This window comes from Candidatus Binatia bacterium (assembly GCA_036563615.1).
Classification (GTDB): domain Bacteria; phylum Desulfobacterota; class Binatia; order UBA12015; family UBA12015; genus DATCMB01.
Genome location: DATCMB010000023.1, coordinates 114135 through 169863 on the forward strand (window position 1 = coordinate 114135; position 55729 = coordinate 169863).

Below are 55729 nucleotides of genomic sequence, written 5' to 3' on the forward strand. Positions count from 1 at the left end.
CCTGCTCGATCACGTCCTCCTCGTCGACGCTGCCGTCGAGCGAGAGCTGGATCATGTCGACGGTGCCGAGCGTCGACGTGCCGAGGACCTTCCGCTCCGCGGTCGAGAAGGGGATGAAGACGGCGTCGTCCTGGTCCTGGCCGTAGGCGCTCTGGCCCTTCGCCGCGAGGAGGCCGATCACCTTGAACGGCACGTCCTTGATGCGGATCTCGGCGCCGACCGGGTCGACCCCTTCGCCGAACAGCATGGTCGCGACGGTCTGGCCGAGCACCGCGACCTTGGCTGCGGTGTCGTTCTGGCTCTGCGAGATGAAGTCGCCGGCGACGACCGGCCACTCGCGCACCGTCGTGTAGCTCGGCGGGACGCCCCAGATCGTCGTCGTCCAGTTGGCGCCGCCCGCCTGCACCTGCGCGACGTCGCGACGGTGGTAGGCGACGCCGCGCAGGCCCTCGACCTGCTGCGACAGCGCGCGCGCGTCGGCGACCGTCAAGCGCGCGCCCGTTCCCCAGCCCGCGCGCGCGCCCGAAGTCGTCGTCGCGCCGGGGAAGATCATCACCATGTTGGTGCCGACGCTCGCGATCTGCTCCTGCAGCGCGGCGCGCGCTCCCTGCCCGAGGCTCACCATCGAGATCACCGCCGCGACGCCGACGATGACGCCGAGCGAGGTGAGGCTCGAGCGCAGCGGGTTGCGGCGCAGCGAGCGCACCGCGAGGCGCAGCGTGACCAGCCAGAGGTTCATGCCGCCCCCGTCGTCACGCGCTGGCGCCGGTCCTCGACGACCTGGCCGTCGCGCATCACGAGCAGACGCTCCGCCTGCGCGCCGACCTCGTTGTCGTGCGTCACCATGACGATCGTCAGCCCGCGCGCGTGCAGCTCGCGCAGCAGGGCGAGGATCTCGACGCTGGTTGCCGAGTCGAGGTTGCCGGTCGGCTCGTCGGCGAGCAGCAGCGCCGGCTCGGTGACGAGTGCGCGCGCGATCGCGACCCGCTGCTGCTGTCCGCCCGAGAGCTGGTTCGGCGTGCTCGCCTCGCGTCCCGCGAGCCCGACGCGGGCGAGCGCCGCGCGCGCGCGCTCGTGCTGCTCGCGCGGCGGAACGTCGCTGTAGAGCAGCGGCAGCTCGACGTTCTCGAGCGCGGTGGTGCGCGGCAGCAGGTTGAAGTCCTGGAAGACGAAGCCGAGCGTGCGGTTGCGCACGGTCGCGAGCTCGTCGCGCGACAGCCGCGAGACGTCGCGGCCGAGCAGCTCGTAGGTCCCCGAGGTCGGGCTGTCGAGGCAGCCGAGCAGGTTCATCAGCGTCGACTTGCCGCAGCCCGACGGACCCATGATCGCGACGTACTCGCCCGGGTCGATCTGCAGGTCGATCCCGCGCAGCGCGTGCACGGCGACGTCGCCCGCCTGATAGACGCGCGTCAAGCCGCGCGTGCGGATGACCGGCCTGCTCAACGCCGCCCGCGGCCGCCGCGACCGCCGAACATCGTCCAGCCCTGCTGGCGCGGCTCGCTCTTGACGCGCGTGATGACCCGGTCGCCGGGCTTCAGCTCCGGCGCGGAGACCGCGGTCATGACGTCGTCGGAAAGCCCGGTCTCGACCGCCACGCGCTCCGGACGTCCGCGCGAGAGCACGTAGACCGCGGGCTCGTCGCGCTCGGCGCGGCTGTGCGTGCCCGGCACGGCGTGCGCGGTGCCGCTCTCGTCGTCGTCCTGCGGCGGACGGAAGCGCAGCGCCGCGGTCGGGACCTTCAGCACGTCCTCCGCTTCTGCCACGACGATGCTGACGTTCGCCGTCATGCCGGGCTTCAGCAGGTGCTCGCGGTTGTCGACGTCGAGCACGACGTCGTAGGTGACGACGTTCTCGACCGACTGCGGCGCGTTGCGCACCTGACGCACGACGGCTGGGAACTCGCGGCCGGGGTACGCGTCGACGGTGAAGGACGCCTTCTGCCCCTCGCGCACGCGACCGATGTCCGCCTCGCTGACGAACGAGTTGACCTGCATCTTCGACAGGTCCTCGGCGATCACGAACAGCGTCGGCGTCTGGAAGCTCGCGGCGACGGTCTGTCCGACCTGCACGTCGCGCGACACGACGATGCCGTCGACGGGCGAGACGATGTCGGTGTAGCCGAGGTTGACCTCGGCCTCGGTGAGCGTCGCCTTCGCCTGCTCGACCGCGGCCTGCGCGAGCGCGAGCTGGGCGGCGGCCTGCTCGGCGTTCGAGCGCGCGACGTCGAGCTCCTCGCGCGACACCACCTTGGTGCGGGCGAGCGACTCCTGGCGCGCGAGCTGCGCCTGCCGGAGCTTGAGATCCGCGCGCGCCTTCTCGACCTGCGCCTCCGCGTTGGCGAGCGCGGCGCGCGCGTGGTCGACCTTGCCCTGGAAGGTGCGCGGATCGATCTTCGCGATCACCTGACCCTTGCGGACCGGGGAGTTGTAGTCGACGAAGATGTCCGAGATCGGCCCCGAGACGTAGGTGCCGACGGTCACCGAGCGCACGGGATTCAGCGTCCCGGTCGCGGTCACCGTGGAGACGATCGGGCCGCGCTCGACCGGCACCGTGACGTACTCGCGCGCTTCGCCGCCGCCGGCGAACAGCCAGTACAGAACGATCGTCAGGGCGCCCGCGCCGAGCGCCGCGACGAGCCAGGAGCGACCTCGGCGCATCGTGATCGGAAGGTGGGGCGGATCGCCCTGAGGACAAGGCCTCCGGTGCTCCGCCTCGTTCGTTGTACGGTAGCACCAGCCGGATTCCGTCGCACGACGGACGTCGCGTGCGGAAGCGATCTTGACGGCTCGAAGAAGGCGCCGGTACGCTGCCGGGGCCATGCGATCCCGCCGCCTTCTCCGCGTGCTCGCCGCGCTCGCCTCGGCGGTCGCCGTGTCGGCCTGCGGCGACGCGTCGTCCAGCAGCCGCGCGTACCCCCGCGACGACGTGCTGCGCCTGAACCACATGCAGGTGCTGGGATCGCACAACAGCTACCACATCGAGCCCAAGCCGGCGCTGTTCTCTCTGCTGCGCGCCTTCCTCGGCGACTTCGCGGACGGCTTCGAGTACACGCACGCGCCGCTCCCCGAGCAGTTCTCGAACCAGGGCATCCGGCAGATCGAGCTCGACGTCTTCGCCGACCCGGAAGGCGGGCTCTACGCCGAGCGCGCCGGCCAGCGCGTCGCGACCGGCGACGGCGCGTCCGGGGTGCCGGAGCTCGACGAGCCGGGCTTCAAGGTGCTGCACGTCCAGGACATCGACTTCGAGACGACGTGCTTCACCTTCGTCCAGTGCCTCGAGCAGGTGCGCGCCTGGTCGGACGCGCACCCGGGGCACACGCCGATCTTCATCCTGGTCGAGGCGAAGGACGACGAGATCCCCGACCCGGGGCTCGGCTTCGTCGTGCCGCTGCCGATCGGCGCCCCGGAGCTCGACGCGCTCGACGCGGAGATCCGCTCGGTCTTCTCTCCCGACCGCCTGATCACGCCGGACGACGTGCGCGGCGAGCACGAGACGCTCGAAGCCGCGATCCTCGCCGACGGCTGGCCGACCCTCGGCGAAGCGCGCGGCAAGGTGTTCTTCGGCCTCGACAACGGTGGCGCGACGAAGGAGGCGTACATCGCGGGCCACCCGTCGCTGCGCGGTCGCGTGATGTTCACGAGCTCGCTGCCCGGCGAGCCGGAAGCGGGCTTCGTCAAGCTCAACGACCCGATCGCGGACTTCGACCTCATCCAGGATCTCGTCGCGCGCGGCTTCATCGTCCGCACCCGCGCCGACGCCGATACCAACCAGGCGCGCAGCGGCGACACCACGAAGCGCGACGCCGCCCTCGCGAGCGGCGCGCACTTCGTCAGCACGGACTACCCGGTGCCGGATCCGCGCTTCGGCACCGGCTACCAGGTCCAGATCCCGGGCGGCACGCCGGCGCGCTGCAACCCGATCAGCGCGCCGCTCGAGTGCACGTCGCTCGACATCGAGAACCCGGCCGCCCTGACGACGCGCTAGCCCCGCGCAGGCCCAGGTCGCCCGAGCGGTCCATCCGCCCACGCCCGGAGCGGCCACGCGTTGAACGGGCTCTTCGCTTCTGACTATGCTCACGCGCCCGCGCGGGGTGACGGCGTGGGCGCGGTGCGAGCGTGGGCCGGGCGCGATTGATCATCCAGCACGCGGGGCGGGAGCCGTTCGAGTTCGTGCTCTCCCGCGCGACGACGGTCGGCCGCGGACCGACCAACGACCTCGCGCTCGACGACCCGGCGGCGTCGCGCCGCCAGACCATGATCACCGCCGACGGCGACGGCTGGCTGATCAGCGACCTCGGCAGCGCGAACGGCACCTTCCTCAACGGGACGCGTCTCTTCGCGCCTGCACGCCTCAAGTCCGGCGACGTCATCACCATCGGCTCGACGCGCGTCGAGTTCGTCGAGGAGAGGCCGCGCGAGGAGCCCCGCGACGAGCCGAACGAGGACGCAACGCGGGTGCGCGACGACTCGCGCGCTGCGGCGGTGCTGATCGGCGCGAGCCCCGCGATGGTCGAGCTCTTCCGCCTGATCGAGAAGGCGGCCGCGTCGCCGCTGCCGACGTTGCTCGAAGGCGAGACCGGCACCGGCAAGGAGCTCGTCGCGCGCGCGATTCACCAAGGGAGCAGCGGGGCGAAGGGGCCGTTCCTCGCCGTCAACTGCGCGGCCGTGCCGGAGAACCTGCTCGAGAGCGAGCTCTTCGGCCACCGGCGCGGCGCGTTCACCGGCGCGACGAGCGACCACGAGGGGCTGTTCGAGGCGGCGCAGGGCGGCACCGTGTTCCTCGACGAGATCGGCGAGATGCCGCTTTCGATGCAGCCGAAGGTGCTGCGCGTGCTGCAGGAAGGCGAGGTCACGCGCATCGGCGAGATCCGCCCGCGCAAGGTCGACGTCCGGCTGATCGCGGCGACGAACCGCGATCTCTTGCGCGAGGTCGAGCGCGGCACGTTCCGCAGCGACCTCTACTACCGCATCTCGGCCTTCCCGATCCGCATTCCGCCGCTGCGCGACCGGCGCGAGGACATCCCGCTGCTGGTCGAGAGCTTTCTTGCGTCGGCCGCGCGCCGCCAGGGCAAGCGCGTCGGTCCGGTGACCGAGGACGCGATGCGCGTGCTGTGCGCGTTCTCCTGGCCGGGCAACGTCCGCGAGCTGCAGAACGAGGTGCAGCGCGCGGTCGCGCTCGCGTCGCCGGGCGAGGCGATCGGTCTGCAGCACCTGTCGCCCAAGCTCACGACACCCGCGCGCCCGGCGGGCGACGACACCGATCCCGGCAGCGCCGGGGCGGAAGCCGCGTCGACCGACGACAGCGGCGTTCCCGGCTCGCTGCGCGAGGCGCGCAACGCGTTCGAGGCGCGCTACATCGCTGAGGTGCTCGACCAGCAAGGCGGCAGCGTGATGCGCGCCGCGCGCGTGCTTGGTTTGACGCGCGCCGGGCTCTACAAGAAGCTCAAGGAGTACGGGCTCCGCTAGGACGCGATGCCATGGAGCTTCGGGTTGGGACGAGCGGCTTCAGCTATGACGCGTGGCGCGGCGCGTTCTACCCGAGCGATCTGCCGGCGAAGGCGATGCTCGCGTTCTACGCACGGCACCTCGACGCGGTCGAGATCAACAACACCTTCTACCGCATGCCGAAGACGGCGCTGCTCGAGGGCTGGGCGGCGCAGGTGCCTGATACCTTCTCTTTCGCGCTGAAGGCGTCGCGGCGGATCACGCACATCAAGAAGCTGCGCGACGTCGCGGACGAGGTCGCGTACCTCTATCGCGTCGCCGACGTGCTGGGCGCGCGTCGCGGTCCCGTGCTGTTCCAGCTTCCGCCGTCGTTGCAGAAGGACGTCGCGCTGCTGCGCGACTTCCTCGCGACGGTGCCGGAAGGACACCAGGCCGCGGTCGAGTTCCGTCACCGCTCGTGGCTCGACGACGAGGTGCTCGGCGTGCTGCAGGCGGCGAACGCCGCGCTGTGCGTCGCCGACGCGGGCGAGGACACCGACGCGCCGCTCACCGCGACCACGACCTTCGGCTACCTGCGTCTGCGCCGCGAGGACTACGACGAGGCGGCGCTCGCGCGCTGGGCGGAGCGCGTGCACGAGCAGCCCTGGCAGCGCGTGTGGGCGTTCTTCAAGCACGAGGACGAGGGCATCGGCCCGGCCCTCGCGGCGCGCTTCCGCTCGCTGTTCGTCGACGGGCGCTCGCTCGCGATCCCGCCGTGGCGCGCGACCGCCGAGCGCGCGACGCGCGCCGTCGCCGCGCGCAGGACGCGTACGGCACGCACCGCGCGGCGCTCCTGAGCGCTCGGCGAGCGCGCGCCGCCGCGCACGGCGGACGGCACGCCAGCGAACGTCACGACGTGCCAGCGAACGTCACGACGTGCCAGCGAACGTCGCGGCGCGCCCGAGGACGTCACGCCACGCGAGCTTCAGGCGCGGTGGCGGCCGTTCCCCGACGCCGGCAGCGCGTTGCCGAGCGACTCCCGCGCGCGGCTCGCGAGCTCGCGAATCCGCGCGAGCGTCGTCGATGTGCGCAAGATGCGTCCCAGGTCGTCGAACAGCGAGTAGGCCACCGGCGTCACGAGCAGCGTCAAGAGCAGACAGAGCGTCTGCCCGCCGACGATGACATTCGCCATCGACGCGCGCGTCGCCGCGCCGGGACCGCGCCCGAGCGCGATCGGGATCATGCCGAGGACCAGCATGACGGTGGTCATCAGGATCGGGCGGAGCCGCACGTGGTTCGCGGTGATGATCGCCTCGTCGCGCGGCATGCCCTCGGCGCGCAGCGTGTTCGTGTAGTCGACCTGCAGGATGCCGTTCTTCTTGACGATGCCGAACAGCATGAAGAGCCCGAGCACCGAGTAGACGTTCAGCGTCTCGTTCAGCAGCAGCAGCGAGAGCAGCGCGAACGGGATCGAGAGCGGCAGCGAGAGCATGATCGTGATCGGATGCAGGAAGCTCTCGAACTGCGCGGCGAGGATCATGTACATGAACACGATGCTCAGCGCGAAGGCGATCGTGAAGTTGGTACCCGTCTCGGCGAGCGACTTCGCGCGGTTCGCGTAGCGGATCGAGTAGAGCTGCGGCAGGTCGAGCTTCGCGACGATCTCGTCGACGCGCTTGATCGCGTCGCCGAGCGCGATGCCCTCGAGATTGGCGACGATGGTCACCTTGCGCTGACGCGAGAAGCGGTCGATCTGCGCTGGCCCGCGCGCCTCGTCGAGCGTCACCAGGTTCGAGAGCCGCACCAGCTCGCCGTTCGGACGCGCGACCGCGAGGTTGTAGATCGCGTGCGGGTCGGTGCGGTTCGGCAGCGAAGCGCGCAGCCAGACGTCGTACTGCTCGTCCGCCTCCTTGTACTTGGTGACCGGCTCGCCGCCGACCAGCGTGCGCAGCGTCGCGGCGATGTCCTCGACGCGGATGCCGAGATCGGCAGCCTTCTTGCGGTCGATGTGGACGCGCACCTCGGGCTTGCGCAGCGCGAGCGTCGAGTCGATGTCGACGAAGCCCGGGACCTTGCGCATCTCGTCCATGATGGCGCTCGAGTACTGCTCGAGCTTCTCGATCTCCGGTCCGACGAGATCGAACTCGAAGTCCGACATGCGCGCGCCGCCGCCGAACATGTTCACGGCCTGCACGCTGGTGCGGAGGTCGGGGTACTCGGCGAGGATCGCGCGCGCGTCCGCCATGACGTCGAACTGCGAGAAGTCGCGTTCGTCGAGCTCCTTCATGCGGACGTAGATCGTGCCTTCGGTGACGTCGCCCTCGCCGGCGGCGACGAGACCCGTCGTGTCGCCGATCGTGACCAGGGTGTGCTCGACGCCGCGCAGCGCGCGGAGGCGGTCGGCGAGCTCCTGGAAGGTCGCGGCGCTGCGCTCGAGCGTGTAGCCCTCGGGCGTCTGCACCGTGACCTCGAACTCGCTCTGGTCGTCACGTGGCAGGAAGTCCTTGCCCACGGCCTGGAACAGCGGGACCGTCGCGCACATCGTCAAGATAGAAATCAGCACGATGGCCCAGCGGTGGCGCAGCGACCACTCGAGGATCCAGCCGTAGCTGCGGTCGATCAGGCGATAGAAGCCGCGCTCCTTGGCCGACGTGTGCCCCTTCTTCACCTTGAGGAAGCGCGAGCACAGCATCGGCGTGAGCGTGAACGAGATCAGCATCGAGAACAGGATCGCGACCGCCGTCGTGATGCCGAACTCGTTGAAGAAGCGCCCGGTGCGGCCGGACATGAAGGCGATCGGCACGAAGATCACGACCAGCGACAGCGTCGTCGCCATGACGGCGAGCCCGATCTCGCGCGTGCCGTTGATCGCGGCCTCGAACGGCGACTCGCCCTTCTCCTCGATGCGGCGGTAGATGTTCTCGAGCACCACGACCGCGTCGTCGATGACGATGCCGACCGAGAGGATCAGCGCCAGCAGGGTGAGGTTGTTGATCGTGAAGCCGAGCATCCAGAGAGCGGTGAAGGTCGAGATGATCGAGGTCGGGATCGCGACCGCGGCGATCAGCGTCGAGCGCAGATCGCCCATGAAGACGATGGTCGACAGCGCGACCAGGATGGCGCCCAGGATCAGGTGGAACTCCGCTTCCTCGATCGAGTTCACGATGAAGCGGCTCTGATCCTTGACCACCTCGTAGTGGATGTCGGGCGGAATGGTCTCGCGCAGCTCGCTCAGGCGTTGCTTGACGCGGTCGACCACCGCGACGCTGTTCGAGCCGGACTGCTTGCGGACCTCGAGCGTCACCGCCGGACGTCCGTCGAGGCTCGCGTAGGAGCGCGGCTCCTCCGAGCCGTTCACCACCGTCGCGATGTCGCGCAGCATGATCGGACGCGTGCCGAGCGTGCCGACGATCAGGTCGTTGAAGTCCTCGACCCGCTCCACGCGCCCCAGCGTGCGCAGCACGAGCTCGCGCGAGCCCTGGTCGACGCGGCCGCCGGGCAGCTCGACGTTCTGCGCGACGAGCGCGCGGCGCACGTCGGCGATCGCCAGCCCGTACGCATCGAGCTTGTCGGTGTCGACGTAGATCTGGATCGCACGCTCCTCGCCGCCGATGATCGTCACCGAGCCGACACCGGTCAGGGTCTCGATGTCCTCCTTGATGCGCTTGCGCGCGATCTCGGTGATCTCGCGCGGATCGCGGTCGCCGGACACCGCGATGCGCATGATCGGCGACGCGTCGAGGTCGAACTTGACGACCACCGGCGGGTCGACACCCTCCGGAAGCTGCGCCATGACGATCGCGACCTTGTCGCGGACGTCCTGCGCGGCGTCGGCGTTGTCGCGCTCGAGGTGGAACTGCACGAGCACGCGCGACACGCCCTCGCGGGTCGTCGAGCTCAGCTCGTCGATGCCCTGGATCTCGTTGACCGCTTCCTCGATCGGCTTGGTGACGCGCGTCTCGACCTCCTCGACGGACGCCCCCTTGAGCGTCGTCGAGATGCTGGTGATCGGGAAGTCGACGTTCGGGAAGAGATCGACGCCGAGGCGCGTGTAGGACATCGCGCCCAGCACGACGAACAGCAGCACCAGCATGGTCGCGAAGACCGGCCGGCGGATGCAGATCTCGGCGAGCTTCACGAGCGGGTCTCGGGACGGGTGTCGCTGCCGTGCGCGGTCGCGTCGGACGCGCCGCTCACGCCGCCGCGGGCGGTCGCATCGGACGCCGCGGTCGCGCCGTCGCCCGAACGCTGCACGACCGCGCCGCGCACCTGCACCTTGGCGCCGTCGGTGAGGCGCGCGAGGGCGCTGGTCGCGACCCGCTCCTCGGGACGCAGGCCCGACACCACCTCGACGCGCGGCCCGATCCGCAGCCCGGTCTCGACCTGGCGCGAGTGCGCCGTGCCCTCGTCGTCGATCACGAACACGCGCGTCACGCCGGCGAAGTCGACCAGCGCCTCGACCGGCACGACGATCGCCTCGGCGTTCGTGCGCGTCAGGATCTCCGCCTTGCAGAAGAAGCCGACCTTGAGCCGTCCGTCGGCGTTCGGCACGACCGCCTCCACGGTGAGGGCGCGGCTCTTCGGATCCGCGGCGGCGCTGATGCGCGTCAGCTTCCCGCGGATCACCTCGCCGGGATACGCCTCGACCGCGCCGCGCACCTCCTGGCCGATCTGCAGGTCGGCGGCGAAGCGCTCGGGCACCTCGCCGCGCAGCCGCAGCGGATCGTCGGCGACGAGCACGAAGATCGGCGTGCCGACGCGCACGTAGTTGCCGACGTCGACGAGGCGCTTGGCGATGCGTCCGGAGAAGGGCGCGCGGATCTTCGTGTGCCCGAGCTGGATCGCGAGCACGTCGCGCTTTGCGAGCGCGACGTCGTGCGCGCTCGCGATCGTGTCGTACTCCTGCTGCGACATCACGCCCTGCTCCTTGAGCCGGCGCGCGCGCTGCTCCTCCTGCGTCGTCTTCTGCAGCGTCGCGGTCGCCTCGCGGAGCTGCGCCTCGAGCGTCGCGCCGTCGAGCGTCGCGAGGACCTGTCCCTCCTCGACGTGGTCGCCGAGGTCGGCGTCGATCGTGAGCAGGCGTCCGTCGACCTCGGTCGCGACCTCGGCCTCGGCATCGGCGTAGAGCGTGCCGACGAAGTCGACGGTGCGCTCGACGCGCTCGATGGCGACCGGCTCGACCGTCACCGTGATCGTCTCCGCCCGGGCGCCACCGGCCTGCCGTGCCGCGTCGGCTGCGCCGCTCGCGCTCCTCGGCTCCGACGAGCAGCCGCCGAGGGCCGCGAGCGTCGCGAGCAGCGTCGTCGCGGTGACGAAGCGAAGCATCGCGGTGCTCACGCGCGCGCCCTCCGCACCGCGCGCAGCGTGCTCGCGCGCGCCGGCGCCGCGGCCTGACGCACGCCGTTCAGGAACAGCGAAACGATCTCGTGTGCCATCTGCTCGAGGGACATGCCTTTACGGGGGTACTGGATCGCGGTGCGCACCATGCCGAGCAGCATGTCGGCCGCGAGCTCGGTGTCGACGCGCCGGATGCCGCCCTCACGCTCGGCGCGCTCGAGCACGCCGCAGATCGCGGCGAGCGCCTCGAGACGACGCTGACGCCAGGCGTTCGCGTCGGCCGGCGACAGCCGTCCTTCGTAGCGCTGCAGCAGCGTCAGCAGCGGCGCGCGTCCCGAGAAGTACGACAGCATGCGCGCCACCGCGGTCTCGAGGATCTGCTCGAGCGGCGCGTCCTGCTCGAAGACGCGCAGGAACTGCGCGTGCGACTCGTCGAGCCCGCGCAGGACGGTGGCGAGGAAGAGCTCCTCCTTGGTCGGGAAGTAGCGGTAGAGCGTGCCCTTGCCGACCCCCGCACGCGCCGCGACGTCGTCCATCAGGACCTCGTGAAAGTCGCGGCGCGCGAACTCCTTCTCGGCGGCGGCGAGAATCTCGTCGCGCTTCTCGTCGCTCTTCTGTCTGCCTGCCATCGGGACCTTTCGAGCCGGAGAAGGGTCCGGCGTGAGGAGGGGTAAAACGGAACTGACCGGTCAGTTCCGTTTAGGGGTCGGGTGCCGAGGTGTCAACGTGGCGGGCCGGAAACGACGCGACGCCGTGCTGCATCGCGGCGTGCAGCGTGCGCTCCCGCCCCCTCGCGTCCGCGGACCGCAAACGTTAGTCGTGCGGGAATGCACATCCACGTCTCCGACCACGAAGGCGGCGTCCGGCTGCTGCGCATCAACCGGCCGCCGGCGAATGCGATCAACGTCGAGCTGCTGCAGGAGCTGCACGACGTGGTGAGCGCTGCGGAAGCCGACGAATCGGTGCGCGCAGTGGTGGTGACGGGAGCGGGACGCTTCTTCTCCGCCGGGCTCGACATCAAGGAGATGGCGCAGAAGGGCGTCGGCGAGCTGGCGCGGCTCGGCGGCGGCAAGGACGGCATCTACAAGCTCTGGCGTCTTCCCAAGCCGACGATCGCGATGGTCGACGGCCACGCGCTCGCCGGCGGCGCGATCCTGATGCTCGCCTGCGACTTCCGCATCGCGTCGCGCGGCGCGTTCAAGATCGGCGTCACCGAGACCGCGCTCGGTCTGCCGCTGCCGAACGGCGCCTTCCAGATCGCGCGCTACGCGATCCCGTCGAAGTACGCGCGCCGCGTCCTGCTCGAGGCCGACTCGTTCGACCCGATGGGCGCGCTCGAGGTCGGGCTGGTCGACCACCTGACGTCGCAGGAGGAGCTCGAGGCGCGGTCGTTCGCCATGGCGCGCAAGCTCGGCGCGTATCCGACGGCGGCCTACGCGTTCCAGAAGTACCTGCTGCAGGCGGAGGCGAACCAGGCCGTGCACTCGCCGGTCGACCCGGGCAACGAGGCGTTCCGCAAGGAGCTCATGGACTCCTTCGAGAAGCTCGCCGCCGCGAGGAAGGGCGGCTGACGCGCGCGTGCGCGTGGCGGAGGTGCGACGGGCGGCGCTGCCGGTCGGGCTGATCGGGCTCGGCAAGCACGGCGTGCGTTACTTGGCGCACCTGCGCAGCGAGGTGCCCGAGCTGCGCCTGGTCGCCATCTCGCGCAAGGACGCGGCGCGCGGTGCCGCGCAGGCGGCGGAGCTCGGCGTCGCGTTCCACGCCGACCCCGTGGAGCTCGTCGCCGATCCGGCGGTGCGCGCGGTGATCGCGGTCGTGCCGCCCGTCGAGCACGCGCGGATCGTCGCGGCGGCGGCGCGCGAGGGAAAGCCGCTGCTGATCGAGAAGCCGTTCGCGGTGTCGGTGCGCGACGCCATCGCGCAGCGCGCCGCGCTCGCGGAGCGCGGCGTGCCGTGCATGGTCGCGCACACGCTGCGCTTCTCGCCGGTCGTGCGCGAGCTGCGCGCGCGTCTCGAGCTCATCGGACGTCCGAGCCAGATGGTGCTCGGCCAGAGCTTCGAGCCGACGCGGCTCGGCTGGCTCGACGACCCGGCGGAGTCGGGCGGCGGCAACATCCTGCACACCGGCGTGCACATGTTCGACCTCTTGCGGCACGTCACGGGCGGCGAGGTGGAGAGCGTGTCGTGCGCGATCGAGCGGGTCACGACGAAGAAGACCGAGGACAGCTTCGCCGCCAGCATGACGGTGGCGCTCGCGGACGGCGGACCGAAGCTGCTCGCGACGGTCGCCGGCTCGCGCGCGACGCACAGCCGCTACGGCGAGCTGCGCATCCTCGGCGAGCGCGGACAGCTCTTCGCCGACCACGTCCACGGACGCGTCGTGCTGATCGAGGACCGTCGCGAGACCGAGCTCGCGCGCCTCGCCGACGAGCCGACGGTGCTCGCGGTGCTGCGCGAGTTCGTCGCGGTCGCGACCGCTGGCGCGACGCCGTCGATCACGCCCGACGACGGGCTCGCGGCGGTCGCGATCGCCGAGGCGTGCTACCGCTCGGCGGAGAGCGGACGGCGCGTCGCCGTGTGGCCGCGCGAGGACGTTCCATGAGCGCTGCCGTCGTGGTTCGGTGCGCGTCGTCGGCGCTCGCGCGTCGGCGCACCGTCCGGATCGGCGCGGTGCGCGCGAGGTCCCGCAGAACCCCGAGGTGAAGCCATGCCCTTGTTCGTCATCATCGGTCACGACGGTCCGGACGCGCTCGCGAAGCGTCCCGAGGTGCGCCCGCGCCACCTCGACCACCTGCGCCCGCACGACGCGGCAGGCCGCATCGTCATCGCGGGACCGCTGCTCCAGGACGACGGCAAGACGCCGTGCGGCAGCATGATCGTCCTCGAGGCGGCGTCGCTCGAGGAGGCGCGCGCGATCGCGGCGCGCGACCCCTACGTCGTCGAGGGGGTGTTCGCGCGCCACGAGGTGCGGCCCTTCCTGCAGGTCTTCCCCGAGCGGTCGGGCGCGTGAGCGCGACCCGCGCAGCGATCACGGCCGCCGACGAGGAGCCGCACGCGCCGTCGACGGATCTCGCCTGGCGCGAGGCCTACGCCTTCGATCTCCACGACGCGGCGTCCGGTCTCGCGGGCTTCACCCGCATGACGGTGCGGCCGAACGCGGGCATGATGGACGCCGCGCTGAGCTTCTTCCTGCCCGACGGCGGCTTCATCACTGCGCGCCACGTCAAGCCGCAGTCGACGAACACCGCGGAGCTCGAGGTCGAGGACGTGCGCTACACGGTCTGCGAGCCGCTGCGCAGCTGGCGCGTGACCTACGACGGCCCCGCGCACTCGCTCCTCGAATCGCGCGACGCCGGCGATCGCGCCGCGTGGGCGCGCTCGCGTCTCGAGCGTCTGATCGTCGACGTGACGCTGGAAGCGACCTCGCCGCCGCTCGCGAGCGGCGCGCAGCTCTTCCAGCAGACCTGCGTCGCCCGCGGCGAGGTCTGGGTGTCGGGCGACCACTACGTCCTGCAGGCGCTCGGCGGTCGCGAGCGCTGCTGGGGCGTCGAGGAGGACGCGCAGCTGCTCGCTCGCAGCACGCTGCTCGCGCGCTTCGACGAGCGTCATGCGCTCGGCGTGACGCTCGCGCTGCGCGACCAGCGTCCGGTGCCGAGCGGCTGGATCGTGCGCGACGGAGCCCCGCTCGTGCTGGTCGACGCGACGCTCGCGACGACCCGCGAGCCGGAGACGGATCTGCCGAGCGCTTTGCGCTTGACGCTGAAGGACGAGCAGGGCGAGCAGCACGTCGTCACGGGCGAGGTCGTGCAGCTCGCGCCGCTGCCGGAGATGCGCAACGCCCGCGCGAGCGTCTCGTGCGAGTGCGTCGTGCGCTACCGCTGGCAAGAGCGCGTCGGCTACGGCTTCGCGACCGACTGGCGCGTGCTCGACGCGAACGGCAAGCCGGTCGCGAGCGTGGGCTGAGGCGCGCAGCTCTCCGCCCGTGCCGCGTCAGCGCACCGCGAGGTTGGCCGCGTCAGCGTGCCACGAGCGGGCGGCCGCGTCAGCGCGTCGCCATCAGCGCGCCCCGAGGCGCGCGTCGATCGCCGCGAACAGCTCGGCGAAGCGGTCGACCGGCGGGTTGACGTGGCCGCCGGAGAGCGTCGCGAGCCCGTCGCTCGACACCGTTTCGGCGACGGCCTGCGTCTCGGCGCGCGCGGCGTCGCGCTTCGCCGCATACGACTCGGCCGACGCGAGACCCGCGAGCGCGTCGAGCCCGGTCAGCGCTGCGTCGGCGAGCTTGGTGAGCTTCGCTGACCACGGCGCGATCTCGCTGCGCAGACGCTCGTCGTCGAGACCGGCCATGAGCTCGGCCTCGTTGCCGCGCAGCGCTTCGAGGTACGCGCGCAGCTCGGCGAGCGCGCCGTCGTCTTCGGCTGAGCCGAACGCGGCCGCGATGCGCGCACCGAGCTCGATCGCCTCGTCGGCGCCGTCGAGCACCGGGTGGCCGCGGTGCTGCTCGGCGAACAGCTGCAAGGCGTCGGCCGCATCGCCGCCGACGTCGCGCAGCGCCTCGCGCCAGGCCGCTTCGGCGTCGTAGCCCGCCGGGTCCGCCATGTAGCGGGCCGCGGTCGCGACCGTCACCAGCCCCGCGCGCGCCTGGCCCATCAGGTTCAGGACGATGCCGCGCGCAGCCTCGGCCAGGTCCGCGGCGCGGCCGAGGTAGGGGCCGAGGAAGAGCTCGCGCGGCAGCGCATCGTTCACCGGGACGTTGTCCCAGATCACCACCTCGCGGCCGTGCGCGAAGCTGCGGAAGCCGTCGGTGTCCTCGCGCGTGAGGCGCGTCGAGAACACGCCGGGGCCGGTCCACATGATCGGCAGCGTCGGCGGCACGAGGCGCGCGTACGCGTCGTAGTAGACCTGCGGCGGCAGCGGCGACAGCATCGGCAGGAAGCCGCGGTTCGCCGCGAGGTCGGCTCCGAGCCCCGCGTAGACGTGCCCGATGAACCACAGGTCGGAGTCGCCGAAGCCCGCCACCAGCTCGGCGACGCGCGCCGTCAAGCTCGCCTGCAGCTCGGGGTCGAGCGCCGTCGAGGCGGGGTCGAGCAGGTCGTCGAACAGCAGCGCGAAGCCGGTCACGCCCTGCTGGTGCATGCTGGTCAGCTTGCTCGCGAGGAGATCCCAGTCGCGCGGGTCGTCGGCGTCGTAGGTGATGCCGGGCGCGATCGCGAAGTAGAAGCGCACGCCGGACTCGGCGCCGATGCGCGCGAGCTCGCCGAGCTCCGCGAGCTGCTCGGGCGGGTACGGCTCGCGCCAGCGGTCGCGGTGCAGCGGATCGTTCTTCGGCGCGTAGACGTAGGCGTTCATGCCGCGCGCGCCGATGAAGCGGATGACGTGCGCGCGGTCGACGAAGTCGTAGGGCGCGCCGTAGAAGCCTTCGATCACGCCGCGCACGGCGAACGGCGAGTCGCTCGGCGCGACGTCGCGGTCGCTGCACGCCGCGATGAGCAGGGCGGTGCAGAGGAGCAGCGCGGCCCGCACGGTGGAGGTCGACACCGGCCGCGCATAGCACGCGCCGCTCGCCGTGGGCGAGCCGGGATCGTGTCCCGCGTGCGGCCGCACCGCGCCGCGGTCGCCGCGCGCGCCCTCGTCCCCGGCGAGCGCGCGCGCGTCAGTCGGTGAGCGTCGCGCGCCGGCGCTTCTTCTCCGACTGCGCGCGCTTCTCCTGCAGCCGACGCTCGACCGCGCTGCGCGACGGGCGCGTCTTCTTGCGCGGCCGCGGCGGGGTCGCCACCGCGTCGAGCATCGCGTCGAGCTTGCCGATGCAGTCGGCGACGTTGCGTCCCTGGTCGCGATGGCGGTCGCTGGTCAGCACGATCTCGCCGTCGCTCGTGATGCGGCTCGCCCAGCGCTCGAGAAAGCGCTGGCGGACGTCCTCGGGCAGCGCGCGCGACGTCGCGACCGGCCAGCGCAGCACGGCCTTCGTGTTGACCTTGTTGACGTTCTGGCCGCCCGCGCCCGAGCTGCGGACGAAGCGGATCGTGAGCTCGCGTGCCGGGACGCGCAGCCGCCGCTCAGGCATCGGCGCGCGCGCCGAGGGGCGAGCGCTGCGGCGAGCGCAGCACGATCTCCACGACCTCGGGCGGCGCTCCGAGACGCATCGGCGGCCCCCAGAAGCCCGTGCCGCGGCTGACGAAGAGCCGCGAGCGTCCGCGCTGGTACTCGCCCGCGACGTACTTGACGACCAGCCGCACGACGTAGCCGAACGGCCAGAGCTGCCCGCCGTGCGTGTGTCCGGAGATCTGCAGGTCGACGTCGTGCTGCGACGCGCTCCTGAACGTGCTCGGGTCGTGCGCGAGCAGCACGACCGGGCGCGACGGATTGCGTCCGGCGAGCGCCTTCGGGACGTCCTCGCCGTGGCCGGGCCCGAACAGGTAGCCGCGGTGGTCGTCGACGCCGGCGAGATCGAACGCCGCGCCGTTCGCCCGGATCTCGACGCGCTCGTTGCGCAGCGGCCGCATGCCGAGCTTGCGCACGTGCTCGAGCCACGGATCGGCGCCGGAGTAGTAGTCGTGGTTGCCGGTGACGAAGAAGACGCCGTGCTTCGCGCGTAGCTCGGCGAACGGCGCGACCTCGTCGGCGAGGTGCGCCACCGGACCGTCGACCAGGTCGCCGGTGACCGCGATCAGGTCGGGCTCGAGCGCGTTCACGCGCTCGGTGATCTCGCGCGCAAACCGCCGGTCGCGCATCGGGCCGATGTGCACGTCGCTGATCTGCACGATGCGGAAGCCGTCGAGCTCGCGCGGCCAGCGCTCGAGCTCGATCTCGACCCGCGTGTCGCGCGGACGCCGCAGCGCCCCGACGAGCGCCACGCCGCTCGCCGCGAGCGCGGCGAGCGCGACCACGACGGCGCGCGTGGTGGCGGCGCCGTTCGGGGCTGGCGCGGCCGCGCCCGCGAGCGCCGGCGCGCCCGCGATCGCGAGCACGGCGTCGGAGGCCGCGAGGGCCAGCACCGTGAAGTAGGCGATGCCCATCCACACGAACGTCGGCCACGAAACCATGCGGCTGAGACGCGGCGGCAGGAAGCGCTCGGCGAGCCACTGCGGCACGACCAGCGCGCAGAGAAAGCCGAGCAGGAGGAGGGCGCCGCCGGCGGCGAATCCGCTCAGCCCCGTGTCGAGGATCAGGCGACGCGCGATGTAGACGTGTCCGCCGACCCAGGCCGACAGAATCACGAGGAAGAACGTCGCGACGACGAGGAGCTTGCGCATGGCATCGGTCGCGCGTGAGAGCGCGACGAGCGCGAAGGTAAGGCACCCCGTGCGCCTCGTCCAGCAGGCATTTCCGGCTGCTCGCGGGGCTCGCGGGCGCGTGAGGCGTCAGCGTCGCGAGCCGGCGGCCACGCTGCTCCGCGCGCGCTCGGCGGCGGGCGGCAGCGCCCGCTCCGGACCCGGCCCGATGCGGCGCTCGGCCCGCGACGCGCCGGCCGTCAGCGGACGCGCCGGGGTCACGGTGTCGTCGTCGTCGAGGCCCTCGAGGTAGAAGAGCTGGTTGACCGATGCTCCGAGCGCGTGCGCGATGCGCAGCGCCGTCACCAGCGTCGGCTTCACGCGACCGTTCTTGATGCGGTTCAGATGGCCCTGGTCGAGGCGGGCCACCAACGCGACCTCGCCCTCGGCGAGCCCCCGATCGTGCAGGAAGCGGTTCAAGCGGTTGCGCAGGATCATCGTCAGCCCCTCCTTCCCCCGCCGCCTCGAGGCGGCGCCGCTCGCTTCATGCGCGAGGAAGGGGCGCCCGCGTAAGTGTCGGCGTCCGCATCGCGCCGAACATGCCTCGCGCATGCGAGCGTTGGGCAGCACCGCCGAATCGATGCGGATCCTCGATCGACAGCCCGCCCCGAGGCGCGTAGCCTGCGCGCCCGCCGGGCCGACGGCAGGCGACGACATGGCGCTCCGGTTCGCAATCCTCGCCCTGCTGAGCGAGCAGCCGATGCACGGCTACGCGGTCCGCGTGGCGCTCGACGAGCGCTGCGTGGGTCTGTGCGAGCCGGACGACGGCGAGGTCTACCGCGTGCTCGCGGCGCTGCGCCGCGACGGCCTGGTGGCGCTGACCGAGACCGCCGGGTCGGCGAGCGGCAGCCGCAGACGGCGCAAGGTCTACCGCGTCACGGGCGCGGGACGGGACGCGCTGCGCGCCTGGCTGCTCTCGGTTCCCGAGTCCGGGCAGCGGGCGCGCGACGAGCTGCCGTTGCGCCTGCTGCTCGCCGAGCGCTGCGCCGCGGAGCTGCTGTCGCGGATCGTCGACCGGTACGCGGAGCACGGGCAGGCGGTGCTCGAGGAGCTGGTCGCGCTGCGCCGCCCCGACCGGCCGCCGAAGACCTTCGGCGCGCTGGTGCGCGCGCTGCACCTCGAGACGGAGATCCGGGTCGCACGCGCCGACCTCGAGGCGATGGATCTGTGGCGGGCGGCGCTGGCGCGCTTCCGCGAGGCTCAAGGAGCGCAGTCGGAGGCGGCTTCGCTGGCGCGCGAGCGCAGGCGCTGACGTCGGCGCGGCGCGAACGAGCGCTACTGCACGACGCCCGGCATCCGCAGGCTGAAGCGCGGGATCTTCGCCCGGAAGACGCGGCCCTCGACGTCGTGCATCTCGTACGAGCCTTCCATCGTCCCGACCGGCGTCGAGATGACGGCGCCGCTCGTGTAGCGGTGCGTGTCGCCGGGATCGAGCACCGGCTGCTCGCCGACGACGCCGGGGCCCTCGACCTCCTCGACCTTGCCGTTGCCGTCGGTGATGATCCAGTGCCGACGGCGCAGCTGGACGCGCGGCGAGCCCTCGTTCGCGATCGTGACGAAGTAGGCGAACGCGTAGCGGTTCTCTTCGGGCGCGGAGTGCTCCTCGAGGTAGGTCGACTCGACCGTCACCCGAACGCCTTCGGTCACCGCGGTAGGCACGGGCCTCCCTTACAAGCGGAGATGCGCCCGTTCAACACGTCGTTTGCGTCCGCGCGCGGCCGAGCGGTATCGAACCCCGGTCCACGCGACCGACGAGGAGACCCCATGGCGGAAGAGTACAAGGCCCCGCTGCCGAACCCGACGCCCGAGTCGAAGCCCTTCTGGGACGCGCTCAAGGCGCACCGGCTCGACCTCCAGCGCTGCCGCGATTGCCAGACGGCGTACTTCTATCCGCGCAACGTCTGCCCGAGCTGTCTCTCGGCGAACGTCGAGTGGTTCACCGCGAGCGGGCGCGGCAAGCTGCACACCTTCTCGATCGTCCACCGGCCGCTGCGGAACCCGCCGCTGCCGGCGCCGTACATCCTCGCGATCGTCGAGCTCGCGGAGGGGCCGCGCATGATGACCAACCTGGTCGGCGTCGAGCCCGATCCCGCGAAGCTGCGCTGCGACATGCCGGTGGTGATCGAGTACGCCGACGTCACCGACGAGGTCACGCTGCCGCGCTTCCGCCCCGCCGCCTGACGGCGCACGACACGAACGAACCGAGACGAAGGATCACGCATGGCCCTCGAGAAGCTCCACGCGCAACGCGGCAAGGTCGCGATCGTCGGCGCCGCGGAATCGGACGAGGTCGGCAAGCTGCCGGGCAAGTCGGCGCTCGCCCTGCACGCCGAGGCGGCGCGCAACGCGCTCGCCGACGCCGAACTCACGCTCAAGGACGTCGACGCCGTGCTGTCGACCGGCCGCCCGACCGCGAACGACGTCCCCGAGTACCTCGGCATCCGCCCGCGCTACATGGACAACACGCAGATGGGCGGCTGCTCGTTCATCGCCCACCTGCAGCACGCGCTGGCGATCATCGAGGCCGGGATCGCCGAGGTGGTGCTGATCACGCACGGCGAGAGCGGCTACTCGCGCGTCGGCATGGGCGGCGGCGACCGCTTCGCGCCGGACACGCCGCCGGGGCAGTACGAGATGCCGTTCGGCATCGGCGGTCCGGCGACGCGCTACGCGCTCGCCGCGACCCGCCACATGCACGAGTTCGGCACGACGCGCGAGCAAATGGCGGCGGTCGCGGTCGCGACGCGGCGCTGGGCGTCGCTCAACCCGCGCGCGATGATGCGCGATCCGATCACGATCGAGGACGTGCTCAACTCGCGGCCGATCGCCTGGCCGTTCAACCTGCTCGACTGCTGTCTCGTCACCGACGGCGGCGGCGCGCTGGTCGTCACCTCGGCCGAGCGGGCGAAGGACTGCGCGAAGAAGCCGGTCTACGTACTCGGCACCGGCGAGGCGACCTGCCACTCGATCATCAGCCAGATGCCGCGCTTCCACGTCTGGGACGCGGCCGTGATGGCGGCGGAGCGCGCCTGGGCGATGTCGGGCGTCAAGCACTCCGAGATCGATCTCGCGATGATCTACGACGCCTTCACCATCGTGCCGATCCTCGCCGTCGAGGCGCTCGGCTTCTGCAAGCCGGGCGAGGGCGGCCCCTTCTTCGAGGACCTGCGCTCGGCGCCGGGCGGCAGCTTCCCGATGAACACCAACGGCGGCGGGCTGTCGTATACGCACACCGGGATGTACGGGATGTTCCTGCTCGTCGAGGCCGTCAAGCAACTGCGCGGCGAGTGCGGCGAGCGTCAGGTGAAGGACGCGAAGACCGCCGTCTGCCACGGCACCGGCGGCATCCTGTCGGCGTCGGCGACGGCGATCCTGTCGACCGAGCGGTGAGCGGATGGGCCCGCGTGCGGACGGTGCGGCGCGCGGCCTCGAGAAGATCGTCTCGGGCGGGCAGACGGGCGTCGACCGCGCCGCGCTCGACGCGGCGCTCGCGCTCGGCTTTCCGTGCGGCGGCTGGTGTCCGAAGGGACGCCTCGCCGAGGACGGCCCGATCGACGCGCGCTACCCGCTCACCGAGACCCGCAGCGCGCGCTACGAGGAGCGGACGCGCGCCAACGTCCGCGACTCGGACGCGACGCTGATCCTCGCGCGCGGCGAGCTCACCGGCGGCACCGCCTACACCGCACGCGTCGCGCACGAGCTCGGCAGACCGTTGCTGGTCGTCGCGCCGGAAGCGTCCGAGGTGGGTCGCGTGGTCGCCTGGCTCGACGAGCAGCACGTCCGCGTGCTCAACGTCGCCGGCCCGCGCGAGAGCGGCGCCCCGGGGATCCACGCCGAGGTGCGTCGCTTCGTCGAGGAGGTGCTGCGCGCGGCGCGCCGTGCTTGATGGCGAGCACGTCGTCGTCCTCCTGCCTCGCGCGGGCGTTGGTGCACGTGCTCGTCTAGATCGCCCCGTCCCCGCGCCCGCTACGCGCTGACGCTCGCGTGACGCCTGGACGCGCGAGGATGGATCTCGGCAGTCAGCAGTCGCGCGGTCTCACGCGCGCGCGAGCGAGCGCAGCATCGCGAGCGCGCGCGCCGTCCGCGGCCCCGGCCAGAACGCCAGCGTGCCGTCGACCACCCGGACGCGTCCGCGGCGCGCGGCGCTCGTGCCCGCGAGCGCGCCGCTCGCGAGCTCCTGCGCGTCGGCGTCGGTGAAGCGGTACGGCTCGTCGGGCAGCAGGACGAGCTCCGGGTCGCGCGCCGCCACCTCCTCGAGCGTGACGCGCGGGTAGCGACCGTCCGCGTCGGCGAAGACGTTGTCGATCCCCGCGCGCGCGAGCAGGTCGTGCGCGTAGGTGTCGCGCCCGATCGTCATCCACGGGTCCTTCCACACCGCGACGAAGGCGCGCACCGGACGCTCGCCCGATGTACGGCGCGCGTCGGCCGCGCGCAGCGCGCGCTCGATCGGCTCGACGATCGCGTCGCGCGCCGACGCCGGTGGGCCGAGCCGCGCCAGCGCACGGACCTGCGCGAGCGCGTCCGCGACCGTGCGCGGGTAATCGACCCACACCGTGATGCCGCGCTCGCGCAGCCGGCGCACGTCGACCTCGCGGTTCTCCTCGACGTTCGCGAGCACCAGGTCCGGCGCCAGCTCCGCGATCCGCGCGCAGTCGGGGTTCTTCGTGCCGCGCACGCGCGCCACGCCGACCAGCGCGTCGGCCGGATGGATGCACCAGTCGGTGACGCCGACGACGCGCTCGCCGAGGCCGAGCGCGAAGAGCGTCTCGGTCACGCTCGGCACGAGCGACACGATCCGCAGCGCACGCTCGGGAAGCGCGACCTCGACACCCGATGCGTCGACGCAGCGCTCGCCCGGTCGGAAGGCGTCCACGCGCGCGAGCCTAGCAGCGCGAGCGCTTGCGCCGAAGCGCGCGCGCCTCGATGCTGCGTCGCACCGGCTCACGACCGGGAAGGAGACCGCCATGGCGCAAGCGCGAGGACACGAGGAGCGTCTGCAGCAGCTCGGCATCGAGCTGCCGAAGCCGTCACGCCCGGTCGCCAACTACCTCTCGTGCAAGCGCAGCGGCGACCTGCTGTGGGTCGGCGGGCACGGGCCGGTCGCTCCGCAGGGCATCGTGCAGGGCAAGGTCGGCGGCTCGCTGACGCTCGACGAGGGCAAGGAGGCGGCGCGCCTCACCGCGCTGTCGATCCTCGCCACGGTGCGCGCCGAGCTGGGCTCGCTCGACCGCGTGCGTCAGGTGGTCAAGGTGCTCGGCATGGTGAACTGCGCGCCCGGCTTCAACCGCACGCCGGAGGTAATTGACGGCTGCTCGGACCTGCTGGTCGCGGTCTTCGGCGAGGCGGGACGTCACACACGCTCGGCGGTCGGCATGGCGGAGCTGCCGTTCGACATCGCGGTCGAGATCGAGTGCGTCCTCGAGGTCGATTGACGCGCGCGCGGCCTCGACCGACGCGCGTACGGCCTCGACGATCGCGCGTGTTGCCACGGCGCCGCGTGCCGCGTCATCCTCGCGCATGATCGAGCCGGCGGAGCTGCAGCGCCGCTTCCACGACCGCTTCGGGCGCACGGCGCGCGTCTACCGCGCCCCCGGACGCGTCAACCTGATCGGCGAGCACACCGACTACAACGACGGCTTCGTCCTGCCGGCGGCGATCGACCTCGCGACCTTCGTCGCCGCCGCGCCGAACGGCACCCGCGAGCTGCGCCTCCACGCGAGCGACCTGCGCGAGCACGCGACCATCGACCTCGACGAGCCCGCACCGCGCCCGCGTCGCCACTGGAGCGACTACCCGCGCGGCGTCGCGCTCGAGCTCGCGCGCTCGGGACGCCGTCTGCCCGGCGCGGACCTCCTCGTCGCGGGCGAGATCCCGCTCGGCGCCGGGCTCAGCTCGTCGGCGGCGCTCGAGGTCGCGGTCGCCTGGGCGCTGCTCGACCTCGCCGGCGAGACGCCCGAGCCGCGCGAGGTGGCGCTCGTCTGCCAGCGCGCGGAGAACGAGTTTGTCGGCGCGCGGTGCGGCATCATGGACCAGTTCACCTCGTGCCACGGCGCGGCGGGGCACGCGCTGCTGCTCGACTGCCGGAGCCTCGAGCTGCGTCGGGTCGCGCTGCCGAGCGGCGTCGCGCTCCTCGTCTGCGACAGCGGGGTGAAGCACGCGCTCGCGGACGGCGCCTACAACCAGCGCCGTGCGGAGTGCGAGGCGGGCGTCCGGCTGCTCGCCCGGACGCGGCCCGAGATCCGCGCCCTGCGCGACGTGAGCGAGGAGGACCTCGAGCGCGTGGGAGGCGAGCTGCCGGCAGAGGTTCTTCGGCGCTGCCGGCACGTCGTCGCGGAGAACCGGCGGGTGCTCGAGGCGGTCGCGGCGCTCGAGGCCGGCGACCTCGAGCGGGTCGGCGCGCTGCTCTACGCGTCGCACGCGAGCCTGCGCGACCTCTACGAGGTCAGCTGTCCGGAGCTCGATGCGCTGGTCGAGGCCGCCTCCGGCTGTCGCGGCGTGCTCGGCAGCCGCATGATGGGCGGCGGCTTCGGCGGCTGCACGATCAACCTGGTGCGCGCAGACGCGGTGGACGAGGTCGCGAAAGCCATCGCCGAGCGCCACCGCGCGCGCCACGGCGTCCGCCCGTGGATCCGCGCCTGCCGGGCCGCCGACGGCGCGGGCCGCGTTCTGTAGGGCGCCCCGCGCCGCCCCGGACCTCCGTCCGCCTCGCCGACAAGGATGTGACGCAAGCGTCGGAATCTCGTCACCGCAAACTTGCTTTTTGCGGGAGCCTCCAACAAAAAATCGTGAAGGTTCGAGGGTTCCGAGGTGGTGCGCGGCTTGCTCCAGAGCCGCGCGTCGCGGCCGAGCGTGACGACACGCGCGCCCCGCGGCGGAGGAGAAGAGGCGATGCGCAAGGCTACCCGAACCTGGTCGATCTTCATCCGGCGCTGGACCGGAGGCACGAGCTTCATGTTCACGCGTGCCGCCCTTCTCGGGAGCGCGTTCCTCCTCGGCATGATCGCCGCCTGACGGCGCGCGAGCGGTCGGCGGCAAGCGAGGCAATCCGGGGCAGGCACCCGTATTGCCCCTCCGTACCGACCTCCGTATCGTGGAAGCACGCACCGCGTCGTGAAGGACGCGGTCTGCGAAGGAGGAGTCGATGCAGAAGTACACGCTCCCCGAGCTTCCCTACGATTACTCCGCGCTCGAGCCGCACTACTCCGCAGAGCAGCTGCAGCTCCACCACGACAAGCACCACGCGGCGTACGTAACGGGCGCCAACACGACGCTCGAGAAGCTCGCTCAGGCGCGCGAGAAAGAAGACTTCGCGGCCATCAACCAGCTGCAGAAGAGCCTCGCATTCCACATCTCGGGGCATCTGCTGCACTCGCTGCTGTGGAAGAACATGTCGCCGAAGGGCGGCGGCGAGCCCGACGGTGAGCTCTTGGCGGCGATCAAGGAGTCGTTCGGCTCGTTCCACGGGATGAAGAACCAGCTCACCGAGGCCGCGCTCAACATCCAGGGCTCGGGCTGGGGATCGCTCGCCTGGGAACCGGTCGCCAAGCAGCTCGTCGTCGAGCAGGTGCACGACCACCAGGGCAACATCGGCAACGGCACGGTGCCGATCATGGTGCTCGACATGTGGGAGCACGCCTACTACGCGCAGTACCGCAACCAGAAGGCGAGCTGGGTCGAGGCGTACTGGAAGGTCGTGAACTGGGAGGACGTCGCGCGCCGCTTCGAGCGCGTCCGCCAGCTCGACATGGCGCTCGATTGACGACGCTCGGGAAGATCTTGGGTTGACGGCACGCTTGCGGCGTGCGCGCCAAGGCGACGCGCACGCCGCGAGGTACTCGCTCAGATCTGCAGCGCGCCCGTGCGGATCAGGTACGCGAGCCGCGCGCGCTGCTCCTCGTCGAGCAGCGCGTGCAGCTTGCCGAGGGCGTTCACCACCGCGTCGCGCAGTCGCGTCGCGCTCTGGACGCGCAGGTTCGCGCCCTCGAAGGCGCGCTCGCGCGCGAAGGACGGCTCGCTCAGCGCGTCGGCGAACGCGCCCAGGCTCCGCCGCCTGTCGACCTCGGCCTGCGCGCGCTCGGTCTTGAGCTCGTCGAGGATCTTCGCGAGCTCGGCGACCTGCTCGTCGTCGAGCCGCAGCTTGTAGGCGAGGTAGCGCAGCGGACGCCGCACGCCGAACGCCGCGCCGAGCTCGGGTCCGTCGTCACCGTAGCGGTGCGCCCACTTTCCCTCGTGACCGCCGCGCCAGGCGTCTTCGCGCCGGCCGCGTCCGAAGTCCGCGCCGCAGCCGGCGAACGCCGACCAGTCCGCGCCCCCGTGGTGCCGCAGCTTCCACCAGTACAGCCAACCTGGATGCATGATCTCCTCCTCGCCGGGGCGATGCGCTCCCAGCGGGCCTCTCGAGACGCGGGCGACATGCCTCGCGTCGGCTTCGAGCGATGCGTGCGCCGCGCATTCGAGTCAACGCAGGGCGCGGACTGCGCCGACGCTGGAAGCGTGCTGCAGGGGACGATAGGGAAGCGCTGGTGGCGCTGCTGCGCGTTTTGACGCTCAACTGCTGGAACGTCTCGGAGCCCTACGCCGAGCGCATGGCGCTGATCCGCGACGGCATTCGCGCGCTCGAGCCCGACGTGATCGGCCTGCAGGAGATCGTCGTGCGTCGCGACGGCTTCGACATGGGCGAGGACATCCTGCACGGCCTCGGCTACGAGCGGACGTTCGGCGCCGCCTTCTGCTGGAACGACCACGAGAACCACCTGCCGCACGACGCGGACGGCGACCGCTTCGGCAACCTGGTCGCGTCGCGCTGGCCGATCGAGCGCGCCGCCGTGCACCCGCTGCCCGGCGTCGAGACCGGCGAGCGACGCAGCGTGCTCGCGACGCTGATCGCGACGCCGCACGGCAAGCTTCCGTTCCTCACGACGCACTTCAACTGGCGGTTCGACCACGGCTGGGTGCGCGAGCGTCAAGCAATCGAGCTCGCGTCGATCGTGCGTCGCTGGGCGAGCGAGGCGACGCTGCCGCCGATCGTGACGGGCGACCTCAACGCCGAGCCGGACGCCGCCGAGATCCGCTACCTCTGCGGCCTGCAGTCGCTCGGCGGTAGCAGCACGTACCTGCAGGACGCGTGGCGCGTCGGACGCGGCGTCGGCGCCGGCTACACCTGGGACAACCGCAATCCGTACGCGGGCATGGCGTTCGAGCCGAGCCGGCGCATCGACTACGTGCTGGTCGGCCTGCCGGACGCGACCGGTCGCGGCACCGTCATGTCGGTACGGGTCGTCCTCGACGAGCCGCGCGGCGACGTCTTTCCGAGCGACCACTTCGGCGTGCTCGCCGAGATCCGCGTCTGAGCGTCGTCACGATCCCCGTGATCTCTACGCGTTCCGCACGATCCGCGCCGGGACGGCGGATCAGCGCGCGTAGGTGTAGCTCCGCTTGTGCGCTGTCATGCGCGCGCTCTGCGGGTCGAGCGCCATGCGCTGCACGACGACGACCAGGCGCTCGACGTCGGGACGCGCGGCGAGCACGCGCTGCGCGACGTCGTCGGGTGAGCGCAGGTCGCCGAGCGCGTGGCGCTCGCGCTCGAAGCGCTCGAGCAGACGTTGCGCGTCGAGCGGCAGCGTCGAGGGCTCGATCAGGCCGAGGCGTCCGTCGCGCTCGGAGAAGAGCCCGATCAGCAGCGGCGGCGTCGCCGTGGTGTACATCGCGAAGCCGCCGAGCTTCCACGGGTTGACGTCGAGCCAGGCGACGAGCGCGCGGTGACAGAGCGGCCACAGCGCGACCAGCGCGACGCTCGCGAGCGCCGTGCGAGCCTTCCACGGCTGCGCCGTCTCCGGCGGCGACGCGTCCGGCGCTGCGGCGCGCGCTGCTGGTATGCGACGCGACCTCGCCATCAGACGTTTGCCGTCAGCAGCCACGCGTGCCCGGGAAGCCAGCCGAGCGCCGCACCGACGATCCACCCGAGCACGGCGAGCAGCGCCGGCAGCAACGTGCGCGTCGCCGCGGTCGGCACGAAGAGCAGCAGCAGGTTCGCGAACAGCAGCGCGAAGCCGATCTCGCGCGCGCCGACCTGGATCGCGAGGACCAGCGCGATCGCCGCGATCGCCGCCGCGGTGCGCGTGCGGCGCCAGAGCAGCAGCGGCGCGAGGACGATCTCCAGGACCCACACGAGGTTCGACGCCACGACGAACGCCGGCGAGTCGACGCGGTACGGTCCGGCGCCGGTGTGCATCGGGTCGTACGACGTGAGCCGCGCGATCTCGTCCGCCGGCAGCAGCAGCGCGAACGCGTCCGCGAAGCGACCGCCGCGTCCGACCATGAACGCGAGGACCTCGCCGCCGAAATAGAGTCCGTGCAGGACCTTCGCGAGCCCGGTGTGGAACAGCACGAGCGCGGTCACCCAGCAGAGCGCTTCGAGCGCGACCGGCTCGCCGTCGCCGTCGCGATCGACGAGCGCGAGCAGTGCGACGCACACGAGCTCGAGGAAGAAGTGGTTGTGCGTGATCGGAAAGGTCCAGGCGAGCTGCACGACGAGCACCACGAGCGCGCAGCGCACGGCGAGCGTCGCGTAGCGCGACGTCCACGCGAGCGCGGCGCACGCCGTCAAGACCAGCGCCGAGACGACGAGCGGCGTCGTCGGCAGCGAGCCCGAATCGAGCGCGAGCCAGACCCAGCTCCGCGCCGCGCCGTAGGCGAGCAGGAAGCGCCGCAGCGCCTCGACCTTCGCGTGGACGAGAGGCGGTGCGTCGCCGCCTGCGACGGCGAGCAGGGCTGAGGCGCGGCTCGCCGCCACCGCGTCAGGCGGCGGCGATGAGCTGACGCAGCACGTACTGCAGGATGCCGCCGTGCTGGTAGTACTCGACCTCGATCGGCGTATCGATGCGCACGGTCACCGGCACCTCGACGACCTCGCCGCTCTTGCGACGGATCACCAAGGTGACGTCCTGGCGCGGCGTGACGCTGCCGTTCTCGAGCCCGATCACGTCGTAGGTCTCGCTGCCGTCGAGCCCGAGCGTCGCGGTGCTCGTGCCCTCCTTGAACTGGCAGGGCAGCACGCCCATGCCGACCAGGTTGCTGCGGTGGATGCGCTCGAAGCTCTGCGCGATCACCGCGCGCACGCCGAGGAGCCGCGTGCCCTTCGCCGCCCAGTCGCGTGAGCTGCCGGTGCCGTACTCGTTCCCGGCGAGCACGACGAGCGGCACGTTCTCCTTCTGGTAGCGCATCGCCGCGTCGTAGATGCTGAGCTGCTCGCCGCTCGGCTGGTGAACGGTCACGCCGCCCTCGACGCCCGGCACCATCAGGTTCTTGATGCGCACGTTGGCGAACGTGCCGCGCGTCATGACGCGGTCGTTGCCGCGCCGCGCGCCGTAGCTGTTGAACTCGGCGGGCTTGACGCCGCGCTCCTGCAGGTAGAGCCCGGCGGGCGACGTCGGCTTGATCGCGCCGGCGGGGCTGATGTGGTCGGTGGTCACCGAGTCGCCGAAGATCGCGAGCGCCCGCGCGCCGCGCACGTCCTGGAAGCGGCCCGGCTCGAGGCCGAAGTTCTCGAAGAACGGCGGCTCCTGGATGTAGGTCGACTCGGGATCCCACTCGTAGACGACGCCGGTCTTGCTCGGGATCTCGTTCCACAGCGGGTTCTGCCCGGCGAAGTCGGAGTACAGGCGACGGTAGGTCGCGGCGTCGGTCGCCGCGTAGAGGCAGTCGCGGATCTCCTGCGTCGTCGGCCAGATGTCGCGCAGGTAGACGTCCTTGCCGTCGCGGTCCTTGCCGAGCGGCTCCTTCGACATGTCGATGTCGACGCGGCCGGCGAGCGCGAACGCGACCACGAGCGGCGGGCTCATGAGGAAGTTCGCCTTCACGCTCTGGTGGACGCGCGCCTCGAAGTTGCGGTTGCCGCTCAGCACGCTCGCGACGATCAGGTCGTTGCCGTTGATCGCCTCCTCGAGCGCCGGGTCGAGCGGCCCCGAGTTGCCGATGCAGGTCGTGCAGCCGTAGCCGACCAGGTTGAAGCCGAGCTGGTCGAGGTAGGGCTGCAGCCCGGTCTTCGCGAGGTAGTCGCTGACCACGCGCGAGCCGGGCGCGAGCGACGCCTTGACGTACGGCTGCACGCGCAGACCGCGCTCGACCGCCTTCTTCGCGAGCAGGCCCGCGCCCAGCATGACCGACGGGTTCGAGGTGTTGGTGCACGAGGTGATCGCCGCGATCACGACGTCGCCGTCGCGGACCGTCACCTGCGTGCGCTCGCCGTCCAGCTCGGACGAGGACACGCGGTCCGGGGTCGGCCGGTTGTTCATCATCTCGAGCTCGGTCTCGGTGCTGGTATTCTTGACGCTGCTCGCGCCGCCGCCCTCGGGGATGCTCGACGGCGTCTGGTCGCCGCCACCCGAGACCACCTGTTCGCCGCGCGCGGACAGCGTCACCGAGGCGGAGTGCTCGCTCGCGTCGGGGCGCCCGTAGCCGTTCGCCGACGGCGGTGCCGTGAGCAGCTCCTTGAAGCGCTCCTTGAGGCTCGTGAGCTCGATCCGGTCCTGCGGCCGCTTCGGACCCGACACGCTCGGCGTGACGGTCGAGAGGTCGAGCTCGAGCACCTCGCTGTAGTCGCACTCGCCGGCGCGCGGGATGCCGAACATCCCCTGCGCCGTGTAGTACGCGCGCACCAGCTCGACGTGCTCCTCGCTGCGGCCGGTCGCGAGCAGGTACTTGCAGGTCTCCTCGTCGACCGGGAAGAAGCCCATGGTCGCGCCGTACTCGGGCGCCATGTTGGCGATGGTCGCGCGGTCCTGCACCGACAGCGTCGCCGCGCCCTCGCCGTGGTACTCGACGAACTTCCCGACCACCTTGGCCTTGCGCAGCATCTCGGTGATCCGCAGCACGAGGTCGGTCGCGGTCACGCCCTCGCGCAGCGAGCCGGTCAGGTGCACGCCGACGACGTCGGGCGTCAAGAAATAAACCGGCTGGCCGAGCATGCCGGCCTCGGCCTCGATGCCGCCCACGCCCCAGCCGACGATGCCGAGGCCGTTGATCATCGTCGTGTGCGAGTCGGTGCCGACGAGCGTGTCGGGGAAGTAGACGCCGTCACGCTCGAGCACGCCCTGCCCGAGGTACTCGAGGTTGACCTGATGGCAGATGCCGATGCCGGGCGGCACGACCTTGAAGGTGTCGAAGGCCTGCATGCCCCACTTGAGGAACTCGTAGCGCGCCTTGTTGCGCTCGAACTCCATCCGCATGTTGCGCTCGAGCGCGGACGGGATGCCGGCGAAGTCGACCTGCACCGAGTGGTCGACGACGAGATCGACGGGCACGAGCGGCTCGACGATCTTCGGATCCTTGCCGAGGCGCGCGACCGTCGAGCGCATCGCGGCGAGGTCGACCAGCAGCGGCACGCCGGTGAAGTCCTGCAGCAGGATGCGCGCGACGACGAAGGGGATCTCCTCGGTGCGCTCGGCGTTCGGCTTCCAGGCCGCGAGCGCGCGGACGTCGGACTCGCGGCATCGCTTGCCGTCGACGTTGCGCAGCACCGACTCGAGCACGATGCGGATGCTCACCGGCAAGCGCGAGATCTTGCCGAGGCCGGCCTTCTCGAGCTGCGGCAGCGAGTAGTAGCGTCCGGTGCGACCGCCGAAGCTGAACGTCTGGAGAGAGTCGAAGAGTGCAGCGCCGTCGTTGCCCATGAATTCGGTTTAACGCTTGCCTACCCCCGCAACAATGCACGGCGCGGCCGGCGAGGGGAGTCGCCGGCCGCGCCGGGGGACACGCACCCGTCGCTCGGGGAGGGAGGGGCGAGCGGCGTGCGGTGCGCGCTGCGGGGCACCGATCGCGCGGGATCGGCGCGGCGGATCGGCAGATCGGGATCCGCGCGGCGGGATCAGCGCGGAGCGATGCCGAGGACCTCGATCTGGAAGCCGTCCGCGGTCGGGCTGTCGGGATCCTTGTCCGCGGTGACGTTGCGCACCGTGTAGCGCAGGGTGCCGGTCGGGTCGCCGGGGTTCTTGTGCCACGACCAGTCCTCGATCCAGGCGCCGACGTGCTTGATCTCCTCGTCGTCGCACAGCGTGCCGACGTCCCAGCCGGTGAGCATGGGCACCGCGTAGTCGAACGGCACGTCGTCGACCCGGACGTGGTAGATGTGCTGCGCCGGGCCGCTCAGGCAGACGTTCACGTCGTCGCGCGGCGTCAGCACGAGGTCGTTGTCGATCTCGCGCGGTGACTGCGGGTGGCCCTCCTCGATCACGACCTTGGTCGGCTTCCACACGCTGACGCTCGAGCCGGTGAGCACGGTCGCGAGGTGGCCGACGCCGTAGCGGCGGTGCGAGTTGTCCTTCAGGATGACGCGCGAGCCCCAGTTGATCCGCCGGCCGTTGGTCTTCGCCTCGGCGAGGTCGAAGCCGAACTGCAGCAGGTGGTGATCGGTGTCGTCGAAGGTCACGCCGAATCCGGTGAGGAGACGCGCACGCGGGTCGGTCGGCGCGCGGAAGCCGGCTTGCTTGACGCGGTTGTAGCGGCTCTGCACGCGGCGATCGACGAACACGAGCTTCGCCCCGGCGTCGGCGTGGACCGCGCTCATGTCGATGTGCTGCGGACCCTTGAGCCAGGACAGGATCGTGTAGTCGTAGCACCAGCGGTACGGGTCGTCGCCGTTGCGGTCGCTGAGCACGCCGCCGGCTTCCCAGAAGAGTCCGTCGCTGTTGCGCGCGATGTTGAAGATCGTCGAGCCGAGGCCGAGGACGTGGTGGTCGTCGCCGATGTACTGGACGTCCCAGCCGTTCAGCAGGACGGTCGCGTCCCAGTTGGCGCTCGGCAGCGGCGCGGTCTCCTGCAGGCGCACGCCGATGTCGGTGTTGGTCGCGCCGTGCGGCGCGCTCGCGCAGGTGAAGCCATGGTCCACCTTGAGCTCGGGCGCGTCGATCACGCGCCAGCGCTCGCCGAAGATCGTCGCGTCGTCGGCGTACGGAGCGGAGTTCAGGATCTGGTAGAGGCCCTTCGGGGTCTTGAGCAGCTTCGGCGAGTCGAAGCTGCACGCCCCGACGAGCGGTAGCGCCGCGGCGACGAGCCCGACGATGGCGCCGGGCAAACGGTCCGCCGCGCGCAAGCGCCGCGGCGAGGGGAGCGCGGACGGGCACGAGCCGGTGCGCGCTTCGGGCGTCGGGGTCATCGGAATCCTTCCTTTCCTTGCGAGGGCTCGTCGCGAGCACGCGTCGTCGTGCGTGCCGTGGACGAGCCGGCTTCGTCGGAAAGGGCGCTACTTTTCGGGTAGCGGCGCGCGACCCGGACGCCGCGCGCGGTGGCGCGCGTCGCGAGCCAGCCTGCGGGCCCGCCGCGGGCGGGTCAGATCGGGGTCTTGTTGGTCGGCACGAGCAGGCAGCCGAGGATCCGCCAGCTGCCGTCGTCTTGACGCGCCATCAGGTAGAAGGCGTCGACCGCGGTGCCGTCCTCGCTGACCACGGTGACCTTCTGCGTCCACTCGCCCGCCACCAGCTCGAGCTCGCCGAACGTGTGGCTCTCTGGGCGGTAGATCGGAGCGTAGGTCTCCGACACCATCAGCATGAAGCTCTCCGGCGTCCCGAACATCTGCTGGATCACCGGCGCCGCAAGCGAGAACGCCGTCAAGCCGTCTTTGCGCTTGAAGGCGCGCAGCTGCTGCTCGATGACGTTGCGGATTGCTTGACGGTCGGCGTCCGACAGCCGATCGTCCGCGATCGCGGCCGTCGTCAAGAGCAGCGTCGCAGCGGCGAGCACGATGCACTGGCCGGCGCGAAAGGATCGATTGCGATGGAAGCGCGCCTGCATACCGACGAGCTTGCCGCGCTCGATCGGCTGATGCTACCCCCGTCGCCTCGTCAAGCGTGGACGCCGTGCGCCGTCGCCAGCAGGTCGATCGGGTGCTCGATCGCGACCGGCAGACGGCGTCGCAGCGCCCCGGCCCGGATCTGCAGCAGGCAGCCGGGGTTCGCGGCCGCGACGATGTCGGCCCCGCTCTCGGCGATGCGCTGGAGCTTGCGCTCGAGCAATCGCCCCGCGATTCCGGGCTCGGTGAGGTTGTAGGTGCCGGCGCTGCCGCAGCAGACGTCCGACTCCGGCAGCTCGACGAGCCGCAGCCCAGGGATCGCGCCGAGCAGTCGTCGCACTTCCGCACGGACGCCTTGCGCGTGCGCCAGATGGCAGGGGTCGTGGACCGCGACGGTGCGCGCGAGCGGATGGGGCGCGGGCGGCAGGCCGAGCTCGTCGAGCAGCGCGAGCGGATCGCGCGCGCGGCGGGCGAGGTCGGCGGCCGCCGGATCGTCGGGCAGGAGGCGCGCGTAGTCGCGCAGCAACGCTCCGCAGCCGGCCGCGGTCGCGACCACCCAGTCGGTCGGGTGCAGCGCAGCGAGCGTCAGGACGTCGCGCGCGAGCGTGCGCGCTCGCGTCTCGTGCCCGAGGTGCAGCGACAGCGCGCCGCAGCAACCTTGCGACTGCGGCACGCGGACGCGGACGCCGGCCCGCGCCAGCAGCCGCGCGATCGCCGCGTTGGTGTGCGGGAAGAGATCGTGCGCGACGCAGCCGGTCAGCAGCAGCGCCTCGCCGCGCACCTCGCCTTCGGGCTCGATCACGCGCGGCAGTGGCGGGGGGGCGGGACGCAGCGGGCGCAGCGCCGCCGCGTACGACGTCCAGCTCGACGGCACGTGGCGCGCGAGCGTGCGCAGCCAGGCGGCGCCCGCGACCGCGCGCACCGGCACGAGCAGCGTGCGACGCAGCGACGGGCGGGTCAGCGCCGCGCCGAGCGCGCGCCGCGCGAGGCGACCGGGCAGCGCGCGGCGCTCCTCGACCCACGGCCGCGCCGCCTCGATGAGCTCGCCGTACGGCACCCCGGACGGACATGCGCTCTCGCACGCGCGGCAGCCGAGGCAGGTGTCGAGGTGACGCGTCGCCTCGGTGGTCGGCGCGAGTCGCCCCTCGGCGAGGGCGCGCATGAGGTGGATGCGTCCGCGCGGCGAGTCGGCCTCGGTGCCGAGCTCGACGTAGGTCGGGCAGGACGACAGGCAGAGACCGCAGTGCACGCACGACGAGAGCGCTTGCGGGTCGGGCGCGGCGCCGAGCGCGTGGGACGTCATGCCCCCTCGTTACCAGCTCGCCGCCGGATCGCGCACCCGGTCGCGTCGCGCGGCGGGTTCGCCGGCTAGGCGTCGCGGTCGCGACGAAGCTGCCCGGTGAGCTGCAGCACGAGCCGCACGAGCCCGGCCTGCGAGCGCGTGCCGGTCTTCGAGAACAGGCGCTTGATGTACGTGCGCGTCGTGTTGGCGGTCCCCTGCAGCTGGTCGCAGATCTCGGAGACCGAGTGGCCGTCGGCGAGCAGACGCGCGATGCTCGCCTCGGCGGGCGTCAAGCCGTAGAGCTGCGCGAGCAGCTCCTCGGCGCCCGCGAGCTTCTGCTCGGGATCGATCAGGATCGCGATGGCGCGCGGCGGATCGATCGCCAGCTCCGAGCTGCGGATGCGGAGCGGCGACACGAGGACCGCGTACGGACGACGCCCGGAGCGCCGCCGGACGGGAAGGACGGTGTCGCTGGCCTTGGCCTGCGCTCGGCACGCGCGTGCGATCATGCCCGCGAGCCGGCTGCGCGCCGCCGGGGCCTCGGCGCCGATCCCGGTCGCGCCGAGCACGAGGCCGTCGGCCTGGTCGAAGATCGCGCGCGCGGCGCGGTTGACCAGCAGAGCGCGTCCGTCGCGCGCGAGCAGGCAGACGCCGAACGTCAGGCGGTCGAGCGCCTCGGCCGCCGCCGCCCGCTCGAGCTCGATGCCCGCGAGCCGGCGCTGGAGCGCGACGACCTTCTGCAGGTGCGGGACGAGCGCCTCGACGAGCCGCTCCTCGAGGTCGAAGTGCGACGGCTGCCGCAGGGAGCGCTGCGCGGTGAGCAGCGCGAGCACGGACTGCTCACGAGCGAGGCAGGCTCCCAGGTGGTGCAGCGTGTCGACCTTCCGCAGGTACTCGTTGAAGTACGCCGTCTTCACGACGAGCTCGTCGGGGACGAGGTCCTCGCCGCGCACCACCATCCCGGTGCGATGGCACACCTCGAGGAAGTACACGTTGCGCGGCGCCCACTCCGCGTACTCTCGGATGAGGTCCGGATCGAAGCCCTGCTGCCACAGGCCGCCGAGCTCGTCCGAGAGCGAGGTCGTGCACCATCAGCGTGGCGCCGCGGCTGTTGGTCGCGATCGTGAGCCGCTCGAGGAGCGCGGGCCAGCGCGCGGCGTCCGTGGCGCAATCGTAGGCGAGGTCGATGAGACGGGGCAGCTCGTCGGAGAGATTCACTGTCCGCTGGTGCATTGGGCGAGGAAGGAGAACCAACTCCAGGCGGGGGGAAAGCTCGCAGTAAAGCTGCTTTGCAAACTTTTGTAGATACGCCTTCAGAGATCCGCGACGAAGCGCCCGGGCGCTAGCGCGCGTCCCGGGTCGAAGGCGGCCTTGAGGCGCCGCATCAGCTCGCAACCGTCGCCTGGGTCGCCCCACACGCCGCCGAGCTCGCGCAGCGCATGCTTGACGTCGGGCGTCGCGCGCTCGACGACGAGCGCACCGCCTGCACGTTCGATGGGCACGCGCAGACGGCGCACGAGCTCGATCGCGTTCTCTCTGTTCTGCGCGACGAGACGCGCGACGCCGTTTGCCGCGTGCGCGACGCAGGGTGCCTGCGCATCGAGCACGTCGGCGAGCCGGTTGGGCAGGGTGGAGGCGCGCAGCACGGCGGCCGCCGGCGCGAGCGCGAAGCCGCCGAGGCGCGCGCGGAGCTCGCGTGCCGGCTCGTCGTCGAGCGCGCCCGCGACCTCCGCCTTGGCCCCGTCCGCCGCGGCGCGCGCACGGGCGCGCGCGTCCTCGACCTCCGCCGCGACGCCGAGAAAGCCGCAGGCGACGGCGAACGGCGCGTCGACGCCGGCGACCGTCCCCGACGCGATCTCGAGCCAGCCCGGCTCGACCGCGTCGCGCACCGCGAGCGCCGCGTTCACGGCGGACGCCGCGTCGGCGCACGCGAGCAGCACCGCACCCTCGCGCTCCGGACGCGGACGCAGCTTGAAGGTCGCCTCGACGATCACGCCGAGCGTCCCCAGCGCGCCGACGTGCGCCTTCGGCAGGTCGTAGCCGGCGACGTTCTTCACCACGCGTCCGCCGCCCGCGACCAGCGCGCCGTCCGGAGCGATCCAGCGCAGGCCGAGCAGCAGGTCGCGCACCGTGCCCTGCGAGGCGCGCAGCGGACCGGAGAGGTTCGCCGCGATGAGCCCGCCGACGGTCGTCTCCTCGGGCGCGGGCGGGTCGAGCGGCAGCCACTGGCCGGCCTCGGCGAGCGTCGCGGCGAGCGTGGCGAGCGTGCAGCCGGCCTCGACGGTGACCGTCATGTCGGCGGCGGCGTGCTCGCGGATGCGGTTCAGCAGGTCGAGCTGCAGCAGCACGTCGAGGCGCTCGGGAACGCCGCCGATCGCGAGATGCCGGCCGCGTCCGCTCGCGAGCAACGCCTCGCCGGCGTTCGCCGCGTTCCGCACGGCGTCGCGCGCGGCGCCGAGGCTCACCGGGCGCAGGACGCGCGCGGGCACGACGCCGTCGACGGCGTCGGCGGGCGTTCCGGCGCGCTGCTGCGATCCGCTCCCGACGAGCGGAGGCGCGCCCGCGTCGTCGCGCGTCGTGCTCACAGCGCCGCCCGCCGGCGCGGCGTGCGCGTCTCGACGCACACCTTCGCGTCCGGGAAGATCTTGTGCGGGTTCGCGCGGCCTTCGGGATCGAATACCGCGCGCACGCGCGTCATCGCGAGCAGGTCCTCCGGCGAGAACAGCAGCGGCATCTGCGCGATCTTCTCGACGCCGATGCCGTGCTCGCCGGTCACGCTGCCGCCGAGCGCGACGCAGGCCTCGAGGATCTCGCGGCCGGCGGCGAGCACGCGCGCGACCTCGTCGGGATCGCGCTCGTCGAACAGGATGATCGGGTGGATGTTGCCGTCGCCGGCGTGGAACACGTTGCCGATCCGCAGACGGTGGCGCTCGGCGGTCGCTGCGATCGAGCGCAGGATGTCGGGCACGCGCGTGCGCGGTACGACACCGTCCTGCGTGCAGTAGCTCGGCGCGAGCCGCCCGACCGCGCCGAACGCGCGCTTGCGGCACTTCCAGAGCAGCGCACGCTCGGCGTCGTCACGCGCGACGCGCAGCTCGCGCGCGCCGCACGCCGTGCACACCGCGCGCACGCGCTCTTCGAGCGGGTCGAGGCCGGCCGCCATGCCGTCGAGCTCGATGAGCAGCACCGCGCCCGCGTCGACCGGGAGGCCGGCGTGGAACGCGTCCTCGACGGCGCGCAGGATGAGCCCGTCCATCATCTCGAGCGCCGCCGGGACGATGCCCGCCGCGATGATGCCCGAGACGGCCTCGCTCGCGGCGTCGACCGAGTCGAAGACGGCGAGGAAGGTTCGGTACGCTTCCGGCGCGCGCGTCAAGCGCAAGGTCGCCCGGGTGACGATGCCGAACGTCCCCTCCGAGCCGACGACGAGCCCCACCAGGTCGTAGCCCGGGAGATCCTCGACGGCGCCGCCGAGGCGCACGACCTCGCCGCTCGGCAGCACGAGCTCGACGCCGAGCACGTGGTTCGTCGTCACGCCATACTTGAGCGTGTGCGGACCGCCCGAGTTCTCGGCGACGTTGCCGCCGATCGTGCACGCCGGCTGCGACGACGGATCGGGGGCGTAGAGCAGCCCCGCGTCCTGCACGCGGCGCGTGATCCACGCGTTGACCACGCCCGCCTGCGCGACGACGCGCCGGTTGCGCACGTCGATCGACTCGATCGCCTGGAGCCGGCTCGTGCAGACCATCACCGGCGCGGCGACCGGCAGCGTGCCGCCCGAGAGACCGGTGCCGGCGCCGCGCGGCACGAACGGCACGCGCTCGGCCGCGAGCACGCGCACGACCTCGGCGACCTGCTCGGGCGTACGCGGCAGGACGACGAGCGCCGGCGTCGAGCGCTCGAGCGTGTAGCCGTCGCACTCGTAGACGAGCAGCGCCTCCGGGCGGTCGACGATGCCGTCGCGCCCGACCACCGTCGCGAGACGCTCGGCGAGCCGCGTGAGCGACGGCGAGCTGGTCGCCGCTGGCGCGCTCGCGCCCGAAGGAACGCTCATGACGCTCCACCGCACGACACGCCGCGGCGAGCGAGCGCGCGCGCCTGACGGATCCTTGAATCGCAGGTCGGAACGTTGACCGTCGGGTCGTTCGCCGCCGCGCGGACGGCCGCGCGCTCGCGCGTCCCCATCGTTGAAACGAACGCTGCGTCTTCGAGCACGAGCGCAGTGTGCGCGATCGAGCGCCGACCGTCGAGCGAGCCCTGCGTACGAAATGGGCGACCGCCCATGTCGGAGGACCTGTCATGCATCCTGTCGACGAGCGTGCACATCGTGACCTGCCCGGACGCGGGCCCTGCTTCCGGAAGTTGCGAGGTTCGGCAGCGAAAACCGCCGCTTGAGCGCGACGGGGCGATGACTCGGCTCGGTGGCATCGTGCTTGCTCTACGCGGCCAGCCAAAGGAGGAGGCTCATGGTACCCCGAGTCACGATGCAGGATCTGGTCACCGTTGTCGCCGAGTACGCGACCTCCGAGGCGGAAGTCATCGCGACCGTCGTTCATCTCGTCAACAGCGGCAAGGTTCGCCTCGTCGGTCGTCCTCGCGGCGCTCGCTTCAACGTCAAGTCGCTGCCGCGCGTCCCGGTCGCCGCGTGACGCGGGGGTACGGAGAGAAGGTCATGAACACGCAGATCGGCTCGCGCCGCGTGTACATCTCGGGGCAGCAGATCGAGGTCTGGGAGAATCCCGATCTGCCGTTCCGCTGCACGTACGAGGAGATCAAGGGCTACGCCGAGCGCCAGAACTGGGTGATGCTGTTCAACGCGCTCGTGCTGAGCGCCGAGGCACCGCAGTCCTGACGCCCGCGAAGGCGTTCGACGAACGCTCGACGCCGCGCGCGGCAACGGCGAACGCTGAAGCCCACCACCCGAACGGGTCGGTGGGCTTCGTCGTTTCTACAGAACGCCACGACCGCGCGGACGCTTGCCGAAGCGCCTCTCGCTTGCTGATGATGTCGCCCGCATGCGCGGGAGACACCATGTTCGGTCTACGTGAGCGACGCCGGCGACGGCTGCGCGAGGCGCCGTTTCCGCCCGAGTGGCGCGCGATCATCGAGCGCAACTTCCCGTTGTTCAATCGCCTGCCGGAGGAGGACCAGAAGGAGCTCCTCGGCCACGTGCAGGTCTTTCTCGACGAGAAGAAGTTCGAGGGCTGCGGCGGCCTCGTCATCGACGACGAGATTCGCGTCACCATCGCCGCGCAGGCGTGCCTTCTGCTGCTGCACCGCGAGCCGCACTACTACCCGCGTCTCGTGACGATCCTGGTCTACCCGCACCCGTACGTCGCGAAGACGCGCGAGCGTCTGCCGGGCGGCGTCGTGCTCGAGAGCGAATCGGGACGGCTCGGCGAGTCGTGGGTCGAGGACATCGTCGTCCTCGCCTGGGACGCGGTGCGCCGCGGCGCGAGCGACGCAAACGACGGCCACAACGTCGTGCTGCACGAGTTCGCGCACCAGCTCGACCAGGAGGACGGCACGTCGAACGGCACGCCGATCCTCGAGCGACGCAGCAACTACGTCGCGTGGGCACGGATCCTCGGCGCGGAGTTCGCGGCGCTGCGTCGCGCGGTGGCGACCGGCGCGCCGACCGACATCGACCCGTACGGCGCGACCAACCCCGCGGAGTTCTTCGCGGTCGTCACCGAGGAGTTCTTCGAGCGTCCCGAGACGCTGCGCAGGAAGCACCCCGCGCTGTTCGAGGAGCTGCGCGAGTTCTACCGGATGGATCCGACGACGTTCGCGTCGCCGCGGGCGTGAGCGGGCGGGCTGCGACGCGAGCGCACGCGCCGCAGCGTGAGGGCACTCGCTGCGACGTGAGCGCGCTCGACGCGGCCCGAGCGCGCGCTCAATCGACGTCGCACGCGCTGAGCTGCCGCGCGTACTGACGCGCGCGGCGCGCGACCTCCGCCGCGCGGCGCTTGACCTCGGGCTTGTTGCGGTACGTCCCGCGCACGTAGCCCATGTGGCCCTCGTGGTACGAGAGGTAGAACGCGTACGGATCGTCGCGCGGGATCCCATAGCGACGCGCGCCGCGCGCGCCGTACCAGCCGATGAAGTCGACGACGTCCTCGAAGTCGTCGCGGTCGGCGAACCAGCCGCCGCGCTCGTCCTGGTACTCCTTCCAGGTCGAGTCGAGCACCTGTCCGTAGCCGTACGCGCTCGACGGACGCGGTCCGGGGATCACCCAGAGGATCTTCTTGCGCGGCGGACGCACGTCGTGCACGAAGCGCGACTCCTGGTGGATCACCGCGAGCTGGATCGGCACCGGCACGCCCCAGGTCTCGTACGATTCGCGCGCGGCTTCGTACCAGTCGGGGATCTCCTCGAAGATCGCGCACGCGTCGTGCGGACGCGACGGACGGCGCGCGGAGCACGCGCTCGCGAGCGCGCACAGCACGATCAAGACGACGGTGCAGACGTTGCGCCAGAGGTGCGACCGTCGCTCCCGAGCCTCTCTACTGCTGCGGCTCCCCACCGCCCTGCCCACGACCCGTGCTGCACCGCGCGGCGCTCGGACGCCGCGCGACGACGAGGCTACACCGCGGCCGCGCGTTCAGCCAGCGCGACGCTCATTCCGACGGCGTCAGGCGGTGCCAGATGTTGGCGACGAAGCCGCGCGCGTCGAGCTGCGAGATCTGCCGGCCGCGCTTCGGCGACTCGCCGTCGCACGACCAGTCGAAGAGGGTGTCGTGCCCGGTGATGTACATCGGTATGAAGTCCGAGCCCGGGTTCTCCTTGCACCAGGTGCGCATGCCCTCGTTCGGCTGCGGGTCGGTCGACGGCTTGGCGCTGCACGGCAGGTTCGCGCCGACGTTGCAGGCGTAGACCGCGCCGTCCATGCAGCGCCACGACGTGCCGCGCTCGAACGGCTCGAGCGGCTCCGAGGGCGCGACGCCGAGCGCCCTCTGCAGACCGCGCGCGACGGCTTTCGGCACCGCCGGCCCGCGCCAGCGTGCGTCGGGCGCGTCGATGGTGCCGACCGCGCGACAGTACGCGAACGGGTCGGTGAAGCCCTCCTCGGCGCGCGCGGTCGCCGACGTCGCCACGAGCGCCAGCGCCACGAGCGCAGCCTTCACCCCAAGCCGTGCGTTCCTCATCCCGACCTCCGTGTGCGACGTCCGTGCCCGCGTCGGGCGGATCGACGTCCGCGCCTTCATCATCGGCCGTGCGCCTTCAAAGGTCGAGGACGCTCGTCGACACGTAGTCCCAGTACGTCACCTCGCCGTCGTGCCACTTGACGACGCGCACGGTGCCGTCCTGCGAGACCACGATCGCCACCGCATCGTGCACGAAGTTGCACAGCCGGTACGCCGAGCGGTGCCGCGTGCCGACGCTCTCGACCGACTCGCGCACCTTCTGCGTGCCCTCCATGTCGAGCGCGCGGGCGACGTAGCGCACGGCCGGCAGGTCGCCGCCGATCTCGGCGCCGAAGCCGAGCATCTCGAAGCGCTTGTTCAAAACGACGGCGCCGTCGATCGCGGCGCAGCTCGCGATCAGGTGCGCGAGCTCGAACAGCGCCTCGTCGAGCTGCGCGATGCCGCCGTCGTGGCTCGACGCGTACTCCTGCCAGCCGACGCGGCGACCGGGTTCGGGTGGGTGGCTCGCCGCGAGCGCGTTCAGCAGCGCGACCATCAGCGTCCGGAAGCGTCGCCGCGGCTCCTCGGGCGCGAAGCGGTACTTGGGAAGGATGCGCCCGTCGAGCTTCTCGATCGAGCCGTCGCCCTCGGGCGGCAGGAAGATGATCGTGCCGCCGTGGTGGCCGTTGCGCACGAGCGCGATGATCTGCCGCACGACGTGCTGGCCGATGACGCGCCCGACTTCCGGATCGAGCTCGGCCCACGCGGTGCTGGCGCGCTCGCGCGCCGCTCGGTGCAGCTCGATCAGCTCGTCGCGCACGTCCGCGAACGCCGCGCGCAGCCAGGTCGAGTCGAAGACGTCCGGCGAGCGCTGCACGATGCGGCCGCCGATCAGCGTCGCGAGCGTCAGCAGGCCCTTGCACACCGAGATGCGACCCGGTGCGGTGACGCGCACCACCAGGTTCGCAGGCAGACGCTGGAAGCTCTGCCGTCCGCCGTAGCTCGCCTGCACCCAGCGCGGCCCCGTGTTGATCATGCCCCAGAGGCCGAGCCCGGTGCGCGGATAGATGTGCGCGCCGATCAGCGTGCGGTAGAAGTCGACGCCCGGCGCGAGACGCCGCAGCTCGTGCTGCGTGAACGGGCGCGGCTCGCTGAACAGCAGCCGGTGCAGGCCATGTGGCGGACCGCCGGGCGGCGGGAAGGCGTCCGGGCTCGCGAGGATCAGACGGAAGCGAACCGTGCGCTCCTCCTCGCGCAGCAGGCTCGCCTGGTAGCAGGTCGAGAGGATCGTCTCGAGCACCTCGGGCTCGGGCAGCGCCTCGCGCTCCGGGGTGAACTCGCAGTACTCGCTCTCGAGCTCCGTGCCGTCGGTCCAAACTTCGCGAACGAACCGCGCGAGGTCGGCGGGATACGCGTGCGCCATCGCAATTCTTCGTATCACTCGGACGCGTCCATGCAGCAGCTTGGCGGGGCGACGTCGAAGACGCGAGCGGCGCGCGTCTTGGCGTGCGCGCCGCGTCCCGCGTAGAAAAGGACGGCGTTGCCGGCGCGGACGCGCGGCGCGGGGAGAGGAGGGCGTCGATGCAGCGGAGAGGGTCGTCGAGCAGCGCGGCTGCCTGTCCGATCTCGGGCGGCCTGCGCGAGAAGGCCGCGACCGGCGCGACGGCGCGGCCGCGCGCCGCGTTCTCGCTCGGGCTCCTGCTGATCGCCCTGCCGCTGCTCGCGCACTGCGGGCTGACGCCGGCGCGCCGCGCCACACCCCTGCCGCCGCCGGCGCCGCCAACCTCCGCCACCGCCGCCGCACGCGACGCCGTCCTCCCGCTCTCTCCGGACGCCGAGCTGCAGGCGCTCATCGACCCGTACCCCGCGCCGAGCGGACCGAGCTGGCTCGGCGGCGACGTCGCGAGCTCGATCCGCCTCGCCGACGACCGCTACGTCTGGATCTTCGGCGACACGCTGCTCGGCGTCCTGCACGGCGACTGCGCGGTGCGCGGCGGCGCGTGCCGACGTGAGATCGCGGGACCGGGCGCCGGCATGATCGCGAACTCCGTCGGCACCATGGTGCGCAGCAGGGACGGCAGCTTCTATCCCATCGTCAAGTACTGGCGGAGCGAGGGCGACGCGTCGGCGCCGATCTTCGCGACCTCCGAGGAGGGCTTTCTCTGGCCGCTCGCCGGCGTGCGCGTCGGCACGGTGCTGCTGATCGCGGCGAACCGCCACACGTTCGAGAGCGGGCTGCTGCCGGTCGGCAACCACCTGATCCGCGTCTACAACCCCGACGCCCCACCGGATATTTGGCTTTACGACGTGCAGCCGCTGCCGGGATTCGTGGCGCCCGCCCCGGACGGCGGTCCGCTCGTCAGCTGGACGACGGCGCTCGTGCACGTCGGGCGCCACGTCTACCTGTTCGGCTCGCGCGACGTCGGCGAGAAGGCGGAGACGGTCGTGGCGCGGGTCGCGGTCGACGACCTCGCGGAGCGCGGCTGGCGTCCCGCGCCCGAGTTCCTGGTGCGCGCCGCGGACGGTGGCGCGCCGCTCTGGTCCACCGACCTTCCTGCGGCGAGCGCGCTGCACGTCGTACCGGGACTGCCCGGGACGTCGGAGGCGGCGATCGCGCACGACGCGGCGCTCGGCTGGTACACCTTCCAGATCCCGGCGCTGAGCTACGACATCCGCCTCTACACCGCGGACGACCTGCTCGGTCCGTGGACCGACCGCGGTGTCGTGTACGCGATCCCCGCGCCGTGGAGCACGACGACGCGCGGCCCGTGCCCGCCGCTGCCGCCGGGGACCACGCTCGAGGAGATCCCGCCGGCGTGCGAGCACGTCTACGCCGCATATGCGCCGAAGACGCACCCCGAGCTCGCGCCGCCCGACGGCTACGTCGTGACCTACAACGTCAACGTCTGGTCGGGCGGCTACGACGCGGCGGTGCGCGCGCTCGAGGAGCAGCCCGCCTTCTACGTCCCGCAGATGCTCGCTACGCCCGACGCGCGCTGAAGCGCACCGGCATCCGCCGCGGACCGCTGATGAAGGCCGAGCGCAGCCGCTCCACCGGACCGGCGAGCTCGAGGTCGGGCAGGCGACGCAGCACCTCCTCGAACATCGCGTGGATCTCGACGCGTGCGAGGTTCGCGCCGAGGCAGTAGTGCACGCCGCCGCCGCCGAACGCGACGTGCTCGTTCGGCGAGCGCGTGACGTCGAAGCGGTCGGGGTCGGAGAACACCGACGGGTCGCGGTTCGCCGACGCGTAGAAGATCACCACCTTGTCGCCCGCCGCGATCGTCTGGCCGCGGATCTCGACGTCGCGCGTCGCCGTGCGGCGGAAGTGCACGACCGGCGAGCAGTAGCGCAGCATCTCCTCGATCGCCGTCGGCAGCAGCGACGGATTCTCCGTGAGCTTGCGACGCTCGTCGGGGTGGCGGATCAGCTCGAGCATCCCGCCCGCGACCAGATTGCGCGTCGTGTCGCCGCCCGCGTTGATCAGCAGCAGGAAGAACATGTCGAACTCGAGGTCGGTGAGCTTCTCGCCGTCGACCTCGGCCGCGAGCAGCGTGCTCGCGATGTCGTTCGCCGGACGCGCGCGCTTCTCGGCGCGGATGCCGTCGGCGTACGACATCATCTCGGCGATCGCCGCCTGCGCGTCGGCCAGGCCCTCGGGCGTCGGCTCCGCCGTGTGCATGCGCTCCGTCAAGCGATAAAGCTGACGTCCGTCCTCGAGCGGGATGCCCATCAGCTCGGCGATGACGTACGACGGCAGCTCGCCCGCGACGTCGCTGACGAAGTCGCACTCGCCGCGCTCGGCGACGCGGTCGACGATCGCGCGCGCGAGCTCGCTGATGCGTCCGCGCAGCTGCGCCACCTGGCGCGGCGTGAAGCCCTTGTTGATCAGCGCGCGCAGCTTGGTGTGCTGCGGCGGATCCATGTTGAGCATCATCTGCCGCAGCAGGAAGAGCTCCTCGGGCCGCGCGTCCTGCACCATCGTGCCGCCCTGGAACGAGGAGAAGGTCTCCGAGTCGCGCGACACGCGCACCACGTCCTCGTAGCGCGTCAGCGCCCAGAAGCCCGGTCCGTCCGCCTCCGGATGGCGGTAGACCGGCGCTTCCTCGCGGAGCTTCGCGAACAGCGCGTACGGCGGGCCTTCGCGCTCGTACTGCGCGAGGTCGAGCAGATCGATCGTCGACGTCACGTCGCCCGCCTATCACGAGTGGGTCGTCGTGTGCAGCGGGTGGGCGCGACGCCGAAGCGGGGCGCCGCGCGCGGCCCGGTCGCGATCAGGCGAGCAGCGCGCTCGTCCCGCGCAGCAGCTCCTCGGCCTCGCGCACGACCGAGCGCACGATCTCGGCCGCGGGCAGTACCTCGCGCACCTGACCCGCCGACTCGCCCGCCCAGTTCAGCGCGCGCTCCGGATCCGCGCCGAGCGCCGCCACGAAGGCGGACGGATGGCCGCTCCGGCGCGCCGCGTCGGCGACCGCGCGGCGCAGCTCGTCGCGCCGTCCGCGCCACTCGTCGGTGAAGCGGTTCCCGAGCACACGCCCGACGACGCCGCGCGGCCACGCGAGCGCGCACGCGTCGTCGACGATCTCGTCCTTGACGGTGTCGTCGCCGTCGCTCGCGACGATCGCCTGCTTGTGCGCGCGCAGCGAATCGGGTTCCGCATCGGCGCCGGCCGCGACGCCGAACTCCGGCGTCGCCTTGAAGCGCGTGCCGAGCACCGCGCCGGCAGCACCCATGGCGAGCGCCGCAGCGAGCCCGCGCCCGGTCGCGATGCCGCCCGCGACCACGATCGGCACGTCGCTCCCCGCGTCGCGCGCGATGTCGAGCACCTGCGCCGCGAAGCCGAGCGTGCCGCGCCGTCCGGCGTGACCGCCCGCTTCGCCACCCTGCACGATCAGCGCGTCGGGCCGCGCCGCGAGCGCGGCGCGCGCGCCGGGGACGTCCTGTACCTGCACGAGCACGCGGACACCCGCCTCGCGGCAGCGCTCGAGCGCAGGCAGCGGATCGCCGAACGACAGCGTGATGACCGGCGTGCCGCACGAGAGCGCGACCTCGAGCAGGTCGCGCGCGAACGGCGCCCAGTCCCAGGTGACGACGTTGACCGCGAACGGACGCGCGGTCGCGGCACGGCACGCCTCGATCTCCGCGGCGAGACGGTCGGGCGCGCCGCCGATCGAGCCGATCGAGCCGAGCGCGCCCGCGTTCGACACCGCGGCGGCGAGCCGCGCGCCGCACTCCGACGCCATTCCCGCCTGGATCAGCGGGTGCTCGAGGCCGAGCCGCTCGGTGAGCGCCGTCCGCAGCATGGGCGTCCTCCGACGCCCGCGCTATCACCCCAGCGCGCGCGACGCGATACGGTCGCCGAGCCGCACCAGGTGCTGCGCGGCGCCGCCCAGCGTGAGCTCGATCTGCCGCGTGCGGCGGAAGTAGCGGTGCAGCGGGTACTCGGTGTCGACGCCGATGCCGCCGTGCAGGTGCTGCGCCGCGTGCGCGACGCGGAAGCCGCCCTCCGCGGCCCAGAACTTCGCGGCGTCGAGCGCGTCGTCCGCGTCGAGCCCGGCACCGAGGCGCCACGCTGCTTGACGTGCGGTGAGCGTCACCGCCTCGGTGTCGATGTAGGCGTCGGCCGCGCGCTGCGCGACGGCCTGGAAGGTCGCGATCTTCTGCCCGAACTGCTCGCGCTCGGAGGTGTGTGCGGCGGTCAGGCGCAGGGCTTCCGCGCAGACGCCCGCCTGCAGCGCGCACAGGCCGGCCGTCAAGCGCCGCACCATGTGCTTGACGATCTCCATGCCGTCGCGCGTGCCGCCGAGCACGTCGGCGTCCGTGACCCGAACGTTCTCGAGCCGGACGTCGCACAGCAGGTCGAAGGTGGTCGCCTCGCGACGCGTGAGCGTGACGCCGGTCGCGTGCGGCTCGACGAGGAAGACGGCGCAGGTGTCGTCCGCGGTGCGCGCCGGGACGAGCAGCAGGTCCGCGACGTGCGCCGCGGCGACGAGACGCTTCTTGCCGTCGAGCCGCCAGGCGCCCGGGCCGCGCGTCGCCGTCGTGCGCGGCAGCGTCGCGACGAGCTCGTCACCCTCTTCGAGGAGCGCCGGCGCGAGCAGCAGCGAGCCGTCGACGACGCGCGGCAGGATGCGGCGGCGCTGCTCGTCGTTCCCCGACGCGTCGACCGTCATCGCGCCGCCGACGACCGTCTCGAGATAGGGCAGCGGCGCCACCGTGCGTCCGACCTGCTCGAGCACGAGGCACGCCTCGACGATGCCGAAGCCGCCGCCACCGACGTCCTCCGCGAGCGGCACGCCGAGCAGCCCCGCCTCGGCGAGCTTCTTCCACTCGTCGGTCGCGATGCGGTCCTCGCTCGCCTCGATCGCGCGCAGGCGCTCGCGGGTCAGCGACTCGCGCAGGATCTGTCCCGCGAGGTCCGTGATCGCACGCTGGTTCTCGTCGAGCTCGAGGTCCATCGCTTCGTCCTCTCTCGCGGCGGATCAGTGGCGCGGCACGCGCGGCATGCCGAGGCCGAAGAGCGCGATCAGGTCGCGCTGCACCTCGTTGGTGCCGCCGCCGAAGGTCAGGAACAGCGTGCCCTGGTAGGCGCGCTCGAGCCGTCCGCGCAGCGGCGCGTCGGGGCCGCGCAGCGTGCCCGCGGCGCCGAACACCTCGAGCAGCAGGCGATAGGCCTCGCAGAAGAACTCGGTGCCGAACACCTTGGTGGCGCTCGAGACGGCCGGGTTCACCGACGGCGAGGTCACCGCCTTCCAGTTGATCAAGCGCAAAAACTCGAGCTTCGCGTGCACGCGGGCGAGGTTCATGCGCACCCACTCCTGGTCGATCACGCGGCGTCCGTCGGAAAGCCGCGTCTCCGCGGCCCAGCGAACGGTGTCCTCGTAGACCTTCTCGACCATGCCGGGCGGTGCGATCGCGACGCGCTCGTAGTTGAGCTGGTTGGTGATCAGCTTCCAGCCTTGATTGACGCCGCCGATCAGCGCCGAGCCCGGCACGCGCACGTTGTCGTAGTACGTGTTGGTCGTGCCCGACGAGACGAGCGTGTGGATGATCGAGTACGAGAAGCCGGGCGTGCTCGTCGGCACCGCGAAGATCGAGATGCCCGTGTGCTTGGGCGCGTCCGGATCGGTGCGCGCCGCGAGCCAGATGTAGTCCGCGTAGCCGGCGAGGCTCGTGTAGATCTTCTGCCCGTTGATCACCCAGTCGTCGCCGTCGCGCACCGCGCGCGTCTTGAGCGACGCGAGGTCGGTGCCGGACTGCGGCTCCGTGTAGCCCACCGCGAAGTGCAGCTCGCCGGCGAGGATGCGCGGCAGGAAGAAGCGCTTCTGCTCCTCGCTGCCGAACTCCATGATGGTCTGCGCGATCGCGTTGATGGTCAGCGCCGGGATCGGTGCGAGCGCGCGCCACGCCTCGTCGTAGAAGATGAACTGCTCGACGAGGCCGCGACCTTGCCCGCCGTATTCCTTCGGCCAGCCGATGCCGAGCCAGCCGTCGCGCCCCATCTTGCGCACCGCCTCGAGGCAGTGCGGTCCGCCGGTGTCGCCGCGCGCGACCTCGGCCTGCACCTCGGGCGTCATCAGCTCTTCGAAGTAGGCGCGCAGCTCGGCGCGCAGCGCCTCCTGCTCGGGCGTGTAGGCGATGTACATCGTGCGGGTCCTCTCGGGTGGGGCTTCCCGGCGGTCCGGCGACGTTGCCGGCGCGACGTCGCGCGGTCAAGCGACGAACGCGCTGGCGTTGCGTTTCGCGCGTGCGGTCGCTCAGCGCGCGCGCGGCTTCCAGCCGTAGCGCGCGAGGTCGACGCGACCGCGCGCGAGCTCGACGCCCTCCTCCTCGAGGAGATCGCGCTGCACGTCCTCCCAGCCGGGCGCGGAGCGCGGGCTCACCTCGCCGCGCGCGTTCACCACGCGGTGCCACGGCACGTCGCTGTTCCCGTCGAGCGCGTGCAGCGCGTAGCCCACCTGGCGCGCGTGTCCGGCGAGGCCGGCGAGTCGCGCGACCTGACCGTAGGTCGCGACCTTGCCGCGCGGGATGCGGCGCACGACGGCGTAGATCCGCGTGCGCGGGTTGGACTCGGCTGGACGGGACGCGCGCCGCTTCGGGGCCATGTCGCCGTATGACGTGCCTGCCGAGGGGAGTCGAGAGCCGCGCGGTTGGCGCGGCGCGCGATCCTCGTCGTGGCGGAGCGCCACGCGACGCTCGTCGCGGTGGAGCAGCGCGCGATCCTCGGCGTGGTAGCAGGGCAGGCGCGGGCGCCGTCGCCACGCGCTCGCGCCGAGCCGGTTGAGCGGCGTGCGGCGGTCTGCTTACCGCGTCGCGACGTGCCCGCCGTCTCGCAGACCGAGCGCTCGGGCGAGCTCGACGCGCTCGCCTATCCGCCGCCGCTGCGCTTCGCGCGCGCCGGCTTGCTCGTGATCGCCGCGGGCGTGCTGGTCGTCCTGCTCTTCCGTCAGGCGGCGATCGACCCGCTGCTGCCGTCGTCGCTGGTGCTGCGCGCGGTCGCGTCGTTCGCGCTGCTGCCGTGGGTGGCTGCGTACCTCGTGCGGCGCGCGCTGCGCGCGCGCATCTCGATCGAGCGCGGCGTGCTGAAGGTGCAGGTCGGCGGGCAGGCGTTCGACGTTGCGCTCGACTCGATCGCCGCGGTCGAGCCGTGGCGCGTGCCGCTTCCCGAGCCCGGCTTCGTGCTGCGCCTCGAGTCGGGAGAGCGCTTCCCGCTCGGGCTCGCGGCACGCGAGCCGACGCCGCTGCTCGAGGCGCTCGCCGACGCCGGCGTGGCGTCGGCACGGGAGGCGACGTCGAAGCTGGTCTTCGTGTGGGCGCGCGCCAAGGCCTGGGCGGGCCCCTGGACCTGGCGACACCTCGCCGTCAAGTATCCGCTGTTCGCGCTCGTGCCTGGGGGCTTGCTGCTCCACGCGCACCAGAGCGTGGCCTGGGGCGGGCTCATGGGGCAGTGGCACCTCGAAAGCCCGGTCGCGTGGGCGTGGACCGCGTTCGCCTACTGGCTGACGGCCACGGTGCACCTCGTGCTCTACGCGAGCGCGTGGCGCGCCGTCGTCGAGCTCGCGTCGCTCGTCGGCGCCGCGGGCGGCGACGCGGCGGCGCGACGCACGCGACGGCTCGCGGAGCTGATCGCGCGCCTCGCGTACTACGCGGGCGTGCCGCTGCTGCTCGCACAGTACGTGACGCTGTGAGCGCAACGGCGCCGCAGCAGAAGCGCTCGGGTGCCGACTCGCTGCCCGCGTGGCAGGCGCGCGTGCCGTCGCGCTCGCGCGTTACTGCGGCATCACCTCGGCGAAGTAGTCGTGCACGAGGTTGCTGCGCGGCAGGTTCGCCTCGAACAGCGCCGTCCCGCCCTGCGGCGGGATGGTGTCGGACAGCGACGGGGTGATGACGCGGGTCAGCGCTCGTCCCTGAGCGTCGCGCGCCTCGACCTTCACCGACAGCCGGCTCACCGGCTGGTCGGTCTTGTTGACGATGGTGCCCACGAGCTTGACCAGCGACGGGTCGCTCGCCGGCTCGGCGTGCAGGTCGACGATGACGAGCCCGGTGCCTCCGCCGGCGGCATCGCCGCCGGCACCGGTTCCGGAGCGCGTCGCCGCGCACGACGCGAGCAGCGTCGGCAGCGCGCACGCGAGGAGCAGCGCGAGCGCCCCGCCGCGTCCGGGGGATCGACGGAAGATGCTCATGCGGCGGTCATATCCCGTCTCGCGCGGGCGTGCAGCCGCGCACACCGGAGGATGTTGCATCAGCGATCAAAAATAGACTAGAGTACATCATTATGGCGGCGTCACGTGATGCTCTGGTCTTCGTGGAGGCCACCGCCGCGTCGCGGCGCGAACGCAAGAAGGAGCGCACGCGGCGCGAGATCTTCCTCGCCGCGATCGAGCTCTTCGCTGCGCGCGGCTTCGACGCGGTGACGATCGACGACGTCTGCGAGGCGGCGGACGTCGCGCGCGGCACCTTCTTCCTGCACTTCCCGAGCAAGGCGGCGTTGCTCGTCGAGTACGGACGCCACATGACGCAGGAGCTCGCGGAGCTCCTCGACGGCCACCGCGGCGGCGCGGTCGCCGCGCTGCGAGCGGCGTTCCGGCATCTCGCGCAGCGCGCGTCCGAGCGTCCGCAGGTCGTGCAGCTCGTCGTCCGCGAGGTGATGTCTCACCCGGAGGCGCTCGAGCACCACGGGCACCAGACGCGCGACTTCGCGGAGGTGCTCGCGGGCGTCGTGCGCCGCGGGCAGACGGCCGGCGAGCTCCGCGCCGGCGTCGATCCGCAGCTCGCCGCGACCGTCCTGGTGTCGACCTACCTCGCGGTGGTGCACGAGTGGGCGCGCCGCGCGGGCGACTTCGATCTCGAGACGACCCTCGAGCACAGCCTCGATCTGATCCTCAACGGGCTCGCACGTCAGCCGGGCGTCGTGCGCGGCGGCGCGCGAAGAAAGGCGACCCGATGAAGAACGGCACGGCGGTGGTCATCGGCGGCAGCATCGCCGGATCGTGTGCGGCGCGTGTTCTCGCCGATCACTTCGAGCGCGTCGTGGTGCTCGACCGCGACGCCTTTCCGCAAGGTCCGCTCGGACGTCCGGGCGTGCCGCAGGGCCGTCACGTGCACACGCTGCTCGCGCGCGGCTGCGCCGAGCTCGAGCGTCTCTTTCCGGGATTCGAGGAGACGATGCTCGCGCGCGGCGCGATGCGCATCGACTTCGGGCTCGAGTTCGCGCGGCTCGGACGCGAGGGCTGGGCGCCGCGTCAGCCGGGCTCGGTGCCGACGCTGTTCGCGAGCCGCAACCTGCTCGAATCGATCGTGCGCGAAGCGCTCCGGCGCGTGCGGAACGTCGAGGTGCGCGAGCGCTCGACGGTGACCGGGCTGCGCGCGACCGACGGACCGGAGCGTCGCATCCGCGCGGTGTGCGTCTCCGGACCGGACGGCGAGCAAGAGCTCGCGGCGGACCTGGTCGTCGACGCCGGCGGACGCTCGTCGCACGCGCCCGAGTGGCTGCGCGAGCTCGGCTTCGAGCCGCCCGCCGAGACCGTGGTCGACTCGCACGCCGGCTACAGCACGCGCTGGTACGCGGCGCCGGCGCAGCTGCCGAGCGAGTGGTGGTGGAAGGCGATCTGGATCGAGTTCGACTTCGATCACCCCGAGTCGTCGTACGCGGGCGTGCTGTTCCCGGTCGAGAACCGGCAGTGGATCGTGACCATCGCTGGCGCTTCGGGTCACTACCCGCCGAGCGACGAGGAAGGCTTCACGCGCGCGCTGCGCGAGCTGCGCTCGCCGATCCTCGCCGAGGCGGTCGCGCGCGCGACGCCGATCTCGAAGGTCTACTCGTACCGCGCGATGGCGAATCGGCACCGGCACTACGAGCGCTGGCCGGTGCGCCTCGGCGGCTTCGTGGCCGTCGGCGACGCCGCGTGCACGTTCAACCCGGTCTACGGTCAGGGCATGACGTCGGGAGCGCTGTCGGCGCGCATCCTCGGCGACTGCCTCGCGCGCCACGACGCGCGCGCCGTCGACTTCCCGCGCCGCTTCTTCCGCGCGCAGGCACGCCTCCAGCGCGACGCCTGGACGATGGCGACCGGCGCCGACTTCCGCCTGAAGGCGACCGCGGGCAAGCGGCCGCTCGGGTTCAGCTGGTCGCTGCGCTACATGGACGAGCTGTTCCACGCGACCTACGACGACCGCGCGCTGCGCACGCGCGTCTCCGAGGTGGTGAACATGCTGCGTCCGCCGTCGGCGCTGTTCTCGCCCGGCGTCGCGGCGAAGGTCCTGCTGCACGCGGCGCGCCGCGGCTTCCGGCCGATCCCGCCGGCGGACGAGGTGCCGGCTCTGCCGCCGCTCGACGTCGTGACCGAGCGCGCCGCCTGACGAGCGCGTCGCCCGACGACGCCTCCTCGATCTCGATCCTCGCTCGCACGAGCGCCCTCGCGGCGCGCCGTCGCGCACGGTAGAAGCGCCGTGCACGCGCCGGCGAGCCTCGTCCGGCGCACCAACCCGCGAGGAGAATCATGGAGCAGGCATACATCGTCGGCGCGGTGCGCACGCCCGTCGGGAGGCGCGGCGGCAAGCTGTCGGGCTGGCATCCCATCGACCTCGGCGCTGCGGTGCTCGACGAGCTGATCGCGCGCACCGGCGCCGACCCCGAGGCGATCGACGACGTCATCTTCGGCTGCGTGAACCAGGTCGGCGCGCAGGCGGCGAACGTCGCGCGCAACGCGATCCTGGCGTCGAAGCTGCCGGAGTCGGTGCCCGGGACGACGGTCGACCGTCAGTGCGGCTCGTCGCAGCAGGCGGTGCACTTCGCCGCGCAGGCGGTGATGGCCGGCGTGCACGACGTCGTGATCGCGGGCGGCGTCGAGGTGATGAGCCTGGTGCCGATCGGCGGCAACGCGATCGCCGGGCACAAGCTGGGCTACGGCGCGCCGTACGGCAAGGGCATGAAGCGTCGCTACCCGGGCGCCAAGTTCAGCCAGTTCGCCGGCGCCGAGATGCTCGCCCAGCAGCGCGGCCTCGACCGCGAGCGGCTCGACGCCTTCGGGCTCGCGAGCCACCAGAAGGCGGCGCGCGCGACCGACGAGGGACGCTTCGCGCGCGAGATCATGCCGATCGAGGTGACGCGCGAGGACGGCACCACCGAGACCATGACCGTCGACGAGGGCATCCGCCGCGACGCGAGCATGGAGGGCATGCGCGCGCTCAAGCCGCTCAGCGAGGTCGGGCTCCTGACCGCGGGCACGTCGAGCCAGATCTCCGACGGCGCCGCAGCCCTGCTGATCGTGAACGAGCGCGGGCTCAAGCGTCTCGGCGCGAAGCCGCGCGCGCGCATCGCCGCGATGACGCTCGCGGGCGACGACCCGGTCGTCATGCTGTCGGCGCCGATCCCGGCGACGCACAAGCTGCTGCAGCGCTCGGGCATCAAGATGGCGGACATCGACCTCTACGAGGTCAACGAGGCGTTCGCGTCGGTGCCGCTCGCGTGGCTCGACGAGTTCCGCGACGCGGACCCCGAGCGCCTGAACGTCAACGGCGGCGCGATCGCGCTCGGCCACCCGCTCGGCTGCACGGGCGCGAAGCTGATGACGACGCTGCTGCACGAGCTCGAGCGCCGCAACGCGCGCTGGGGCCTGCAGACCATGTGCGAGGGCGGCGGTCTCGCCAACGCGACGCTGATCGAGCGTCTGTCGTGAGCAAGGGCGCCATCATCACGGGCGCGACCTCCGGCATCGGTCGCGCCCTCGCCTGCGAGCTGGCGCGCCGCGGCTGGCAGCTCGGCCTGTGCGCGCGCCGCGGCGCGCAGCTCGAGGAGGTGCGGCGCGAGATCACCGGCGACACCGCGGGTGCGCGCGTCGAGACCGAGGTGCTCGACGTCACGGACGTCGACGCCGTGCAGGACGTGATCCCGCGCCTCGCGCAGCGCGTCGGCGACGTGCGGCTCGTCGTCGCCAACGCCGGCATCGGCGGCCATCGTCTGGTCGGCGGCGACGGCTTCGCGCGCGACGTCGAGATCATGCGCACGAA

General features: G+C 72.1%; 56 protein-coding genes (2 of these 56 only partly in view). 25 read left to right on the top strand and 31 right to left on the bottom strand.

Annotation, left to right across the window (positions count from 1 at the left end):
- The 3 genes in view from VIS07_21710 to VIS07_21720 are tightly spaced (each overlapping or abutting the next) and all read right to left on the bottom strand, a layout consistent with a single transcriptional unit that may run on beyond the window.
- Positions 1-739: the 5' portion of an ABC transporter permease gene (locus VIS07_21710; GenBank protein HEY8518135.1), read on the bottom strand. 497 nt of this gene lie to the left of the window's left edge; only the first 739 of its 1236 coding nucleotides appear in the window; the start codon lies at positions 737-739; its stop codon lies off the left edge, out of view.
- Entirely contained in the window at positions 736-1443 is a 708-nt protein-coding gene (locus tag VIS07_21715; GenBank protein HEY8518136.1) for an ABC transporter ATP-binding protein, read from the bottom strand. The genes VIS07_21710 and VIS07_21715 overlap by 4 nt, the downstream gene beginning before the upstream one ends.
- On the bottom strand, positions 1440-2657 hold the full coding sequence (locus VIS07_21720) for an efflux RND transporter periplasmic adaptor subunit (protein ID HEY8518137.1): 1218 nt from the start codon (positions 2655-2657) through the stop codon (positions 1440-1442). The genes VIS07_21715 and VIS07_21720 overlap by 4 nt, the downstream gene beginning before the upstream one ends.
- A gap of 160 nt (positions 2658-2817) precedes the next feature.
- Between VIS07_21720 and VIS07_21725 the strand changes: the two genes are divergently transcribed.
- The 3 genes from VIS07_21725 (at position 2818) to VIS07_21735 (ending at position 6280) form a co-directional block, all read left to right on the top strand.
- The gene (locus VIS07_21725) at positions 2818-3984 is read left to right on the top strand and encodes a phosphatidylinositol-specific phospholipase C1-like protein (GenBank protein HEY8518138.1); all 1167 of its coding nucleotides are present in this window, start codon (positions 2818-2820) and stop codon (positions 3982-3984) included.
- 131 nt (positions 3985-4115) lie between these two features.
- Complete coding sequence (locus VIS07_21730) at positions 4116-5465, top strand: sigma 54-interacting transcriptional regulator (protein ID HEY8518139.1); 1350 nt, start codon at positions 4116-4118, stop codon at positions 5463-5465.
- 11 nt (positions 5466-5476) lie between these two features.
- Entirely contained in the window at positions 5477-6280 is an 804-nt protein-coding gene (locus VIS07_21735) for a DUF72 domain-containing protein (GenBank protein ID HEY8518140.1), read from the top strand.
- A gap of 128 nt (positions 6281-6408) precedes the next feature.
- On the opposite strand, the gene VIS07_21740 is transcribed toward VIS07_21735, so the two are convergent.
- The 3 genes from VIS07_21740 to VIS07_21750 are packed head-to-tail and all read right to left on the bottom strand — an operon-like array spanning position 6409 to position 11389.
- On the bottom strand, positions 6409-9561 hold the full coding sequence (locus tag VIS07_21740; GenBank protein ID HEY8518141.1) for an efflux RND transporter permease subunit: 3153 nt from the start codon (positions 9559-9561) through the stop codon (positions 6409-6411).
- Positions 9558-10760, bottom strand: a complete 1203-nt coding sequence (locus tag VIS07_21745) for an efflux RND transporter periplasmic adaptor subunit (protein HEY8518142.1) — start codon at positions 10758-10760, stop codon at positions 9558-9560. The genes VIS07_21740 and VIS07_21745 overlap by 4 nt, the downstream gene beginning before the upstream one ends.
- On the bottom strand, positions 10757-11389 hold the full coding sequence (locus tag VIS07_21750; GenBank protein ID HEY8518143.1) for a TetR/AcrR family transcriptional regulator: 633 nt from the start codon (positions 11387-11389) through the stop codon (positions 10757-10759). Before VIS07_21750 ends, VIS07_21745 begins: the two co-directional genes overlap by 4 nt.
- A 198-nt stretch (positions 11390-11587) precedes the next feature.
- On the opposite strand from VIS07_21750, the gene VIS07_21755 reads away from it, so the two are divergent.
- From VIS07_21755 to VIS07_21770, 4 genes are all read left to right on the top strand, one after another.
- Positions 11588-12331, top strand: coding sequence for an enoyl-CoA hydratase/isomerase family protein (locus VIS07_21755; protein HEY8518144.1), 744 nt, complete (start codon positions 11588-11590; stop codon positions 12329-12331).
- 13 nt (positions 12332-12344) lie between these two features.
- Entirely contained in the window at positions 12345-13361 is a 1017-nt protein-coding gene (locus VIS07_21760; GenBank protein ID HEY8518145.1) for a Gfo/Idh/MocA family oxidoreductase, read from the top strand.
- Between the two features lie 105 nt (positions 13362-13466).
- The gene (locus VIS07_21765) at positions 13467-13769 is read left to right on the top strand and encodes a YciI family protein (GenBank protein ID HEY8518146.1); all 303 of its coding nucleotides are present in this window, start codon (positions 13467-13469) and stop codon (positions 13767-13769) included.
- Positions 13766-14722 carry a hypothetical protein gene (locus VIS07_21770; GenBank protein ID HEY8518147.1) on the top strand — a complete coding sequence of 319 codons (957 nt, stop codon included), beginning with the start codon at positions 13766-13768 and terminating at the stop codon, positions 14720-14722. Before VIS07_21765 ends, VIS07_21770 begins: the two co-directional genes overlap by 4 nt.
- A gap of 93 nt (positions 14723-14815) precedes the next feature.
- On the opposite strand, the gene VIS07_21775 is transcribed toward VIS07_21770, so the two are convergent.
- From VIS07_21775 to VIS07_21790, 4 genes are all read right to left on the bottom strand, one after another.
- Positions 14816-16294 (bottom strand): beta-N-acetylglucosaminidase domain-containing protein, encoded by a 1479-nt coding sequence (locus VIS07_21775; protein HEY8518148.1) that lies wholly within the window; start codon positions 16292-16294, stop codon positions 14816-14818.
- A 115-nt stretch (positions 16295-16409) separates the two neighbouring features.
- Positions 16410-16820, bottom strand: coding sequence for an alternative ribosome rescue aminoacyl-tRNA hydrolase ArfB (gene arfB / locus VIS07_21780; GenBank protein ID HEY8518149.1), 411 nt, complete (start codon positions 16818-16820; stop codon positions 16410-16412).
- On the bottom strand, positions 16813-18009 hold the full coding sequence (locus VIS07_21785) for a metallophosphoesterase (GenBank protein HEY8518150.1): 1197 nt from the start codon (positions 18007-18009) through the stop codon (positions 16813-16815). The genes arfB and VIS07_21785 overlap by 8 nt, the downstream gene beginning before the upstream one ends.
- Positions 18010-18117: 108 nt before the next feature.
- A complete protein-coding gene (locus VIS07_21790) occupies positions 18118-18465 on the bottom strand; it encodes a helix-turn-helix domain-containing protein (GenBank protein HEY8518151.1) in 348 nt (115 codons plus the stop codon).
- Between the two features lie 217 nt (positions 18466-18682).
- Here VIS07_21790 and VIS07_21795 point away from each other — a divergent pair, with 217 nt between their 5' ends.
- Positions 18683-19279, top strand: a complete 597-nt coding sequence (locus VIS07_21795; GenBank protein HEY8518152.1) for a PadR family transcriptional regulator — start codon at positions 18683-18685, stop codon at positions 19277-19279.
- Positions 19280-19302: 23 nt separating this feature from the next.
- On the opposite strand, the gene apaG is transcribed toward VIS07_21795, so the two are convergent.
- Positions 19303-19686, bottom strand: coding sequence for a Co2+/Mg2+ efflux protein ApaG (gene apaG / locus VIS07_21800; protein ID HEY8518153.1), 384 nt, complete (start codon positions 19684-19686; stop codon positions 19303-19305).
- Between the two features lie 105 nt (positions 19687-19791).
- On the opposite strand from apaG, the gene VIS07_21805 reads away from it, so the two are divergent.
- From VIS07_21805 to VIS07_21815, 3 genes are read left to right on the top strand one after another with little or no spacing between them, the layout of a single operon-like run.
- Positions 19792-20208 (top strand): Zn-ribbon domain-containing OB-fold protein, encoded by a 417-nt coding sequence (locus tag VIS07_21805; GenBank protein ID HEY8518154.1) that lies wholly within the window; start codon positions 19792-19794, stop codon positions 20206-20208.
- Between the two features lie 39 nt (positions 20209-20247).
- Positions 20248-21417: an acetyl-CoA acetyltransferase gene (locus VIS07_21810; GenBank protein HEY8518155.1), complete on the top strand. Its 1170-nt coding sequence runs from the start codon at positions 20248-20250 to the stop codon at positions 21415-21417.
- 4 nt (positions 21418-21421) lie between these two features.
- The gene (locus tag VIS07_21815; protein HEY8518156.1) at positions 21422-21913 is read left to right on the top strand and encodes a putative molybdenum carrier protein; all 492 of its coding nucleotides are present in this window, start codon (positions 21422-21424) and stop codon (positions 21911-21913) included.
- 150 nt (positions 21914-22063) lie between these two features.
- Here VIS07_21815 and VIS07_21820 read toward each other — a convergent pair whose 3' ends face one another.
- Positions 22064-22900: a helical backbone metal receptor gene (locus VIS07_21820; protein ID HEY8518157.1), complete on the bottom strand. Its 837-nt coding sequence runs from the start codon at positions 22898-22900 to the stop codon at positions 22064-22066.
- A gap of 91 nt (positions 22901-22991) precedes the next feature.
- Here VIS07_21820 and VIS07_21825 point away from each other — a divergent pair, with 91 nt between their 5' ends.
- From VIS07_21825 to VIS07_21840, 4 genes are all read left to right on the top strand, one after another.
- Positions 22992-23459: a RidA family protein gene (locus VIS07_21825; GenBank protein HEY8518158.1), complete on the top strand. Its 468-nt coding sequence runs from the start codon at positions 22992-22994 to the stop codon at positions 23457-23459.
- 85 nt (positions 23460-23544) lie between these two features.
- The gene (gene galK, locus VIS07_21830) at positions 23545-24699 is read left to right on the top strand and encodes a galactokinase (GenBank protein HEY8518159.1); all 1155 of its coding nucleotides are present in this window, start codon (positions 23545-23547) and stop codon (positions 24697-24699) included.
- Between the two features lie 216 nt (positions 24700-24915).
- Positions 24916-25038, top strand: coding sequence for a hypothetical protein (locus tag VIS07_21835; GenBank protein ID HEY8518160.1), 123 nt, complete (start codon positions 24916-24918; stop codon positions 25036-25038).
- 130 nt (positions 25039-25168) lie between these two features.
- Positions 25169-25786 carry a superoxide dismutase gene (locus VIS07_21840; GenBank protein HEY8518161.1) on the top strand — a complete coding sequence of 206 codons (618 nt, stop codon included), beginning with the start codon at positions 25169-25171 and terminating at the stop codon, positions 25784-25786.
- Positions 25787-25866: 80 nt separating this feature from the next.
- Here VIS07_21840 and VIS07_21845 read toward each other — a convergent pair whose 3' ends face one another.
- Positions 25867-26382 carry a Spy/CpxP family protein refolding chaperone gene (locus VIS07_21845; protein HEY8518162.1) on the bottom strand — a complete coding sequence of 172 codons (516 nt, stop codon included), beginning with the start codon at positions 26380-26382 and terminating at the stop codon, positions 25867-25869.
- 167 nt (positions 26383-26549) lie between these two features.
- Here VIS07_21845 and VIS07_21850 point away from each other — a divergent pair, with 167 nt between their 5' ends.
- The gene (locus VIS07_21850; protein HEY8518163.1) at positions 26550-27377 is read left to right on the top strand and encodes an endonuclease/exonuclease/phosphatase family protein; all 828 of its coding nucleotides are present in this window, start codon (positions 26550-26552) and stop codon (positions 27375-27377) included.
- A gap of 60 nt (positions 27378-27437) precedes the next feature.
- Here the strand turns inward: VIS07_21850 and VIS07_21855 are convergent, their stop codons facing one another.
- The 9 genes from VIS07_21855 to VIS07_21895 form a co-directional block, all read right to left on the bottom strand.
- Complete coding sequence (locus VIS07_21855; protein HEY8518164.1) at positions 27438-27920, bottom strand: hypothetical protein; 483 nt, start codon at positions 27918-27920, stop codon at positions 27438-27440.
- The gene (locus VIS07_21860; GenBank protein ID HEY8518165.1) at positions 27920-28819 is read right to left on the bottom strand and encodes a hypothetical protein; all 900 of its coding nucleotides are present in this window, start codon (positions 28817-28819) and stop codon (positions 27920-27922) included. Before VIS07_21860 ends, VIS07_21855 begins: the two co-directional genes overlap by 1 nt.
- A gap of 4 nt (positions 28820-28823) precedes the next feature.
- Positions 28824-31697, bottom strand: a complete 2874-nt coding sequence (locus tag VIS07_21865; GenBank protein ID HEY8518166.1) for an aconitate hydratase — start codon at positions 31695-31697, stop codon at positions 28824-28826.
- Between the two features lie 194 nt (positions 31698-31891).
- Positions 31892-33178 carry a hypothetical protein gene (locus VIS07_21870; GenBank protein HEY8518167.1) on the bottom strand — a complete coding sequence of 429 codons (1287 nt, stop codon included), beginning with the start codon at positions 33176-33178 and terminating at the stop codon, positions 31892-31894.
- 173 nt (positions 33179-33351) lie between these two features.
- Positions 33352-33813, bottom strand: a complete 462-nt coding sequence (locus tag VIS07_21875) for a DUF4864 domain-containing protein (GenBank protein HEY8518168.1) — start codon at positions 33811-33813, stop codon at positions 33352-33354.
- Positions 33814-33863: 50 nt separating this feature from the next.
- Positions 33864-35114: a heterodisulfide reductase-related iron-sulfur binding cluster gene (locus tag VIS07_21880; GenBank protein HEY8518169.1), complete on the bottom strand. Its 1251-nt coding sequence runs from the start codon at positions 35112-35114 to the stop codon at positions 33864-33866.
- Positions 35115-35179: 65 nt separating this feature from the next.
- Positions 35180-36085 carry a helix-turn-helix transcriptional regulator gene (locus tag VIS07_21885; GenBank protein HEY8518170.1) on the bottom strand — a complete coding sequence of 302 codons (906 nt, stop codon included), beginning with the start codon at positions 36083-36085 and terminating at the stop codon, positions 35180-35182.
- Positions 36086-36406: 321 nt separating this feature from the next.
- Positions 36407-37678: an FAD-binding oxidoreductase gene (locus tag VIS07_21890; GenBank protein ID HEY8518171.1), complete on the bottom strand. Its 1272-nt coding sequence runs from the start codon at positions 37676-37678 to the stop codon at positions 36407-36409.
- Entirely contained in the window at positions 37675-39147 is a 1473-nt protein-coding gene (locus VIS07_21895; protein HEY8518172.1) for an FAD-linked oxidase C-terminal domain-containing protein, read from the bottom strand. The genes VIS07_21890 and VIS07_21895 overlap by 4 nt, the downstream gene beginning before the upstream one ends.
- A 412-nt stretch (positions 39148-39559) precedes the next feature.
- On the opposite strand from VIS07_21895, the gene VIS07_21900 reads away from it, so the two are divergent.
- From VIS07_21900 to VIS07_21910, 3 genes are all read left to right on the top strand, one after another.
- Positions 39560-39742: a hypothetical protein gene (locus VIS07_21900; protein ID HEY8518173.1), complete on the top strand. Its 183-nt coding sequence runs from the start codon at positions 39560-39562 to the stop codon at positions 39740-39742.
- Positions 39743-39765: 23 nt separating this feature from the next.
- Entirely contained in the window at positions 39766-39945 is a 180-nt protein-coding gene (locus VIS07_21905; protein ID HEY8518174.1) for a hypothetical protein, read from the top strand.
- A 179-nt stretch (positions 39946-40124) separates the two neighbouring features.
- The gene (locus VIS07_21910; GenBank protein ID HEY8518175.1) at positions 40125-40901 is read left to right on the top strand and encodes a M90 family metallopeptidase; all 777 of its coding nucleotides are present in this window, start codon (positions 40125-40127) and stop codon (positions 40899-40901) included.
- A gap of 88 nt (positions 40902-40989) precedes the next feature.
- Here the strand turns inward: VIS07_21910 and VIS07_21915 are convergent, their stop codons facing one another.
- The 3 genes from VIS07_21915 to VIS07_21925 form a co-directional block, all read right to left on the bottom strand.
- On the bottom strand, positions 40990-41541 hold the full coding sequence (locus tag VIS07_21915; protein ID HEY8518176.1) for a hypothetical protein: 552 nt from the start codon (positions 41539-41541) through the stop codon (positions 40990-40992).
- Positions 41542-41713: 172 nt separating this feature from the next.
- Positions 41714-42220, bottom strand: coding sequence for a hypothetical protein (locus tag VIS07_21920; GenBank protein HEY8518177.1), 507 nt, complete (start codon positions 42218-42220; stop codon positions 41714-41716).
- Between the two features lie 97 nt (positions 42221-42317).
- Complete coding sequence (locus tag VIS07_21925) at positions 42318-43643, bottom strand: hypothetical protein (GenBank protein ID HEY8518178.1); 1326 nt, start codon at positions 43641-43643, stop codon at positions 42318-42320.
- A 158-nt stretch (positions 43644-43801) separates the two neighbouring features.
- On the opposite strand from VIS07_21925, the gene VIS07_21930 reads away from it, so the two are divergent.
- Positions 43802-45220, top strand: a complete 1419-nt coding sequence (locus VIS07_21930; protein HEY8518179.1) for a hypothetical protein — start codon at positions 43802-43804, stop codon at positions 45218-45220.
- Here the strand turns inward: VIS07_21930 and VIS07_21935 are convergent.
- From VIS07_21935 to VIS07_21955, 5 genes are all read right to left on the bottom strand, one after another.
- Complete coding sequence (locus tag VIS07_21935) at positions 45201-46397, bottom strand: cytochrome P450 (protein HEY8518180.1); 1197 nt, start codon at positions 46395-46397, stop codon at positions 45201-45203. The two genes, VIS07_21930 and VIS07_21935, sit on opposite strands and share 20 nt — an antisense overlap.
- Positions 46398-46494: 97 nt before the next feature.
- Positions 46495-47523 carry a nitronate monooxygenase gene (locus VIS07_21940; protein HEY8518181.1) on the bottom strand — a complete coding sequence of 343 codons (1029 nt, stop codon included), beginning with the start codon at positions 47521-47523 and terminating at the stop codon, positions 46495-46497.
- Between the two features lie 24 nt (positions 47524-47547).
- Positions 47548-48678: an acyl-CoA dehydrogenase family protein gene (locus VIS07_21945; GenBank protein ID HEY8518182.1), complete on the bottom strand. Its 1131-nt coding sequence runs from the start codon at positions 48676-48678 to the stop codon at positions 47548-47550.
- A 24-nt stretch (positions 48679-48702) separates the two neighbouring features.
- Positions 48703-49866: an acyl-CoA dehydrogenase family protein gene (locus tag VIS07_21950; GenBank protein HEY8518183.1), complete on the bottom strand. Its 1164-nt coding sequence runs from the start codon at positions 49864-49866 to the stop codon at positions 48703-48705.
- Positions 49867-49977: 111 nt separating this feature from the next.
- On the bottom strand, positions 49978-50325 hold the full coding sequence (locus VIS07_21955) for an MGMT family protein (GenBank protein HEY8518184.1): 348 nt from the start codon (positions 50323-50325) through the stop codon (positions 49978-49980).
- 213 nt (positions 50326-50538) lie between these two features.
- Between VIS07_21955 and VIS07_21960 the strand changes: the two genes are divergently transcribed.
- On the top strand, positions 50539-51408 hold the full coding sequence (locus VIS07_21960; protein ID HEY8518185.1) for a hypothetical protein: 870 nt from the start codon (positions 50539-50541) through the stop codon (positions 51406-51408).
- An 81-nt stretch (positions 51409-51489) separates the two neighbouring features.
- Here VIS07_21960 and VIS07_21965 read toward each other — a convergent pair whose 3' ends face one another.
- Positions 51490-51903, bottom strand: a complete 414-nt coding sequence (locus VIS07_21965; protein HEY8518186.1) for an FxLYD domain-containing protein — start codon at positions 51901-51903, stop codon at positions 51490-51492.
- A 92-nt stretch (positions 51904-51995) separates the two neighbouring features.
- Here VIS07_21965 and VIS07_21970 point away from each other — a divergent pair, with 92 nt between their 5' ends.
- From VIS07_21970 to VIS07_21985, 4 genes are all read left to right on the top strand, one after another.
- A complete protein-coding gene (locus VIS07_21970; protein HEY8518187.1) occupies positions 51996-52667 on the top strand; it encodes a TetR family transcriptional regulator in 672 nt (223 codons plus the stop codon).
- Positions 52664-54079 (top strand): FAD-dependent monooxygenase, encoded by a 1416-nt coding sequence (locus VIS07_21975; protein HEY8518188.1) that lies wholly within the window; start codon positions 52664-52666, stop codon positions 54077-54079. The genes VIS07_21970 and VIS07_21975 overlap by 4 nt, the downstream gene beginning before the upstream one ends.
- A 140-nt stretch (positions 54080-54219) precedes the next feature.
- Entirely contained in the window at positions 54220-55398 is a 1179-nt protein-coding gene (locus tag VIS07_21980) for an acetyl-CoA C-acetyltransferase (protein ID HEY8518189.1), read from the top strand.
- Positions 55395-55729: the start of an SDR family NAD(P)-dependent oxidoreductase gene (locus tag VIS07_21985; protein HEY8518190.1), read on the top strand. 430 nt of this gene lie beyond the right edge of the window; 335 of the gene's 765 nt are visible here — the first part of the coding sequence; it begins with the start codon at positions 55395-55397; its stop codon lies off the right edge, out of view. The genes VIS07_21980 and VIS07_21985 overlap by 4 nt, the downstream gene beginning before the upstream one ends.

Coding starts and splice junctions, on each gene's coding strand:
- VIS07_21975 (HEY8518188.1), top strand. CDS start 52,664: ATGAAGAACGGCACGGCGGTGGTCATCGGCGGCAGCATCGCCGGATCG.
- VIS07_21905 (HEY8518174.1), top strand. CDS start 39,766: ATGAACACGCAGATCGGCTCGCGCCGCGTGTACATCTCGGGGCAGCAG.
- VIS07_21765 (HEY8518146.1), top strand. CDS start 13,467: ATGCCCTTGTTCGTCATCATCGGTCACGACGGTCCGGACGCGCTCGCG.
- VIS07_21825 (HEY8518158.1), top strand. CDS start 22,992: ATGGCGCAAGCGCGAGGACACGAGGAGCGTCTGCAGCAGCTCGGCATC.
- VIS07_21980 (HEY8518189.1), top strand. CDS start 54,220: ATGGAGCAGGCATACATCGTCGGCGCGGTGCGCACGCCCGTCGGGAGG.
- VIS07_21725 (HEY8518138.1), top strand. CDS start 2,818: ATGCGATCCCGCCGCCTTCTCCGCGTGCTCGCCGCGCTCGCCTCGGCG.
- VIS07_21755 (HEY8518144.1), top strand. CDS start 11,588: ATGCACATCCACGTCTCCGACCACGAAGGCGGCGTCCGGCTGCTGCGC.
- VIS07_21795 (HEY8518152.1), top strand. CDS start 18,683: ATGGCGCTCCGGTTCGCAATCCTCGCCCTGCTGAGCGAGCAGCCGATG.
- VIS07_21750 (HEY8518143.1), bottom strand. CDS start 11,389: ATGGCAGGCAGACAGAAGAGCGACGAGAAGCGCGACGAGATTCTCGCC.
- galK (HEY8518159.1), top strand. CDS start 23,545: ATGATCGAGCCGGCGGAGCTGCAGCGCCGCTTCCACGACCGCTTCGGG.
- VIS07_21955 (HEY8518184.1), bottom strand. CDS start 50,325: ATGGCCCCGAAGCGGCGCGCGTCCCGTCCAGCCGAGTCCAACCCGCGC.
- VIS07_21735 (HEY8518140.1), top strand. CDS start 5,477: ATGGAGCTTCGGGTTGGGACGAGCGGCTTCAGCTATGACGCGTGGCGC.
- VIS07_21930 (HEY8518179.1), top strand. CDS start 43,802: ATGCAGCGGAGAGGGTCGTCGAGCAGCGCGGCTGCCTGTCCGATCTCG.
- VIS07_21855 (HEY8518164.1), bottom strand. CDS start 27,920: ATGGCGAGGTCGCGTCGCATACCAGCAGCGCGCGCCGCAGCGCCGGAC.
- VIS07_21840 (HEY8518161.1), top strand. CDS start 25,169: ATGCAGAAGTACACGCTCCCCGAGCTTCCCTACGATTACTCCGCGCTC.
- VIS07_21965 (HEY8518186.1), bottom strand. CDS start 51,903: ATGAGCATCTTCCGTCGATCCCCCGGACGCGGCGGGGCGCTCGCGCTG.
- VIS07_21950 (HEY8518183.1), bottom strand. CDS start 49,866: ATGTACATCGCCTACACGCCCGAGCAGGAGGCGCTGCGCGCCGAGCTG.
- VIS07_21815 (HEY8518156.1), top strand. CDS start 21,422: ATGGGCCCGCGTGCGGACGGTGCGGCGCGCGGCCTCGAGAAGATCGTC.
- VIS07_21810 (HEY8518155.1), top strand. CDS start 20,248: ATGGCCCTCGAGAAGCTCCACGCGCAACGCGGCAAGGTCGCGATCGTC.
- VIS07_21925 (HEY8518178.1), bottom strand. CDS start 43,643: ATGGCGCACGCGTATCCCGCCGACCTCGCGCGGTTCGTTCGCGAAGTT.
- VIS07_21865 (HEY8518166.1), bottom strand. CDS start 31,697: ATGGGCAACGACGGCGCTGCACTCTTCGACTCTCTCCAGACGTTCAGC.
- VIS07_21940 (HEY8518181.1), bottom strand. CDS start 47,523: ATGCTGCGGACGGCGCTCACCGAGCGGCTCGGCCTCGAGCACCCGCTG.
- arfB (HEY8518149.1), bottom strand. CDS start 16,820: ATGCCTGAGCGGCGGCTGCGCGTCCCGGCACGCGAGCTCACGATCCGC.
- VIS07_21970 (HEY8518187.1), top strand. CDS start 51,996: ATGGCGGCGTCACGTGATGCTCTGGTCTTCGTGGAGGCCACCGCCGCG.
- VIS07_21910 (HEY8518175.1), top strand. CDS start 40,125: ATGTTCGGTCTACGTGAGCGACGCCGGCGACGGCTGCGCGAGGCGCCG.
- VIS07_21835 (HEY8518160.1), top strand. CDS start 24,916: ATGCGCAAGGCTACCCGAACCTGGTCGATCTTCATCCGGCGCTGGACC.
- VIS07_21805 (HEY8518154.1), top strand. CDS start 19,792: ATGGCGGAAGAGTACAAGGCCCCGCTGCCGAACCCGACGCCCGAGTCG.
- VIS07_21880 (HEY8518169.1), bottom strand. CDS start 35,114: ATGACGTCCCACGCGCTCGGCGCCGCGCCCGACCCGCAAGCGCTCTCG.
- VIS07_21895 (HEY8518172.1), bottom strand. CDS start 39,147: ATGAGCGTTCCTTCGGGCGCGAGCGCGCCAGCGGCGACCAGCTCGCCG.
- VIS07_21875 (HEY8518168.1), bottom strand. CDS start 33,813: ATGCAGGCGCGCTTCCATCGCAATCGATCCTTTCGCGCCGGCCAGTGC.
- VIS07_21900 (HEY8518173.1), top strand. CDS start 39,560: ATGGTACCCCGAGTCACGATGCAGGATCTGGTCACCGTTGTCGCCGAG.
- VIS07_21785 (HEY8518150.1), bottom strand. CDS start 18,009: ATGCGCAAGCTCCTCGTCGTCGCGACGTTCTTCCTCGTGATTCTGTCG.
- VIS07_21720 (HEY8518137.1), bottom strand. CDS start 2,657: ATGCGCCGAGGTCGCTCCTGGCTCGTCGCGGCGCTCGGCGCGGGCGCC.
- VIS07_21790 (HEY8518151.1), bottom strand. CDS start 18,465: ATGATCCTGCGCAACCGCTTGAACCGCTTCCTGCACGATCGGGGGCTC.
- VIS07_21870 (HEY8518167.1), bottom strand. CDS start 33,178: ATGACCCCGACGCCCGAAGCGCGCACCGGCTCGTGCCCGTCCGCGCTC.
- VIS07_21945 (HEY8518182.1), bottom strand. CDS start 48,678: ATGGACCTCGAGCTCGACGAGAACCAGCGTGCGATCACGGACCTCGCG.
- VIS07_21845 (HEY8518162.1), bottom strand. CDS start 26,382: ATGCATCCAGGTTGGCTGTACTGGTGGAAGCTGCGGCACCACGGGGGC.